General features: G+C 58.7%; 56 protein-coding genes (2 of these 56 cut by a window edge). 35 read left to right on the top strand and 21 right to left on the bottom strand.

The window, feature by feature from the left end; translation table 11 throughout:
* Both Q672_RS28030 and Q672_RS28025 read right to left on the bottom strand, forming a co-directional pair.
* Positions 1-233, bottom strand: the 5' portion of a protein-coding gene (locus tag Q672_RS28030; protein ID WP_022985826.1) for a PilT/PilU family type 4a pilus ATPase. The gene continues 889 nt to the left of window position 1, outside the view; 233 of the gene's 1,122 nt are visible here — the first part of the coding sequence; it begins with the start codon at positions 231-233; its stop codon lies beyond the left edge, outside the window.
* Positions 234-248: 15 nt separating this feature from the next.
* Entirely contained in the window at positions 249-1,283 is a 1,035-nt protein-coding gene (locus tag Q672_RS28025; RefSeq protein WP_022985825.1) for a type IV pilus twitching motility protein PilT, read from the bottom strand.
* Between the two features lie 223 nt (positions 1,284-1,506).
* Between Q672_RS28025 and Q672_RS28020 the strand changes: the two genes are divergently transcribed.
* The 6 genes from Q672_RS28020 (at position 1,507) to Q672_RS27995 (ending at position 7,392) form a co-directional block, all read left to right on the top strand.
* Entirely contained in the window at positions 1,507-2,193 is a 687-nt protein-coding gene (locus tag Q672_RS28020) for a YggS family pyridoxal phosphate-dependent enzyme (protein ID WP_022985824.1), read from the top strand.
* 43 nt (positions 2,194-2,236) lie between these two features.
* Positions 2,237-3,046, top strand: coding sequence for a pyrroline-5-carboxylate reductase (gene proC, locus Q672_RS28015; RefSeq protein WP_022985823.1), 810 nt, complete (start codon positions 2,237-2,239; stop codon positions 3,044-3,046).
* Positions 3,047-3,204: 158 nt separating this feature from the next.
* On the top strand, positions 3,205-3,753 hold the full coding sequence (locus tag Q672_RS28010) for a YggT family protein (RefSeq protein WP_022985822.1): 549 nt from the start codon (positions 3,205-3,207) through the stop codon (positions 3,751-3,753).
* Between the two features lie 171 nt (positions 3,754-3,924).
* A complete protein-coding gene (locus tag Q672_RS28005) occupies positions 3,925-5,385 on the top strand; it encodes a sensor domain-containing diguanylate cyclase (protein WP_022985821.1) in 1,461 nt (486 codons plus the stop codon).
* Positions 5,386-5,473: 88 nt separating this feature from the next.
* Positions 5,474-5,911 carry a PaaI family thioesterase gene (locus Q672_RS28000; RefSeq protein ID WP_022985820.1) on the top strand — a complete coding sequence of 146 codons (438 nt, stop codon included), beginning with the start codon at positions 5,474-5,476 and terminating at the stop codon, positions 5,909-5,911.
* A gap of 344 nt (positions 5,912-6,255) precedes the next feature.
* The gene (locus Q672_RS27995; protein ID WP_022985818.1) at positions 6,256-7,392 is read left to right on the top strand and encodes a hypothetical protein; all 1,137 of its coding nucleotides are present in this window, start codon (positions 6,256-6,258) and stop codon (positions 7,390-7,392) included.
* Between the two features lie 51 nt (positions 7,393-7,443).
* On the opposite strand, the gene Q672_RS27990 is transcribed toward Q672_RS27995, so the two are convergent.
* Positions 7,444-9,540, bottom strand: coding sequence for an ATP-binding protein (locus Q672_RS27990; RefSeq protein ID WP_022985817.1), 2,097 nt, complete (start codon positions 9,538-9,540; stop codon positions 7,444-7,446).
* A 178-nt stretch (positions 9,541-9,718) separates the two neighbouring features.
* Between Q672_RS27990 and Q672_RS27985 the strand changes: the two genes are divergently transcribed.
* Both Q672_RS27985 and Q672_RS33830 read left to right on the top strand, forming a co-directional pair.
* Positions 9,719-10,363, top strand: coding sequence for a response regulator (locus Q672_RS27985; RefSeq protein ID WP_022985816.1), 645 nt, complete (start codon positions 9,719-9,721; stop codon positions 10,361-10,363).
* Between the two features lie 113 nt (positions 10,364-10,476).
* Positions 10,477-13,011 carry a hypothetical protein gene (locus Q672_RS33830; protein WP_147393894.1) on the top strand — a complete coding sequence of 845 codons (2,535 nt, stop codon included), beginning with the start codon at positions 10,477-10,479 and terminating at the stop codon, positions 13,009-13,011.
* Between the two features lie 100 nt (positions 13,012-13,111).
* Here the strand turns inward: Q672_RS33830 and Q672_RS27980 are convergent, their stop codons facing one another.
* Complete coding sequence (locus tag Q672_RS27980; RefSeq protein WP_022985814.1) at positions 13,112-14,035, bottom strand: hydroxymethylglutaryl-CoA lyase; 924 nt, start codon at positions 14,033-14,035, stop codon at positions 13,112-13,114.
* Between the two features lie 161 nt (positions 14,036-14,196).
* On the opposite strand from Q672_RS27980, the gene Q672_RS27975 reads away from it, so the two are divergent.
* From Q672_RS27975 to Q672_RS27930, 9 genes are all read left to right on the top strand, one after another.
* A complete protein-coding gene (locus Q672_RS27975; protein ID WP_022985813.1) occupies positions 14,197-14,832 on the top strand; it encodes a VOC family protein in 636 nt (211 codons plus the stop codon).
* Positions 14,829-15,989, top strand: coding sequence for an alpha/beta hydrolase family protein (locus tag Q672_RS27970; protein WP_022985812.1), 1,161 nt, complete (start codon positions 14,829-14,831; stop codon positions 15,987-15,989). Before Q672_RS27975 ends, Q672_RS27970 begins: the two co-directional genes overlap by 4 nt.
* 91 nt (positions 15,990-16,080) lie before the next feature.
* A complete protein-coding gene (locus tag Q672_RS27965) occupies positions 16,081-16,938 on the top strand; it encodes an esterase/lipase family protein (protein WP_022985811.1) in 858 nt (285 codons plus the stop codon).
* A 175-nt stretch (positions 16,939-17,113) separates the two neighbouring features.
* Complete coding sequence (locus Q672_RS27960; RefSeq protein WP_022985810.1) at positions 17,114-17,563, top strand: OsmC family protein; 450 nt, start codon at positions 17,114-17,116, stop codon at positions 17,561-17,563.
* A gap of 150 nt (positions 17,564-17,713) precedes the next feature.
* Positions 17,714-18,853 carry an acyl-CoA dehydrogenase family protein gene (locus Q672_RS27955; protein WP_022985809.1) on the top strand — a complete coding sequence of 380 codons (1,140 nt, stop codon included), beginning with the start codon at positions 17,714-17,716 and terminating at the stop codon, positions 18,851-18,853.
* A 1,332-nt stretch (positions 18,854-20,185) separates the two neighbouring features.
* On the top strand, positions 20,186-20,560 hold the full coding sequence (locus Q672_RS27945) for a glutaredoxin family protein (RefSeq protein WP_022985807.1): 375 nt from the start codon (positions 20,186-20,188) through the stop codon (positions 20,558-20,560).
* Between the two features lie 32 nt (positions 20,561-20,592).
* Positions 20,593-21,015, top strand: coding sequence for a hypothetical protein (locus Q672_RS27940; protein ID WP_022985806.1), 423 nt, complete (start codon positions 20,593-20,595; stop codon positions 21,013-21,015).
* A gap of 189 nt (positions 21,016-21,204) precedes the next feature.
* Positions 21,205-23,406: an OsmC domain/YcaO domain-containing protein gene (locus Q672_RS27935; RefSeq protein ID WP_022985805.1), complete on the top strand. Its 2,202-nt coding sequence runs from the start codon at positions 21,205-21,207 to the stop codon at positions 23,404-23,406.
* Positions 23,403-23,804: a hypothetical protein gene (locus Q672_RS27930; RefSeq protein ID WP_022985804.1), complete on the top strand. Its 402-nt coding sequence runs from the start codon at positions 23,403-23,405 to the stop codon at positions 23,802-23,804. Before Q672_RS27935 ends, Q672_RS27930 begins: the two co-directional genes overlap by 4 nt.
* A gap of 139 nt (positions 23,805-23,943) precedes the next feature.
* Here the strand turns inward: Q672_RS27930 and Q672_RS27925 are convergent, their stop codons facing one another.
* Complete coding sequence (locus Q672_RS27925; protein ID WP_022985803.1) at positions 23,944-24,609, bottom strand: GntR family transcriptional regulator; 666 nt, start codon at positions 24,607-24,609, stop codon at positions 23,944-23,946.
* Positions 24,610-24,753: 144 nt separating this feature from the next.
* On the opposite strand from Q672_RS27925, the gene Q672_RS27920 reads away from it, so the two are divergent.
* The gene (locus tag Q672_RS27920; protein WP_022985802.1) at positions 24,754-25,902 is read left to right on the top strand and encodes an alkane 1-monooxygenase; all 1,149 of its coding nucleotides are present in this window, start codon (positions 24,754-24,756) and stop codon (positions 25,900-25,902) included.
* A 115-nt stretch (positions 25,903-26,017) separates the two neighbouring features.
* On the opposite strand, the gene Q672_RS34135 is transcribed toward Q672_RS27920, so the two are convergent.
* The 6 genes from Q672_RS34135 to def all read right to left on the bottom strand — a co-directional run bounded on the left by Q672_RS34135 (position 26,018) and on the right by def (position 32,665).
* A complete protein-coding gene (locus tag Q672_RS34135; protein WP_022985801.1) occupies positions 26,018-26,644 on the bottom strand; it encodes a hypothetical protein in 627 nt (208 codons plus the stop codon).
* Positions 26,645-26,719: 75 nt separating this feature from the next.
* Positions 26,720-28,171, bottom strand: a complete 1,452-nt coding sequence (locus Q672_RS27910; RefSeq protein ID WP_022985800.1) for a TrkH family potassium uptake protein — start codon at positions 28,169-28,171, stop codon at positions 26,720-26,722.
* Positions 28,172-28,328: 157 nt separating this feature from the next.
* Positions 28,329-29,705, bottom strand: coding sequence for a Trk system potassium transporter TrkA (gene trkA / locus Q672_RS27905; protein ID WP_022985799.1), 1,377 nt, complete (start codon positions 29,703-29,705; stop codon positions 28,329-28,331).
* On the bottom strand, positions 29,702-31,009 hold the full coding sequence (gene rsmB / locus Q672_RS27900) for a 16S rRNA (cytosine(967)-C(5))-methyltransferase RsmB (RefSeq protein WP_022985798.1): 1,308 nt from the start codon (positions 31,007-31,009) through the stop codon (positions 29,702-29,704). Before rsmB ends, trkA begins: the two co-directional genes overlap by 4 nt.
* A complete protein-coding gene (gene fmt / locus Q672_RS27895) occupies positions 30,996-31,976 on the bottom strand; it encodes a methionyl-tRNA formyltransferase (RefSeq protein WP_022985797.1) in 981 nt (326 codons plus the stop codon). Before fmt ends, rsmB begins: the two co-directional genes overlap by 14 nt.
* A 182-nt stretch (positions 31,977-32,158) precedes the next feature.
* Positions 32,159-32,665 (bottom strand): peptide deformylase, encoded by a 507-nt coding sequence (def, locus tag Q672_RS27890; RefSeq protein ID WP_022985796.1) that lies wholly within the window; start codon positions 32,663-32,665, stop codon positions 32,159-32,161.
* A gap of 147 nt (positions 32,666-32,812) precedes the next feature.
* On the opposite strand from def, the gene Q672_RS27885 reads away from it, so the two are divergent.
* The 7 genes from Q672_RS27885 to Q672_RS27855 all read left to right on the top strand — a co-directional run bounded on the left by Q672_RS27885 (position 32,813) and on the right by Q672_RS27855 (position 38,961).
* Positions 32,813-33,883, top strand: a complete 1,071-nt coding sequence (locus Q672_RS27885; RefSeq protein WP_022985795.1) for a LysM peptidoglycan-binding domain-containing protein — start codon at positions 32,813-32,815, stop codon at positions 33,881-33,883.
* 73 nt (positions 33,884-33,956) lie between these two features.
* Positions 33,957-35,027, top strand: a complete 1,071-nt coding sequence (gene dprA, locus Q672_RS27880; protein ID WP_022985794.1) for a DNA-processing protein DprA — start codon at positions 33,957-33,959, stop codon at positions 35,025-35,027.
* Between the two features lie 128 nt (positions 35,028-35,155).
* Complete coding sequence (locus Q672_RS27875; protein WP_022985793.1) at positions 35,156-35,704, top strand: L-threonylcarbamoyladenylate synthase; 549 nt, start codon at positions 35,156-35,158, stop codon at positions 35,702-35,704.
* A 39-nt stretch (positions 35,705-35,743) separates the two neighbouring features.
* A complete protein-coding gene (hemF, locus tag Q672_RS27870; protein ID WP_022985792.1) occupies positions 35,744-36,652 on the top strand; it encodes an oxygen-dependent coproporphyrinogen oxidase in 909 nt (302 codons plus the stop codon).
* Positions 36,649-37,464 (top strand): shikimate dehydrogenase, encoded by an 816-nt coding sequence (aroE, locus tag Q672_RS27865; protein ID WP_022985791.1) that lies wholly within the window; start codon positions 36,649-36,651, stop codon positions 37,462-37,464. Before hemF ends, aroE begins: the two co-directional genes overlap by 4 nt.
* Before the next feature lie 14 nt (positions 37,465-37,478).
* On the top strand, positions 37,479-37,910 hold the full coding sequence (locus Q672_RS27860; RefSeq protein WP_031226636.1) for an ion channel: 432 nt from the start codon (positions 37,479-37,481) through the stop codon (positions 37,908-37,910).
* A gap of 55 nt (positions 37,911-37,965) precedes the next feature.
* Positions 37,966-38,961, top strand: coding sequence for a lipid A deacylase LpxR family protein (locus Q672_RS27855; RefSeq protein ID WP_022985789.1), 996 nt, complete (start codon positions 37,966-37,968; stop codon positions 38,959-38,961).
* A 46-nt stretch (positions 38,962-39,007) separates the two neighbouring features.
* Here Q672_RS27855 and Q672_RS27850 read toward each other — a convergent pair whose 3' ends face one another.
* Positions 39,008-39,550 carry a gamma carbonic anhydrase family protein gene (locus tag Q672_RS27850; RefSeq protein WP_022985788.1) on the bottom strand — a complete coding sequence of 181 codons (543 nt, stop codon included), beginning with the start codon at positions 39,548-39,550 and terminating at the stop codon, positions 39,008-39,010.
* A 182-nt stretch (positions 39,551-39,732) separates the two neighbouring features.
* On the opposite strand from Q672_RS27850, the gene prlC reads away from it, so the two are divergent.
* Positions 39,733-41,769: an oligopeptidase A gene (gene prlC / locus Q672_RS27845; RefSeq protein WP_022985787.1), complete on the top strand. Its 2,037-nt coding sequence runs from the start codon at positions 39,733-39,735 to the stop codon at positions 41,767-41,769.
* Between the two features lie 56 nt (positions 41,770-41,825).
* A complete protein-coding gene (locus Q672_RS27840) occupies positions 41,826-42,020 on the top strand; it encodes a YheV family putative zinc ribbon protein (protein ID WP_022985786.1) in 195 nt (64 codons plus the stop codon).
* 7 nt (positions 42,021-42,027) lie between these two features.
* Here Q672_RS27840 and Q672_RS0117270 read toward each other — a convergent pair whose 3' ends face one another.
* Together Q672_RS0117270 and Q672_RS27835 are read right to left on the bottom strand one after the other, a co-directional pair.
* Complete coding sequence (locus Q672_RS0117270) at positions 42,028-42,615, bottom strand: protein tyrosine phosphatase family protein (protein ID WP_022985785.1); 588 nt, start codon at positions 42,613-42,615, stop codon at positions 42,028-42,030.
* Positions 42,616-42,938: 323 nt separating this feature from the next.
* Complete coding sequence (locus Q672_RS27835; RefSeq protein WP_022985784.1) at positions 42,939-43,715, bottom strand: ferredoxin--NADP reductase; 777 nt, start codon at positions 43,713-43,715, stop codon at positions 42,939-42,941.
* A 149-nt stretch (positions 43,716-43,864) separates the two neighbouring features.
* On the opposite strand from Q672_RS27835, the gene Q672_RS27830 reads away from it, so the two are divergent.
* On the top strand, positions 43,865-44,749 hold the full coding sequence (locus Q672_RS27830) for a LysR family transcriptional regulator (protein WP_022985783.1): 885 nt from the start codon (positions 43,865-43,867) through the stop codon (positions 44,747-44,749).
* Positions 44,728-45,261 (top strand): M23 family metallopeptidase, encoded by a 534-nt coding sequence (locus tag Q672_RS27825; protein ID WP_022985782.1) that lies wholly within the window; start codon positions 44,728-44,730, stop codon positions 45,259-45,261. The genes Q672_RS27830 and Q672_RS27825 overlap by 22 nt, the downstream gene beginning before the upstream one ends.
* A gap of 1 nt (position 45,262) precedes the next feature.
* Here the strand turns inward: Q672_RS27825 and Q672_RS27820 are convergent, their stop codons facing one another.
* Entirely contained in the window at positions 45,263-46,966 is a 1,704-nt protein-coding gene (locus tag Q672_RS27820) for an alkyl sulfatase dimerization domain-containing protein (protein WP_022985781.1), read from the bottom strand.
* Between the two features lie 89 nt (positions 46,967-47,055).
* Between Q672_RS27820 and Q672_RS27815 the strand changes: the two genes are divergently transcribed.
* Positions 47,056-48,066 (top strand): AraC family transcriptional regulator, encoded by a 1,011-nt coding sequence (locus Q672_RS27815; protein ID WP_152521831.1) that lies wholly within the window; start codon positions 47,056-47,058, stop codon positions 48,064-48,066.
* Entirely contained in the window at positions 48,067-48,849 is a 783-nt protein-coding gene (gene cobS, locus Q672_RS27810) for an adenosylcobinamide-GDP ribazoletransferase (protein ID WP_022985779.1), read from the top strand.
* 142 nt (positions 48,850-48,991) lie between these two features.
* Here the strand turns inward: cobS and Q672_RS27805 are convergent, their stop codons facing one another.
* Entirely contained in the window at positions 48,992-49,783 is a 792-nt protein-coding gene (locus tag Q672_RS27805; RefSeq protein ID WP_022985778.1) for a DUF3298 and DUF4163 domain-containing protein, read from the bottom strand.
* 135 nt (positions 49,784-49,918) lie between these two features.
* Here Q672_RS27805 and Q672_RS27800 point away from each other — a divergent pair, with 135 nt between their 5' ends.
* The 3 genes from Q672_RS27800 (at position 49,919) to Q672_RS27790 (ending at position 51,374) form a co-directional block, all read left to right on the top strand.
* Positions 49,919-50,365: a YtoQ family protein gene (locus Q672_RS27800; protein WP_022985777.1), complete on the top strand. Its 447-nt coding sequence runs from the start codon at positions 49,919-49,921 to the stop codon at positions 50,363-50,365.
* A 145-nt stretch (positions 50,366-50,510) separates the two neighbouring features.
* Positions 50,511-50,972, top strand: a complete 462-nt coding sequence (locus Q672_RS27795) for a hypothetical protein (protein WP_022985776.1) — start codon at positions 50,511-50,513, stop codon at positions 50,970-50,972.
* 39 nt (positions 50,973-51,011) lie between these two features.
* A complete protein-coding gene (locus Q672_RS27790) occupies positions 51,012-51,374 on the top strand; it encodes an STAS/SEC14 domain-containing protein (protein WP_022985775.1) in 363 nt (120 codons plus the stop codon).
* Positions 51,375-51,393: 19 nt separating this feature from the next.
* Here Q672_RS27790 and Q672_RS0117265 read toward each other — a convergent pair whose 3' ends face one another.
* The 4 genes from Q672_RS0117265 to Q672_RS27775 form a co-directional block, all read right to left on the bottom strand.
* The gene (locus tag Q672_RS0117265) at positions 51,394-51,834 is read right to left on the bottom strand and encodes an SRPBCC family protein (RefSeq protein WP_022985774.1); all 441 of its coding nucleotides are present in this window, start codon (positions 51,832-51,834) and stop codon (positions 51,394-51,396) included.
* A gap of 19 nt (positions 51,835-51,853) precedes the next feature.
* The gene (locus Q672_RS27785; protein WP_022985773.1) at positions 51,854-52,741 is read right to left on the bottom strand and encodes an NmrA/HSCARG family protein; all 888 of its coding nucleotides are present in this window, start codon (positions 52,739-52,741) and stop codon (positions 51,854-51,856) included.
* Positions 52,742-52,815: 74 nt separating this feature from the next.
* Positions 52,816-53,046 carry a hypothetical protein gene (locus tag Q672_RS27780; protein ID WP_022985772.1) on the bottom strand — a complete coding sequence of 77 codons (231 nt, stop codon included), beginning with the start codon at positions 53,044-53,046 and terminating at the stop codon, positions 52,816-52,818.
* 92 nt (positions 53,047-53,138) lie between these two features.
* The gene (locus Q672_RS27775; protein WP_022985771.1) at positions 53,139-53,978 is read right to left on the bottom strand and encodes a hypothetical protein; all 840 of its coding nucleotides are present in this window, start codon (positions 53,976-53,978) and stop codon (positions 53,139-53,141) included.
* A 150-nt stretch (positions 53,979-54,128) separates the two neighbouring features.
* Here Q672_RS27775 and Q672_RS27770 point away from each other — a divergent pair, with 150 nt between their 5' ends.
* A complete protein-coding gene (locus Q672_RS27770; protein WP_022985769.1) occupies positions 54,129-54,896 on the top strand; it encodes an ABC transporter substrate-binding protein in 768 nt (255 codons plus the stop codon).
* A 14-nt stretch (positions 54,897-54,910) separates the two neighbouring features.
* Here Q672_RS27770 and recG read toward each other — a convergent pair whose 3' ends face one another.
* On the bottom strand, positions 54,911-56,376 hold the 3' portion of the coding sequence (recG, locus tag Q672_RS27765) for an ATP-dependent DNA helicase RecG (RefSeq protein WP_022985768.1). It continues 631 nt past the right edge of the window; the window shows 1,466 of its 2,097 coding nt (coding positions 632-2,097); its start codon lies off the right edge, out of view — the gene reads right to left on this strand; its stop codon occupies positions 54,911-54,913.

The raw sequence follows: 56,376 nt of genomic DNA, 5'->3' as shown, positions 1-56,376 counted from the left end.
ATGCCGCGGGCGGAGATGGCGAAGTTACACTCGTGGTGTTCAACGAAATCCTTGCGTTGTTTTTCGGTCATCACGCCGAACACGATATCCCGGGTCATGTCCGGGGTCAGGGCGTTTTTGGTCACCGGCAGAATCTTGCCGTGGACTTTCATGCTGGGGGGCACACCGGCGGTAATGAACAGGTCGGAACCGCCTTTCTGGACCATCAGTTTGAGGAGCTCTTCGAATTCCATGGTGACATCTCCTCGTTAGATCGAGTCCGGGCTCTTGGCTTTTTCGCGGGCCACTTCCCGGGCCACCAGGCCCTTCTGCACCAGCCCCTGCAGGCACTGATCCAGGGTTTGCATGCCCAGGGCGCCACCGGTCTGAATGGCGGAATACATCTGCGCGACCTTGTCTTCACGGATCAGGTTACGGATTGCGGGGGTGCCGATCATGATTTCGTGGGCGGCTACCCGACCACCGCCGTTCTTTTTCATCAGGGTTTGTGACACTACCGCCTGCAGGGATTCGGACAGCATGGAGCGCACCATGGCCTTTTCTTCGGCGGGGAAAACGTCAACAACCCGGTCAATGGTCTTGGCGGCTGAGGTGGTGTGCAGGGTGCCGAACACCAGGTGCCCGGTTTCCGCCGCGGTGAGTGCCAGGCGGATGGTTTCCAGATCCCGCATTTCCCCTACCAGAATGATGTCCGGGTCTTCCCGCAGGGCCGAGCGCAGGGCTTCGGCGAAGCCCAGGGTGTCACGGTGCACTTCCCGCTGGTTCACCAGGCATTTCTTGGATTCGTGTACGAATTCGATGGGGTCCTCGATGGTGAGGATGTGCTCGTAACGGGTGTTGTTGATGTAGTCGAGCATGGCCGCCAGCGTGGTGGACTTGCCGGAGCCGGTGGGGCCGGTGACCAGCACAATGCCACGGGGGAACTCGGAGACCTTCTGGAAGACCTTGCCCATTCCCAGGTCTTCCATGGTCAGTACCTTGGACGGAATGGTCCGGAATACCGCACCGGCCCCCCGGTTGTGGTTAAAGGCGTTGACCCGGAAACGGGCTACACCGGGGACTTCGAAGGAAAAATCGGTTTCGAAGAATTCCTCGAAGTCCTTACGCTGCTTGTCATTCATGATGTCGTAGATCAGCGCGTGGACTTCCTTGTGCTCCATGGCGGGAAGGTTGATGCGACGTACGTCGCCGTCAACACGGATCATGGGGGGCAGACCTGCGGACAGGTGGAGGTCAGACGCGCCGTTCTTGGCGCTGAAAGCGAGCAGCTCGGTAATATCCATGGTGTCTTCTGGCGTTATTGTGCGTTATGGAAAAGGGCATGGAGAGCCCGGTTCCGTTATTATTCACCGACCGTCGGCGCACCGACGGCATCAGAAAATCGTCCTAATCGCCCTAAAGTAACCTGACCTTTTCAGGCGTTCAAGGAACTGCACCGGGAATTCGCTTTCGGCGGGAAAGCGGCGCCGCGCAGCCACACCGACAGATCAGCAGGTAAAACCGCCCATGTCCGAGACAGCCAGCCCCCTGAATACCCTCCGCCAGTCCATTGCTGCCGCCTGCCATCAGGCCAGTCGTGACCCGGAAACGGTCACCCTGCTGGCGGTCAGCAAGACCCGCAGTGCCGATGAAGTGGCGGCGTTGGCGGATCAGGGGCAGCATCATTTCGGTGAAAACTACCTCCAGGAGGCACTCGACAAGATGGATGCCCTGGCGGAGCGAGGGTTGGTATGGCACTTCATCGGCCCGATACAGTCCAACAAAACGCGTGACATCGCCGCCCGGTTTGACTGGGTGCACTCCGTGGACCGGCTCAAGGTGGCGCGCCGTTTGAGCGAGCAGCGCCCGCAGACGCTGCCCCCTCTGCAGGTGTGTATACAGGTCAATGTGGACGACGAAGCCAGCAAAAGCGGGGTGCCCCTGGAGGGCGTGGCCGAGCTCGCGAAGGCTATTGTGGACCTGCCGAACCTTACGCTGCGCGGCCTGATGGCGATTCCCCGGGCGGACAGTGATGACCACAACCGGGCGGCTTTCCGACAGCTCGCCATGACACTGTCACAATTGCGCAATACAATGCCGGCCCTCGACACGCTCTCCATGGGCATGAGTGCGGATTTCGGGGTGGCCATTGAAGAAGGCGCTACCCTGGTTCGCCTGGGTACGGCCCTGTTCGGTCCCCGCCCGGCCCGCTAGTTTCGGCGTGTCGCTTGCGCGACAACTACAGGACAACGCAGTTATGGCACAGCAACTGATCGGTTTTATCGGTGCCGGCAACATGGCAACCAGCCTGGCCGGTGGCATGGTGGCGAAAGGAATTCGCCCGGCCCGAATCTGGATGAGCGACCCCTCAAAGGATCGTCTGGACGAAGTGGCCCAGCTGCATCGGGTACACGTGAGCGCCGACAACCGGGATGTGCTTAGCCGTGTGGATGTGCTGGTGCTGGCTGTGAAACCGCAGATGATGCAGGAGGTGTGTGAGAACCTGCGTGATCTGATCGCTGATCGCCAGCCGCTGGTGATCTCCATCGCTGCCGGTATCACCGTGGCCAACCTGAAAAGCTGGCTAGGCGAGACCCCGGTGGTGCGTTCCATGCCCAACACGCCCTCACTGGTGCAGGCGGGCGCCACCGGACTGTTTGCGGCGGCGGGTGTCAGCGACGAACAAAAGGCCATGGCCAAGGAAATCCTCGGCTCTGTGGGCCTGACGTTCTGGTTTGCCGAAGAGAAAGAGCTGGATGCGGTGACGGCCGTCTCCGGGTCTGGGCCGGCCTATTTCTTCCTGCTGATGGAATCGCTGATCGAAGCGGCCAAAGCCCAGGGGCTGGATGCTGCCACCGCTCGCCAGATGGTGCTGCAGACTGCCTGGGGAGCCGCTCAGCTGGCCATTACCAGCGAAGTCGGTCCGGATGTGCTGCGCCAGCAGGTCACCAGCCCTGGTGGCACCACCGCCGCCGCCCTCAACGTGTTCGAAGAAGCCGGCTTCCGCGAACAGGTCCAGGCGGCAGTTGCGGCAGCGCGGGAACGGTCGGAAGAGCTGGCGGGATAAAGCAGTCACGAGTAACGAGTTGCGAGAAGCGAACCCCCAAACCGGCTCTGCTTTTCGAAACTCGTTACTTGCTTCTCGCTACTGATTTTTGTCCACCCTTTGAAATCTGCCCCCCTTGCCCCAAACTCTACCCCCTGTTGCGACCAACGGAGTGATCCATGAACCCCCAGGGTGCCCTGATTTACCTGCTGGACTTTGCCTTCAGCGCCTACATTTTCATTGTGCTGACCCGGTTCGTGCTGCAATTGGCCCGGGCTGACTTTTACAACCCTATTTCCCAGTTCGTACTCAAGGCCACCAATCCCTTGCTGAAGCCTCTGCGGCGCGTTGTCCCTGGTTATGGGGGCCTGGATGTGGCGTCACTGGTGCTGGTGGTAGTGCTGATCATCCTGAAAGCCATCACCATCCTGTCGATTCAGGTCGGTGGGTTCCCCTCGGGTATTGGCGGGCAGCTGATCCTGTATTCGCTGAGGGAGCTGGCCGCAGTCATTCTTAACTACATTTTCTGGGCGGTTCTGTTGCGGGTGATCCTCAGCTGGGTGGCCCCGGATCCCTACAACCCGGTGGTACGCATCGTGGTGCAAATCACCGAGCCGGTGATGGCGCCAGTCCGTAAATTGCTGCCGCCCATGGGTGGGTTTGATCTCAGCCCGCTGGTGGTGCTGTTGGGGATCCAGTTGCTGCAGATCCTGTTCAAACTTCACTGAGATATGGGTGATGTGACTCAAAAAGGCGCCGTTGGCGCCTTTTTTGTTTCGGCGGCCCAAATTTGAGGATCAGTGATATGCATTTATTGTCTTTCTGCTTTTTACTTGCGCTCAATTCGGTGGGATAAAGAACAATAGCGATGAGCAAAAAAATGAAGGGAGAGGCGTGTGATGGATGACCGCCGCGATTTCAGTGTTAGCAGCTTGCGGGAGCTGCACCGGCTGGCATTGGAGGATTATCAGGATCTGCCCAGCCTCTATCAGTCCTATCTGCGCACGGGGTGTGAGTTGCTGGGGGTGTCAGTGGGTATCGTCAGCCGTATCCAGGATCAGCAGTATACCGTGCTGGCTGTGGAAGACGAGGCGCGTACCATACAGGTGGGGGATGTCTTTACATTGGGCGATACCTACTGCTCGACAGTGATCAAGAAACAAGGCTCTGTTGCCTTGCATCACGTGGGTGCCCTGGAAGAAATGCGCAGCCACCCGGTTTATCAGGGGATGGCGCTGGAATCTTATATTGCTGCGCCGATACAGGTCGCGGGCCAGGTATTCGGCACCCTCAATTTTAGCGACTCGGCCATCCGCGCTTACCCTTTCACCATTGAAGAAATCGAGTTTCTCGAGCTCATGGCCCAGGCGATTGGCCAGGCGGTAGAGCGTGACAATCTGCGCCGTCAACGGGAGAAAGCGATTGTCGAGATGGAACACAGCGTGGCGCTATTTGAGGGGGCCTTTCGTTTTGCAGCCATCGGTATGGCCATTGTCTCGCCTGAAGGACGGTGGCTGCGAGTGAACAAGGCTTTGTGCAAGCTGGTCGGTTACAGCGAGGAGGCCTTGCTGGAGATTGACTTCCAGACCATCACGCACCCCGAAGATCTGGACACGGACATGGAGTTCGTCAATGCGCTACTGCAAGGCAAGAAAAACAGCTACTGGATGAAAAAACGCTATTTCCACAAAGAGGGGCATATTGTCTGGGTGTTACTGGCGGTATCTATTGTGCGGAATCGGGATGGTTCACCCCGGTACTTCCTGTCACAGATCGAAGACATTACTGCCCAGGTGCGGGCAGAAACGGAATTGAAAGAGCAGCGCGATGAGCTGGCCCAGCTCAATCAGGAGCTGGCAGACCTGGCGCGCACAGACCCACTGACCGGGTTAAACAATCGCATGGTATTGATGGAGTTTCTGCGCCAGGCCCATAGCGCCAGTTTGCGCTCCTGTGAGCCTTTGTCAGCGGTGTTCATGGACGTGGATTATTTCAAGGAATTTAACGATGAATATGGTCATCGTGAGGGCGATGTGGCGCTCCAGGCGGTGGCAGAAGCGCTGCAGGGGGTGACCCGTGGCAGTGATATGCTGGCCCGTTATGGGGGCGAAGAATTTGTGGCCCTGTTGCCGGGGGCAGGGATAAACCAGGCCCGCGCTGTGGCAGACCGTTTTCGCACCGCCGTTTCCGATATTAATGATCTGCCTCGCGAGATACACCTGAGTGTGGGCGTTGCAACCCTGGTGCCGGAGACCGGGACAGAACCCCCGGATGCGGACGACCTGCTTGGAGCAGCCGATCAGGCGCTCTATGCCGCCAAGGAGCAGGGGCGTAACTGTGTTCGTGCAGTGGCGCTGTAGCAGGGCGCGCAGGTAAACGGCCTGTATGGGATTGTAAGTTCCAAAAAGGAACCTAGAATGGAGTCCATCATTTCAAGAGGATTCCACCATGAACCCTGCGTCCATGACCGGCCTGCAAATCATGCAGGCTTTCGCGGCGGGCAAGATTCCCCGCGCCCCGATTTCCGAAACGATCCCCATGGATCCCGACACGGTAGAAGAAGGCCGAGTGGTGTTCATTGCCACCGCAGATGAGCGGCACACCAACCCGCTTGGCGGGGTGCATGGCGGTTTTGCCGCCACCGTTCTGGATTCGGTGACCGGCTGTGCCACGCATACCGTGCTTGGCGCTGGTGAGAGTTACGGCACCACCGACCTGAACATCAAAATGTGCCGTCCGGTTCCGTTCAACACTCCACTGAAAGCCGAAGGCAAAGTCATCAATCGGGGTCGTAACCTGGTGATATCGGAAGGCCGCATTGTCGATGACGAAGGGAAACTCTACGCCCATGCCACCTGCACCTGCATGATCATCGCGCCGCGCTAAGCGTTCGTCCCCTTCACCGCACCCCCCTGTTCAGGGGGGTCACGCTTCACCGGCAGCACCGTAGGATGTGACCAACTTCTCATGGCAGGGAAGTTGGTCATGGCAAAGGATGTGTTGGTCGTGTACCTGGCCGGCAAGGATGCCCGTTCTGCCAGTCGTACACATGACTTTCCATTTTCTCCCCTCCCGCTTTGCCGGGATTTCTGACCAGCTTTTCTCACCGTGAACACCTGATTCCGTTGTCAGGATTGGATGCATACCGCTGGGTCGATGGCCTGAACTTGCGTCATGAATCCGTATGCTGCCAACAGGGAAAAAATCAAAAAAATCCACGGGGAAAACCAATGAAAATGACATTTGGGAACAAGGCTGTTCCAGCCATGGCGCTAACCGTACTGGTGTCCGGTTGTGCAACCACCGCAAGCGAAGCACCGACCTATGATGCCAAGGGTTCTGCCGCCAGCCAGGCGGACACCTTTATTGCAGCGGAAAACGAAAAGTACATGGAAGGGGTCGACAAGATCGGGGTGTTGTCCTGCAACGTCATGTTTGGTGTCAACAGTGCAGCGTCTGCCTCAACCAGCGGCGGCTTCCGTTCCGATGCCACCCGCGCCACGGGTACAACCCGCCGTTCCGATGTCAAAGTGACCGTAACGTATGCGGCCAAAGGGGTAGAAGAAGCCGAGATGCAACGTCTTGCCAACCAGGCCTGTGATAACGCTGAGCAGCAGCTGGCCAAAGCGGGGTTTGAGGTGGTGCCGCATCAGACCCTGAAGGCGAACCCTCATTACCAGGCCATGCATGCTGAAGGCCGGGAAAGCCCCTTTGAGTACAAGGGAACAGGGGGCACACGTTATCTGGTGATGGGCCGTGAGGGAGAGACTATTTCTGATCCTCGTTACATCGGCACGGCAAGCGGTTTTGGCCAAGCGTTCAAGGCTGCAGCGGGCAGTTCTGCCCAACAACATGAAGGTCGCCTGATCAAGGATCTTGGACTCACTGGTGTGAACATCAATATCCTGATCGACTTTGCCAAGCTGGAGTCGGATGGCCATAAAACTTTTGCCGGGCTTTCCAACAAGGACTCCGCCAAGGTGGATGCCACGATTCAGCTAACCGCTCGTGGAGATGTTCGCTTCCAGCCGGTGGCACAGCAAAAATGCTGGAGTCGTTTTGGCAAGGAAGAGTGCATGATCAAGACAACCCATATGCCGGTATTCAGCACCAGCAATGCGCTGGCTACGCCCAACGCGTTCTACAGCAGCATCGAGAATGTCACGACCACAACGGACAAGCTTACTTCTGGTCTCAGCAAGGGACTGGGTTTGTTGAGTGCCATGAGTGGAACGTCCAATTCCACAGCCAGAGACATTACCCGCTACCAGGTTAATCTGATTCCTGCGTCCTATGACGCAGAAACACAGACTCTGGCCCAAGGGCTGGTTGGCATGGTTGCCGTGAAAGCGGCCTCCTCGCGCTGAAGGCGAAGCGATAAAAAGGGCCGCATTGCGGCCCTTTTTTTCGCCGTGGTATCAGACCATGGTGCTGGAGAGAGGAACTTCCAGCCTGACCTGCCAGCGACCCTGAACCTTGCGGTATTGGCAGTCTCCTCCCAGTTTGCGAGCCCGGCTGTCCATGATTTTCAGACCCCGTACCGGACCCTCGGGATGATCTGCGTTCACGCCGTCATTCTCGATTATCAGTGTTAAAACCGAGCCGCGTTGTTCAACGGTGACAGACAAGACGGTGGTTGAAGCATGTTTGAGGGCATTGGTCACCGCTTCACGCAGCATCCGGGTTAGCTCACTGAACTCGCTGGCGCCTAAAACCGTTGTACTGGCGCGGGCTTGCCAAACCAGTTCTGCGCCATGATCTTTGCAGCGCTGCAGGGTTTCTTCCTGCCACTGGAGGGTCGCGGCTTCCAGGGAGAGTGATTCTCCTTCCATGTCCTTGAGAAGATCCCGCAAGTCGTGAATGGCTTCGCGAACCAGGGGTTTGGTGGTGTCGGAGGAACGGTGCAGTAACTGCAGCAGTTTGGCGCCGAGGTCATCGTGCATATCCCTGCGTATGCGAAGCCGCTCCTCTCTGACTCCCTTGGCGTGTGCAATCCTGGCTTCAGTCACCAGCTGGTGCAGTGACAATACCAGGCTGGCTACTTGTGTATCCTGTCGATTGAAAATGCGCCCGCCTTGTTGGGCGTGCTGCAGCTTCCAGGTACGTTGCTCCAGGGGTTCAGGCACAATCAGGGTTTGTCCCTTATCAGGAATGTGAATGTGACTATCCATCATGGGTTGCACGTCAATCGCAAGGGGCTGGAATACCGCGTTCAACGCTTGCTTCATGCCGGCATTGGCCTGGGTATCCTGTTGGGCTTTGAGCATGGCGGGCAAAGCCTGTGCCAACCACTCATCCAGTTCCTGCCGATGGCGAAGGAACATTTTTTTCCACAGATACTGGCGTAACGGGAAGTACAACCAGCCAATCAGGGCGACGGACAGGGTCAGCGTGACCGGCCCGGAGAGGCTGAGCATCATGGCCAGCAGCAGATCCGTGAGCATGATAAAGAGGCCGCCCAACAACCAGGACCATAACGAAAACCACCACGGCTCCAGTGCGAAAAGGCGATGCCTTACCACGCCTAATGCCATGCCCAGATACATCAGCAGGAAAGTGGTAAAAAGCAAACCCTGAGAAGCCGGTTGAGCGACCTGGAGCATGGCAGGAAGAATCATGCCGCCGGCGAAAAAGGCGGTGCCCGCAACAATGGAAATGACGACCCAGCGTAACGCGGATCGGTCGCCCTGCTGTTGTCGCGTTTGCCGCCACTGCCAGACTGAACCTAATAACCCCGCCAGAAAGATCCCCATCACCCAGGAATGAAAACCGTCAACCGGGCTTGCAACCCATTGTCCTTGATCAATAACGATGGCCACGGCAAACGTGAGGTAAAACCCTGCGGTAAGCCAGCGATACGGGAAGCGGCGCGGGTAGTTCCACAGGAAAGCGGCGAGCGATGCGGAAAACAGCAAGGCGCCAAAATGATTCAGACCGGACAGCCAGGTAAACAGTGAGCCGGAAATAAAAAAATCACGGGTGCTGTAGATTGCCGCGGCCGAAGAGAACAAGACGTAACTCAGCCCTGTTACCGCGAATGAATGGATGGAAAGCTCGCGCTTGGCGGGTACCCAGACAAGTATACAAATCACCATTCCGGCTAGCCCGCAGACCAGCTGTAACCAGAAAAGGCCGGGAAGCTGGGTCAGCTGGCGTTGCTTTGACTGCACGGGGTAGTGGTTGTCGGCGTCATCTACCAGCAGCAACGTGCCCTCGGTAAGCCATTGGGACAGTTTGCTATGTGTGTCGAAAAAACGATTGAGATCGCTGTAGTAAGGCAGCACATCCGGCTCTTCCAGTAGCAGGGTGGGCGTGGCGGGAAGGGTGGATTGGCCATTACTGAACGCAACCACCGTCACTTTTCCTGAATCCGGAAGGTGGGCGACAAGTTGTTCGTTATTCTGTTGAAAAACCATGTTGCTGGAGGGCAGGGTCAGCGCGATGGCGATGGCCGTCAGGCCATAAAGCGCGACAAGGAAAAGCCCGGTGATAATTCGTGTTTTCAGCGAAAGCATGCATGTTCCCTGTGTGCAAAGACATTGTCCCACCCCCGCTTTCGGGGGGTTGATCCTTGGGGTTGTCAGCGATTACTACTAGCGTTCTTCGAACAATCTGTTTTTGGCATGTTGAAGAATATATGATTTGTGTGTGTTGAATCACATTTTATGTTTATCGCGAGTTTGGAGCACAAGCATGGATGCAATCAGGCAGGTATTGATTGTTGAGGATCTGCCAGATGTGGCTCAATGGCTGCGCGATCAGGTAATGAATTTACTGTCACCTGAGCGCATAGAGCAGGCCAGCACGCTGTTGCAAGCCCAGGAAAAAATTCGCGAGCAGGCCTATGATCTGGCGCTGATTGATTTGGGGCTGCCTGACGGAAGCGGGGTGGAATTAATTCGCCCTTTCAAGGAAGCCAACCGTGAAGCCATGTGTGTCGTGACCACCATCTTCGACGATGCCGAGCATCTTTTTGGCTCTTTGCGGTCTGGTGCTGATGGCTACTTGTTAAAAGATGATACTGAAGCAGAATTCAGTGACCAGCTTTCGGGAATTCTTGCCGGGCGTCCTCCGCTATCGGCGTCTATCGCCCGACGGCTTCTTGAGCAGTTTCATCCTGTTTTCGGTGAAAAGGAAGTTACGCTGACACCAAGGGAAAAAGAAATCCTGACCTTGATCGCCAAGGGATTGAGCGTGAAGCATGCAGCCCAGAAGCTGGGTATCTCCCACTATACGGCGGCCGGTTACATGAAAGACGTCTACGCCAAGCTGCAGGTCAATACCCGTGCGGAAGCGACCCTGAAAGCGATCCATATGGGGCTGGTGAATCCCTCCTGAACGAGCCCCCCGTGCTTACCGGTTTCCTCCCCCCTGTTTAAGGGGTGCTGAAATTTCCCCACCACTCCTATGCTGCCAGTATCCATTTTAATCAGGCAGCGTGGGGATCGGGTATGCAGCCAACAATAGGGAAGTTCGTGTTTCGTGCCGGACTGCTGGGGGTCATCCTGGCCGTGGCAGGTTGTGGCGGCGACAGCAGTCGCGATAGTTCGGGCGGTAATGGCGGAGGCGGTGGCCCGTCTGCGCCGGCCGCGTCAAGCCTTTCTGGTACTGCAGCCGTCGGTGCCGCCATCCAGACCGGCACCGTTACCGCAGAATGTGCCGATGGCAGTGGCTTCACGTCCACCGTTACCACCAATGCCGATGGGGTCTGGAGTGGCGACATCACCAGCACTGCCTTGCCGTGTGTGTTGACGGTAACCGGCGGCACGCCCTCGGTAACCCTGCGCAGCTATGCCAGTCAGGCAGGAACGATCAATATCACCCCGATCACCGACATGGTGCTGGCCCTCGCTACCGGCCTTGCCGACGGCAGCTGGATTGCGACCCCGGCCAACTGGCCTGATGCCAGCACCATTGCCAGCAAGAAAACCGAGCTGCTTACGGCCATGACCAATGCCGGTTTTACCCTGCCCGGCGGCGACCCGTTCAGCACCGCGCTGGCGGTTGGCGATGCCTGGGACCAGGTGCTGGATGCGATCCAGGAAGCCATTGATGACGACCCCTCTATCGCTGATTACAACGCACTGCTGAATCTGGTGAAAGACGGCAACCTGGGCCAGTTCCCGGACGCGCCGGAAGACGAAGAACCGGTTGACCCGGAATTACCCGCGAACCTCAACGTACTCACGAATTACGCCGGTACTTACACGGTGATCGGTAATGGCGAGGGTGACCCGGGTTACTGCGCGAGTTGTGGAAGTGCCACCCGTAACCATGCCCGTGGCACCGTTATCATTTCGGCACAGGGTGATATCGATTTTGACACCGACATCGGTTTTACCGTTGCCGACATTGTTGAAATTTATGACCGTACCAATGTGGCCACCGACCGTCGTGTCGCGGTGAATTATGGCCAGTCTGATAGCGACGAGCGCGTACGGTTGTATCTCAACGCAGACCTGGAGGTCATGGAAATCATTCATGATGACGGGGCTGGTGCAACCACGCGTGCCCTGATTCAGGAAGACAGCACAGACCCGGAACCGGAGCCCGGTGCGGAGTTGCTGGAGATGCGCAATGGTGTCGCAGTGGTGCACGATGGCAAGGTCTGGGCCCTGGAGCAACCGTTTATCGAATCGTTCATGGCCAGCACGGCCAAGCGCCAGATTCGTGCCCATAACTATGACAGTGATTACAACACCATTAATTCGACGCCGTTTAATGGCGATGATCTGGCCTGGGCTCAGGTGAACGTGGCCCACGGCAATCTGGGCACCCAGCTGTGTGGCCAGAGTACGGGTGTCTCCCTGCTGACGGTAGACTACGCTGCCAGCCCAGTGGTGCAGAAAACCTGGACGGCTACAGAGTGCGAGCTGTACGTGGATTACCACTTCAGCAATGGCGCCACGGAAGGCCGCATCATCAGCGCCACGCTAAGCAACGACAAGGATGATGAACAAATCACCCTGAGCGGTGGCCAGTTCCGTATTTTCATTCACACGGGCACAGAGGGTGAGGCGCCGGCGCTGGCAGATGAAATCCGTTGGGACATGACCATTGATAGCGGTACTCGCGAAATGCGCTCTGGCCATTTCCTGGGTGGCAGGCCATTGCTGGATGGCTCACATCCTGACCACACGCTGAAATTCGAGATCCAGGCCGGCAGCAACAATAACCCGGAAGCTGGAGAGTACAGCTGCGAGGATGGGGACACGGAAGTGACTCTGAAGATGGGGTGGGTGACGGTCAGTGACCCGCTGTTCAAGTTCCAGAGTGCCAACGGGGGCAGTTGTACGGTTACCGTCGAACAGAATGCCGGCCGTAAATATGTGGGCACGTATACGGCTACCTTGATGGGGCCGAGTAATGGGGGCGGTGCCGCCTTTGGCTCAGGGTTGGGGACAGGCGATATTGAATTGCCGGCGGCCGAGCGAACCCTGGTCGTGCATGGCAAGTTCCGTAACTTCACCACGCAGACCTTCCATGCTGACAACGGCGGTGATGAAGGCGCCCTGGGTCAGGAAACCCAGGGGATTTCCATGACCATTGATGATGGCAACACGCATTTCACCCAGGGGGAGCGCTTTCAGCTGGCCTCGGAGTATTCCTCCAACGGCAGTAACGGTTACTTCTCCAGGGTGTTCAGTGATCTGGAATCGCCGAACAATCAGCTGCGGATGGTGTGGTCCAACATTCCCATGCAGGTGGGCAGCTTTACCTGCAACACTGATGTGGGTGGCTTGAAGCCGACCATGTCACTGTCAACGCCGGCCAACATTCCCTACGGCGCGACCTACACCCAGTCAGGCACCCAAAACCTGTCTGAAGGCGCCTCCTGTACCATCAATGTGACCAGCGTAAGCGATGGCGTGGTAGAAGGGACGTATATCGCAACCCTGGTGGCGAGGAATATGGGGCCGGTCCTGCCCAACAATGATGATGCCATTTCCTTGTCTGGCGAGTTCCGTTATCCCTACACACCCTGATAACGGGATAGACAGGCGATAAGACGCCATACAATGAAACGCCGGGCAGTGAGGTTGCCCGGCGTTATTGATGGTGGGGGTTGGCCTCTTTGTTGGCCGATTACCACAGGCAGGGCGTCTTGCCCTGGTTCTCCTGGGATTCCATCCAGCTGAGGATGCGGCCACCCAGTGGTCGCTGGGTCGCTTGCTGCGCCAGCGCCACCGCGGCGCGCAATCTTTCCACATCAATACCGGTCTTCAGGCCGGCACTTTCCAGCAGGTAGACCAGATCTTCCGTGGCCATGTTGCCGGTGGCACCGGGGGCAAACGGGCAGCCGCCCAGGCCGCCCACCGAGGCATCGAAACGGCGCACACCCAGATCTGCGGCGGCCCAGGCCATGGCAGCAGCCAACCCGCGGGTGTCGTGCAGGTGTACGTAGAATTTCTCCGCCCCGAATTCCCGGATCAGCGGCGCCATGATGTCCTTCATCTGCTGGGGGTTGCCGGCGCCAATGGTGTCGGCGATGGCCACTTCGTCGCTACCGGCGGCAAACATGCGCGCGGCCAGTTTCTGCGGCAGGGTGACTGGCATGGGGCCGTCGTAAGGGCAGGCGAATGAACCGGCAATGTAGGTGCGGGTGGCGATGCCGTCCTCTTTTGCGGCGGCAATGATCGCCTCGCAGCTTTGGGCGGCCTGTTCCAGGCTCATGTTCAGGTTGCGCTGGTTAAAGGTATCGGTGGTGGACAGCACCAGCGCCACCGTGGGGTAGCCTGCGTCCCGCGCCAGCTGGTAGCCCTTCAGGTTGGGCACCAGCGCGGTGTAATGCAGGCCCTCGTCGTGGGGTAGCAGGGGGGTGAGCGCCGCGGCGTCGGCCATTTGCGGAATGGCTTTCGGGCTCACGAAGCTCACTGGTTCCAGGCAGCGCATGCCCGCGTCTACCAGCAACCGGGCCAGCTGTGCCTTGGTGTCGGTGTCGACGGTTACCGGCTGGTTCTGCAGCCCGTCGCGCAGCCCCACTTCATTGATGATGGCCTGGTCGCTCATACCTTTGTCCTACCCGTTAACTGGGCGCTCAGTGTGCCACTGTGCAACGGCATGCGCGAGTGGCCAGAACTGACAAGTTCTTGGTGGTTTCGGTTTTCAGTTCGGCGCGCCCCTGTGACCACAATGGGCCACTGATACCGATAACAAACAGGAGCGACTCCATGAGCAGCCTGACCCCCTGTGCCACGCTCAAACACGTTCATCACGGCGCCTACCGCTGCCGCGATGCGGAACAGACCCGCTGGTTTTACGAGGATGTGCTGGGCATGCCACTGACCCTGGCCATGGTGTTCGATGAAGAGCCCGGCACCGGCCGCAAGGTGGATTACATGCATCTGTTCTTCCAGATGGGGGATGGCAACTTCGTGGCCTTCTTTGATGCCCCGGACAGTGCCGACGAGATGATGTTTCGCCCGCGCCATGCCTTTGATCTCCACCTGGCCTTCGAAGTGGACACCATGGAAGAGCTGAAAGACTGGCGCCGTCGCATCAACAAGGCCGGCCGCCCCTGCTTTGGCCCGGTAGACCATGAATTCATTCATTCCATCTACTTTGTCGACCCCAACGGCATTCCGCTGGAAATCACGGTGCGTGATCCCAGTTACGACCATGTGGTGGAAGCGGATGCCGCCCAGGCCCACGATGCGCTCAAGGCGTGGACAGCAAACACCCGAGCCCAGAAAGAGGCGCTGTTTGGCGCCGCCCTGGACATGCGCGGCATCGACATGAGCAAGACCGATTTTTCCAAAGTGAAAGCCGCGGTCGAGAAAGACAAGAACAAGGAACAGGCAGAATGAGCAAGCACTACGACCGCACCCCGCATCTGATCGCGTTTACCGAGCAATCCAGCTTCAAGGATACCTATGCCGGCCCTATGGACCTGGTGACCCTGGAAGCCCACCTGCTGACCCCGAAAAGGGGGCCCGGCAAGACCGTGGTGGTGTTCATGCACCCGGTGGGCGGTGGCGCCTACCTGCCGATGGTGTCGGCGCTGGCCAGGGCCGGGTTGTCGGTGATTTATTGCAACAGTCGCTATCGCGGTGCCGACAGTGCCCTGTTGATGGAAAAAGTGGTGGCGGATCTGGGCGCGTGTGTGCGCTATGCCAAAGAAAAGCTGGGTTACGAGAAAGTGGTGCTGGGTGGTTGGTCGGGCGGCGGTTCCCTGAGTCTGATGTACCAGGCCGAAGCGGAAGACCCGCAGATTACCGAGACCCCCGCGGGCGACCCCTACGATCTGGTGTCCCAGAAGTTGATTCCCGCCGACGGCATCCTGTTGCTGGCAGCCCATGTGTCCCGTGCCATTACCATGACCGAATGGCTGGACCCGTCGGTGAAGGACGAGAACAACCCGGACGACCGAGACCGGGAACTGGACATCTATCATCCGGACTGCCCCAATCAGCCGCCCTACAGCGAGGCGTTTGTGGCCCGCTTCCGCCAGGCACAGATCGACCGCAACCGGCGCATTACCGACTGGGTGAAAAGCAAGCTGGAAGACTTCCGCAGCAAGGGCCAGAACACGGAAGAGTTTGGTTTCGTGGTACATCGCACCATGTGTGATGTGCGCTGGCTGGACCCGGAACAAGACCCCAATGAACGCGCCCCCGGAACCTGCTATCTCGGTGACCCGGAAACCGTCAACAATGGCCCGGTGGCGCTGGCCCGTTTCAACACCTTGCGGGGCTGGCTCAGCCAGTGGAGCTTTGATGATTCCCGTGCCAATGGCCCGGCCTGCGCCAAACGCATCCGCATACCGGCGCTGGTGATCGGCAACACCGCCGACAACGCCTGTACCCCCAGCCACACGCACCGTTTGTATGACAGTTTTGCCCCGGGACAGGCCGAGCTGCGTGAAGTGAAAGGCGCTAACCACTATTATTTCGGCCAGCAGGACAAGATGGCTGAAGCTGTGAGTGACTGCACCGAGTGGCTTTCGGCGAAAGGGCTCATGTAGCCATCCTGTCTGACAGTCTTACCGGCTGGTACCGGCACTCGGTGCCGGCTGGTAGTGTCGATAAAAAGAATTCGAAAGAGGCGGCCTGTTTATGAGCGTGATCCTGTTGTTGCTGGCGTTGCTGGTATTGGGCACGGTATTGACCACCCTGGCGTTTTACCTGTGCTGGTATTACGACCGCCGCAGTTTCCCGGAGCAGGCGGTTTTGCCGGGAGAAGAGCCGTTGCGCCCGCTGTCGGTGGTGCTCGGCATTGTCAAGGAAGCTGCCGCCTTGACCCTGTTGGTGGCCAGTTATCCGTTGCGTCTGATCCACGATGCGTCACCGGCGCGTACCCGCCATCATGGTGAGGTGCCGGTGATTCTGGTGCATGGCTACGGCGGTAACAGCGCCAACTTTCTGTTCATGCAGTGGCGACTTAAATGGCGTGGCTGGTCCAACGTCTATTCAGTGAGCTACACCCCGCCGCACATCAATGCCCGTAAACTCTCGCAGCAGGTGGTCGACCACGTTCAGCGTATTCTCGATGCCACCGGCGCAGAAAAAGCTCATCTGATCTGCCATTCCATGGGCGGCCCGCTGACCCGTTACGCCATGAAAAATCTGGGGCTGGACGGTAAAGTGGACCGCGTGGTGACGCTGGGCAGCCCACACTATGGTTCGCGTATTGCTGCCCTGTTCCCGCCGCTGGGCGCCGCCGCGCAGCTGCGCTATCAAAGCCCGTTCATTCGCGAACTGGCTACCGGGGAGCCCTGCCCTGGCAGTGCCCGCTATTTTTCCATCTACTCCAACATGGACAACTTCGTCCTGCCGGTGTCCACCGCCGTGCTGCACGGGGCAGAAGAAAACATCAATGTGCCCTATCTGGGACACTGCGCGTTGCTGTACAGCACCCGGGTGATGGATCAGGTTGAGCGCTGTCTGCTCAAACCGGTTCCGAGTGCGGAGTAACCCTGAAGCCCCGGCGAGCTGAGGGTGGCGGATGCTATGTTGCCCTTCATTCACGGTAAAACCGCCGTCTACCCACCAAACCTTGACGGTGATCAAGATCGACCTTGGTTGAGTTGCCTTTCGGCGCCAACCGGCTCATGGTGAAAGTCATCGTGTAGAGAAAGGGAGATCGACCATGAATGAATATGGTGCAACGGTAGCCTGGCATCTCAAGCCGAACACACCGTTCGACTATGAATCCTTCAACCGGGATCACGAATGGACCCTGGGGGGAGGGGAGGTCGTGCAGGCGTCGGCCTCGCCAGACTTTTTTGGCCAGACCAATCGGGTCAACCCGGACGAAGCGGTTGTCGCTGCTACCGCCAGTTGTCACATGCTCACGTTCCTTTCCATCGCCGCCAAGCGCGGCATCAAAGTCCTCAGTTACATCGATCAGCCCTCGGGCGTTGTGGAAAAGAACGCCGACGGCCGCATGGCCATCACCCGCATTGTGCTGCGGCCGCGGGTGGTCTTCGACGAAACCGATCTGGATGGCCCGGCCCTGCGCAAGCTTCACGACAGTGCACACCGCAACTGTTTTGTGGCTAATTCGCTTACCGCAGATATCGTCGTCGAACCGGCGTAAATGACAGGGCGTGATCCTGCCGGGGTATACAACGGACCGAAGGGTCACCCCGGGAGGATGTGAGCCGCCCGGCTTGTCGCTAGAATGTTGGCCATATTTTGCCGGCAGGGCCTTGCCCGTGCCCGTTATTGACCAACAGGACTAGCCAGTATGCTTGATCAGAACGAAATCGAACTGTTCCGCGACAACGTCAAGAAATTCCTCGAAAACGAAGTGGCCCCCTACTACAACCAGTGGGAAAAAGACGAAAAATTCCCCCGCGAATTGTGGAACAAAATGGGCGAAAACGGCCTGTTGTGCGTTGACGTACCGGAAGAGTACGGCGGCTTCGGCGCCACCTTCACCCTGTCGGCCGTCATCATCGAAGAGTGCTCGCGTGCCGGTTACGGCGCCCTGGCCTCTAACCTGTCTGTGCATTCCGACATTGTTGCCCCCTACATTCTTCACCTGGGTTCAGAAGATCAGAAGCAGACCTGGCTGCCGAAAATGGTTTCCGGCGAAGCCGTTGGCGCTATCGGCATGACCGAGCCCGGTGCCGGTTCCGACCTGCAGGGTATGAAGACCCGTGCCGACAAGAGCGGCGATAATTACGTGATCAATGGTCAGAAGACCTTCATCACCAACGGTCAGCACTGCGACGTGATCGTACTGGCCACCAAGACTGACCCCAATGCCGGCTCCAAAGGCATGACCCTGTTCACCGTGGATTGCACCCTGCCCGGTTTTTCCCGTGGCCGTAACCTGGAAAAAATGGGCCACCACGCGGCCGATACCTCCGAGCTGTTTTTTGAAGACGTCACGCTCAGCGCCGACCAGATTCTGGGTGGCGAAGGCAAAGGCTTTGCCAACCTGATGAACGAGCTGCCCCGCGAGCGCCTGATCCTCGCCCTGGGTGCTGTGGCCGCCTGTGAAGGCATGATCGAGCGCACCATTGAATACACGCAGGAGCGCATGGCCTTCGGTCAACCGATCAGCAAGTTCCAGAACACCCGCTACGTGCTGGCGGACCTGCACGCCCAGACCCAGATCAACAAAGCGTTCTGCAGCCAGTGCACCACCGAATACGATAAAGGCGAACTCAGCACCACCAACGCCTCCATCGCCAAGCTCACCACCACCGAGTTGCAGGGCGTGGTCGCCGACAAGTGTCTGCAACTGTTCGGTGGTTATGGCTACATGCAGGAGTACCCGATCTCCCGTGATTATGTGGACGCCCGTATCCAGCGTATCTACGGCGGTACCAGCGAGATCATGAAAGAAATTATCTCCCGGGATATTCTCGGCCGGTAATTCCCCCAGGGGATGTCGAACAAGAACGCGGCTTCGGTCGCGTTTTTTTATGGTTGGGGAAAATCAGCTACGAGCTTTGAGCTATGAGGAAAGCCAAAGTCAAAACCGGATTGGTTTGGGCGGTCTTTCGTGGGAGCCTGCCTGCAGGCGCAACCGGATCGTTGGAAGAAAAACCGAAACCGGCCCGGAAAAATGATGCCACTAATTAGTGGCATAAGCCGTGCTCAACGGATAGCAGGGCATGGTGTGTAAGATATGGCTTACAGAAAAGGCTAAGTGATTGATATAGAGTGCTTTTATTGGAGGGGTAAATCGGCGGAACAGTACGGTCGTCCCGGCATTATGTCGAACGATTCGAGTTTTGTCGGATGGGAGAAGTTCTCAGCTACGGCTTAAGTAATTGTTAGTGCGGAAGTTTTTTTGGGTAAAACCGCAAAAGCGAAAATAAATATGTCGAATTGAGTTAAGTCGATTCGTTCGACTGAATACGCTGTTATGTGTCTCTAAGAGATCTTGAATGTTTAATCGAATGAAAAGGTGGTGGACTGGTGAGTTTGTTGATTCGACCCTGGAGCACATCCTTGACGAAAACGAGTCCGGTGAGGGGCACTTTAAGAGACCGTGGCTTGCAAGAGCTGTGATAGCTACGGGAGGGTTCCTTAATAAGGAATGGAAATGGGTGGTAGCAACATCTATTTCACTCTTGGCTATCTATATAGCGTACCTAAAGCTCTAGAGGGTGCGCTGATGTCACATAACAAGAAACTGCAGCGGATCAAATTTCGCTGCACTCAATTAGTCTGATCTGTAACCACTTTTTGGGACACGGTCTGTTCATGCATCATGAAGATCTGACACAAGTACGAGAAAACTGGTACTCAGCTTTTTTCGCAGGTGATGTTGAGCACCTTGCCCGGGTTCAGGCAAACCATTTTACCATTACTACAGAGTGGGGTATTCAATCCAGGAAATCCCAGATCGACGCTATCTCGTCAGCCAAACGTAATGGGCGTTGGTTTCCCCAAGGCGGGCGGAAGCACGATACAGCGCTAAGGATTCGGAGTACGGGTAACAGCACCACAATAACAGGCCAAGGGTATACCGTTTCTGGTCACTCCCAAGGGTTGATAGTGGCGTTTTCGGAAGTCTGGGAATGGGATGGTGCCGTTTGGCAGGTTGTTAGTTTGAGCTACGGGGCAGCCTGAAATTACTCCTGTCATCGGCGTTATGTTGAGGCGTATGGTTCAGGATCGAGTCTCCGGGATCAAAAAGGAAACTCTGAGCTTATAATTAACCAATGCCCCCCCCCAACGTTGACGCTAAAGGCATACATTGAAGAACCTGCTGATCCTCATTTTATTTCTTGTCGCCGGCTACCAGGCTTGGGACAGGTTTGCCCCAAAGACCAGCGTGGCTCCGTTGGAGGCGCGTTCTTACATCGCGGTTTATGGACGTGATACCTGTGGTTGGACGCAGCGTGCGTTGCAGGTGTTTGAGCGTAATGGGGTGAATTACCGTTACTTTATCGTTGATGATCGGCAAGTTGCTGAGCGTTTGCATTCGCGTATGCAGGCAGCAGGGCTGTCCACCGGGCGTTATCAGCTTCCGGTGATCGATGTGAATGGTGAGATGATGGTGAGACCGGATCCTGAGAGAGTGTTGGGGCGTTATCGTGATCGGCTTTATCAGCAGGCAGGGTATAGGTAGTCGTACGTTTTGGCGTTGTGAAGGGCGAGTCTATGAAGTCGGATTGTGTTGTGCGGGTTGTGGTCTTTGGGATGTGGGTTGGGTTAGCCGGTTGTACCAATGTGGCGGGAGACCATGCCAGGGTGATCACGACCGAAGAGACTCTAGCGGCACCGGAACTTCTGCAGATGGCAACGGAGTACTTTTCCGGGGCGGGCTATGACTGCGGTGAAGATTCAAGGAGCGAGCTACGTTGTCGAAAGGATCTTCGTGACCTCTATATTCACCAGACCCATGCGGTGGTGGAGATTTTTGAGGATAAAGAGGCGGGTCACCATCTATTGATGACCACCCGTTGGGATGAAGGGCTGATTCCGGGTGAGTTGATTTCCAGTGAGTTCGAGAACCCGGATGTGGCGGGCTTCTGCAGGTCGCTTCACGCCTCAGGGCAAGGCGTTTGCCAGATTGCGGAATGAGTGTTTCCGGGCGGGCTCGGGGGCGGGTAGAAGGGGGGCTTCGCCGGGGCCGATTTCCGCGCCAGGGTGATCGTGGTCGGTCGCCCGTTTTCTACGATAAGCCGTGTTGCCCGCGGTGCAAGACGGGGAGGGTCAAAACCGGGATAATGCTCCTGGATTCACTCACCTCCCAACCTCGGCTGTACCCTCATGGAAATCAAGGTCAACTTTCTCGACAACCTGCGTCTGGAAGCCAAATTCGACGACTTCACGGTGATTGCCGACCAGCCCATCCGTTATAAGGGTGATGGCTCAGCCCCCAGTCCGTTTGACTACTTCCTGGCGTCGTCAGCCCTGTGTGCCGCTTATTTCGTGAAGGTGTACTGCAAGGCCCGGGATATCCCCACGGATAATATCCGCCTGTCGCAGAACAATATTGTCGACCCGGAAGACCGCTATAACCAGATCTTCCGGATTCATGTGGAGCTGCCCGAGAACCTCTCCGACAAGGATCGCACAGGCATTTTGCGGGCCATTGACCGGTGTACGGTGAAGAAGGTGGTGCAGACCGGTCCCGACTTCCAGATTGAAGCGGTAGAGAACCTGGATGAAGATGCCCAGGCGCTGCTGACGGTGAACCCGGAGCAGGCGGGCCGGACGCTGATTGAGGGCAAGGACCGGCCATTGGAGGACACCATCGCCACCATGAGTGGCATCCTCGAAACGCTGGGGATGAAGATCGAGGTGTCGTCCTGGCGCAATATCGTTCCCCATGTCTGGTCGTTGCATATCCGTGATGCGGCTTCGCCCATGTGTTTCACCAACGGCAAGGGCGCCACCAAGGAAAGCGCCCTGTGTTCCGCGCTGGGGGAATTCATTGAGCGTCTGAGCTGCAACTTTTTCTACAATGACCAGTTCTTCGGGGAAGAGATCGCCAACAGCGAATTCGTGCATTACCCCAATGAAAAGTGGTTCAAGCCGGGGCCGAATGACGCGCTGCCTGCCGAGATCCTGGACGCCCATACCCGGGGGATTTACGACCCGGACGGGGAGCTGGGCGCCTCCAATCTGATTGATACCAATTCCGGGCGTGTGGATCGCGGTATCTGTTCGCTGCCGTTTGTGCGTCAGTCCGATGGCGAGACGGTGTACTTCCCGAGCAACCTGATCGAGAACCTGTTTCTGAGCAATGGAATGAGTGCCGGCAATACCCTGGCCGAAGCGCAGGTGCAGTGTCTGTCGGAAATTTTTGAGCGGGCAGTGAAGAAGTACATCATCGAGCAGGAGATCGTGTTGCCGGATGTGCCTGACGCGGTGCTGGCCCGTTACCCGGAGATTGTGGAAGGCATCAAGGCACTGGAAGCCCAGGGTTTTCCGGTGCTGGTGAAGGACGCCTCTCTCGGCGGGGAATTTCCGGTGATGTGTGTGACCCTGATGAACCCGCGCACCGGCGGTGTGTTTGCGTCCTTTGGCGCGCACCCCAGCTTCCATGTGGCGCTGGAGCGCAGCCTTACCGAGTTACTGCAGGGGCGCAGCTTTGAAGGTCTGAATGATGTGCCGCCGCCCACCTTTAACAGCATGGAAGTGTCCGAGCCGAATAATTTCGTTGAGCACTTTATCGATTCCACCGGAGTGATTTCCTGGCGCTTCTTCAGTGCGGCAGCGGACTACGAGTTTGAGGACTGGGATTTCTCCGGCACCACTGAGGAGGAAGCGGAGAAACTGTTCGCGATTCTCGAAGAGCAGGAAAAGGAAGTGTATGTGGCCGTGCATGACCAGCTGGGCGCCCCGGCCTGCCGGATCCTGGTGCCAGATTTTTCCGAGGTGTATCCCGTGGAAGACCTGATCTGGGATAACACTAACAAGGCGCTGGATTACCGTGAGGATATCCTCAACCTGCATCGCCTGGACGACGATGCGCTGGGCGCGTTGGTGGCGCGTCTGGAAGACAGCCAGATCGACAATTACACCGACATTATCACCCTCATCGGCATTGAGTTTGATGAGAACACCGTCTGGGGGCAGCTCACCGTGCTGGAGCTGAAGCTGCTGGTGTATCTGGCCCTGGGGCGTTTGGAAGAGGCGGCCGAACAGGTGGAGATGTTCCTGCAGTACAACGACAACACGGTGGCGCGGGTGCTGTTCTATCGCGCCATGAATGCGGTGCTGGAGATTGTGCTGGACGAGGAGCTGGAACTGGACGACTACCTCTATAACCTGAAGCGCATGTTTGGCGACGAGACCATGGAACAGGTGGTCGGCGCGGTGGAAGGCCGTGTGCGCTTCCCGGGGCTGACTCCGACCAACATGCAGCTCGAGGGCCTGGACAAGCATCTGCGCCTGATCGACAGCTACAAGAAACTCCACGCGGCGCGGGCGCGCCTGGCCGGGTTGTCAGGAGAGAAAGCATGACACTGCAATGGAATGAGCCGGCTCAGCAAGAGGGGACCGTGCTGTACACCCTGAGCTGCGCCGGGAATGACGAGGACGCCATCAAGGCTGGCGTGGAAGCGGCGCTGGAAAAAGCGGTAAGCCTGTTGGACCGGAATGTGCGCGATGATTCCCGCTACCTGCTGTGTGAATGGAATGCCGATGCGGCCAGGTTGCAGGTTGTGGTCAGCGATGACAGCAAGACAAAGGATGCGCCAGAGGTGGTGGAGTGCCGCTTTGAGCCTTTCGATGCCGCGTTGGATGTGGCGTTGCTGCAATTCCTGATCCGCGATTACCTCACCACCTGTACGGCATTTCTGGGGTGGTCTTTGCTCGCCGCCTTCCACGAAGGGGACCGCCAGCGCTCTCGTTTGCTTTGAGTGTGGCTATCGCGCCGCGACCGAGCGCAGCGAAGGAACGCCCGCAGGGCGGCCCGAAGGGTGAGCGTAGCGAATAACCGACGCTCCTACGGAGGGGCGTTGGGCGCTCTGCTCCTCACTATTAACGGTTCACTGTCCTTTATGCGGCGTTGCGCTTGGCGATGGCGCGCAGGACGATCTGGCACTGATTTTCCCCGTATTCGCGGATATCGGCACCGGCGTCTTTCTGGCGTCGTCCCACGATGTTGACCAGAAGGCGTTTGAAAATTTTCAGGGAGACATCGAATTCCGAGGTGTCTTCCTGCAGTGCCATGTAGGAAAACCGCTTCAGCAGGGGAATCAGGTCCTGAATGTCGGTTTGCAGGTAGCGGTTGCCGGCAAAGCGGACGGTGGCGATTTCCACAAAACGGAAGGCCAGCTGGTGTGCGCCGGGCAGGTCATCGTTCATAAAATGCTGCTCCAGCTGCGGCAGCATGTTCATCAAATCCTCAATTTGCCCCGGTTGCCAGACGATGGCGGCCCGTTCTGCCAGCTGCGACAGCAGCAGGAACAGGAATTCGTACAGGTCTTTCACCTGGTCATCGGTCACCTCACACACCCGCGCGCCCTTGCGCGGTTGCAGCTCAATCAGATGCTGCTTCTCCAGCAGCCTGAAAGACTCCCGAAGTGAGTTGGTACTCACATCAAGCTCTTTGGCCAGCTCATTTTCCGGCAGGCGGGCCCCCGGGGGCAGCTCCCCCTTGATGATGCGCTCGGCAAGATGGGAGGCGATCTGTTCGCTCAGGCTGACGGCTTTCAGTGACATGACGGGTCCTTTCCGTTGATGGCGGCATTATCCGGCATGAGGGTGAATATGTCATGAATTGAGTTGTTTGACAATTCAGGAAATGAGGCATAATGTTGTCATCGATGACTGTTACTGTTGGCTTGAACTAGCGAGGACAAGGCCATGTTCGAGAATGTGAATCCGGACCGGATGCTGACAATAAAAAAATGGAGCTACGTGGTGTTCTGGGGAACCATGGTGCCGCTGGTGCCGTTTTCCGCGTACATCGGTGTAGAGAGCGGGACCCAGGATTACTGGGCCTGGTTTATGTACTTCGTCATCTTCGGGATTATTCCGGTGGCCGATTACATCATCGGCAAGGACCCCTCCAACCCGGATGAAGAAGTGCAGGTGCCTTCCCTGACCGAGGAAGTGATCTACCGGGTGTTCACCATTTTGATGGGCTTTGTGTGGATCGCGGTGCTGTTCTATGCCGGCCATATCTTTATGACCAACGATTACGGTCTGCTTGGCAAGATCGGCTGGATCGTCTCCATCGGTACCGTGGGTGGGATTATTGCCATTAACCTGGGCCACGAACTGATCCACAAGGATCCGAAAATTGAAAACTGGATGGGTGGCCTGCTGCTGTCATCGGTGACCTATGCCGGTTTCAAGGTCGAGCATGTGCGTGGGCACCACGTGCACGTGTCGACGCCGGATGATGCCTCGTCCAGCCAGTACAACCAGGGTCTGTATGACTTTTTGCCGAAAGCGTTCGTGCGTAACTTCATCAACGCCTGGAGACTGGAAAAGCAGTACCTGGAGCGCAAGGGTAAGAAAAACATCAGCCTGTCCAACGAGCTGATCTGGTGGTACAGCATTTCTGCCCTGTTCGCGGTGGCCTTTGGTGCCCTGTGGGGCTGGCAGGGTGTGGTGTTCTTCCTGGGGCAGAGCTTCTTCGCCGCCCTGGCGCTGGAGATCATCAACTACATCGAGCATTACGGTCTGCACCGTCGTGTGAACGACAAAGGGCGTTTCGAGCGAGTAACCCCGGCGCACAGCTGGAACTCCAACTACCTGCTGACCAATATTGCCCTGTTCCAGCTGCAGCGACACAGTGACCACCACGCTTACGCCAAGCGTCGTTACCAGGTTCTGCGTCACTACGAAGAAAGCCCACAACTGCCGGGTGGCTATGCCGCCATGTACGTTCTGGCTCTGTTCCCGCCGCTGTGGAAGAAAGTCATGAACCCACGAGTGGAAGCCTACTACGAGGGTGAAATGGACCAGCTGTTCCGTGAGGCGAAGCGGGTGAACAACATTGCCTGAAAAACAATGAATCACTAACCGCGAAACAAAAAGCCCCGGCCATGCCGGGGCTTTTTGTTGAGGGGCGGGCTGCGAAAGTCGCTGGCACGGATGGGGCGAACTCGCGGCTAGCCGTTCAGTAACCGCTGTATTCGCTAGCCAGGATAGCCATCACGGCGAGCAGGACCAGTACCCCAATCAGCATCAGGACAGTGGCAATGATGCCGAGTACCTTGCCTGCCAGGGTCATGCCCTCACCGCTTTTGTCCATGCGGCCATCGCGAATGGCGGCAAGATCCTTGCTGCCGATGATCCAGGCAGCGATGCCGAGCGGGGCAAACATCAGCAGTCCCAGCAGGCCAAGGATGAGTACCAGTGCGCCACGATGCGCCAGGGTCGGGCTTGCCTCGTTGAGAGGAGCGGGAATCGCCACCTCGTGATCTGTGGGCGAAGGTTCTGGTCGGCGGCCGGTAAACGCCGCGGCCAGTAGCAGGGCACTGATCGCGATATAGAAAAAAGTGTAGCTGCCCGCGGCAATCAGACTGTAAATATCATTGCTTAGCTGGCCATCAATCATGCGTTCCAGCAATACCTTATGAGTAAAGATGGAAAAGGCACTTTGCAGCAACGTCAGAACACTGGCGAGGATGACAAGAATGGCCGCGGTGCGCGCCCGTTGAAAGAAAATGCCGGCGAGTACAAACCCGCTTAATACCATCAAAAATGCTGGCAGCTGCATAAGCAGTTGCGAAAGCCAGGACATGATTTTTCCTTGTTGTCAGGTGAAGTGAGTCGGTCCGCGCAGGCACAGAGTTGCGCTGGCGCGCGGGAAAGCCGTTTATTGGCGCCAGAACATGGGGGTGAAGAGAACCAGCAGGGTGAAAATTTCCAGGCGCCCGGCAATCATCAGAACGGTCATCATCCATTTGGCGCTATCGGTAATATTGATGAAGCCTCCCCCTACCTGCCCGATGCCGACGCCCAGATTGTTCAGGCTGGCGGCAACCGCGCTGACCGCGGTGGTCAGATCCATGCCGGTCATGGTGAACAGCAGGGTAAAAATCACCGAGATGGTGATGTACACGCCCACAAAGCCCCACACTGCTTGCAGTACGCGATCCGGAACGGATTGACGACCAAAGCGAAGCGCGAAAATGCCATTAGGGTAAATCAGGCGGCGCAGTTCCCGGATGCTGTGATGGAAGACCAGGGCCGCACGGACCGCTTTCATGCCGCCACCGGTGGAACCGGCACAGCCACCAATAAAGCTGGTGAACACCAACAGGTAGGGGATGAAGCCGGGGAAGGCGGCAGCATTGGTGCTGGTCAGCCCGGTCCCGGTGCTGAACGATGCAACCTGGAAGGCGGAATGCCGCAATGCATCCGCAAAATTAAAATCATAATGGAAGAATAACAGTCCTGCCGTGATGATGGCGGTGTACATCAGAAACAGGCCAATAAAAAAGCGGAATTCCGGATCGCGAAGATAGGCGAACAGGGAGCGGCCCCGCCATACCGCAAAGTGCAGCGCAAAGTTCAGGCCGCCGATCAGGATAAAAATGGTGGCGGTCCAGTCAATCAGTGGGTTGTCCCAGTACGCCATGGAGGCGTCATGAGTGGAAAAGCCGCCCGTGGCAACGGTGCTGAAACTGTGGCAAATGGCGTCGAAAACACTCATGCCGAAAGCCCAGTACAGTGCCGCGCAGGCCAGGGTAATAAACAGGTAAAGGAACCACAGGGCCTTGGCAGTTTCCGCGATGCGGGGAGTCAATTTGGCGTCTTTCATGGGGCCGGGAATTTCGGCCTTGTACAGCTGCATGCCCCCGATCCCAAGCATGGGCAGAATCGCCACTGCCAAGACCACCACCCCCATGCCGCCGAGCCATTGCAGCTGCTGACGGTAGAACAGAATTGATTTAGGTAAAAAGTCGATGCCGGAAAGAATGGTGGCGCCGGTGGTGGTAAGCCCGGAGACCGACTCAAACACCGCATCGGTAAAACCTACGGGCACATCATCGCTGATGATCAGCGGCAGTGCCCCGATCACCCCAAGCACCGACCAGAACAGGGTGACGACCAGAAAGCCGTCACGGGTTTGCAATTCCGCCTTGTTGCGGAAGAACGGCAGCCACAACCCGAGCCCGAGCAGTAGCGTGATCACAAAGGAAATCAAAAATGGCCCTTCGCTGCCTTCCTGATACCAGTATGACACGGCCACGGGGGGCATCATGGTAAAGCTGAATACCACCAGTAGCAGGCCAAGGATCTTTGAGATCAACGCGAAGTGCATGGTTAGGAGGCCTGGTCGGACGTCGGACGTGTGATATCTGACGCGCAAACACTGAAACGTGATGCGAGGTTAAAAGCGTCCGACGTCCGACGCCCGACGTCCGACCGGTCAAACGAAACTGCCAACATTGCCGCCACTCCAGCCACCACAGAATCTCCTAAAAGAACGTAAAGCCCACCTGGAACAGTTTTTCTACGTCCCGGGTGCGGCGTTTGTCGATCAGGAACAGGATGACGTGATCGTCAGGTTCGATCATCACGTCATCATGGGCAATCAGTACTTTTTCTCCGCGCACGATGGCGCCGATGGTGGTGCCTTCGGGCAGGTCGATATCTTCAATGGCGCGGCCCACCACTTTGGACGATTTGGCGTCGCCGTGGGCAATGGCTTCAATCGCTTCGGCGGCGCCGCGACGCAGGGAGTAGACGTTCACCACGTCGCCGCGGCGTACGTGGCTGAGCAGGCTGCCGATGGTGGACTGTTGAGGCGAAATGGCGATATCGATGTCGTGCCCTTGCACCAGATCCACATAGGCCGGGTTGGAAATCAGTGTCATGACTTTACGTGCGCCCAGCCGCTTGGCCAGCAACGAAGCCATGATGTTGGCCTCGTCGTCGTTGGTCAGGGCGCAGAACACATCGGTGTTTTCGATGTTGGCCTTGAGCAGTTCGTCACGGTCGGTGGCGAGGCCTTGCAGCACCACGGTCTGGTGCAGTTTTTCCCCGAGCCACTCGGCGCGATCAGGACTGCGCTCCAGCACCTTGACGTTGTAGCGAGTCTGGATGGTCTTGGCCAGACGGTAGCCGATGTTGCCGCCGCCAGCGATGACCACGCGCTTGTAGTTGTGCTCAAGACGACGCAGTTCGCTCATGACGGCGCGGATGTCGTTCTTGGCTGCAATAAAGAACACTTCGTCATCGGCTTCGATAACGGTGTTGCCTTCCGGAATGATGGGGCGGCCGCGACGGAAGATGGCCGCCACGCGGGTGTCCACATTGGGCATGTGCTTGCGCAGTTCGCGCAGCTCGTTGCCGACCAGCGGGCCGCCATAATAGGCGCGCACCGCCACCAGCTGTACCCGGCCGCCGGCAAAGTTCACTACCTGCAGGGCGCCGGGGTGCTCAATCAGGCGACGAATATAATCGGTGACTACCTGCTCGGGGCTGATGATCACATCGATGGGCAGGGCGTTTTCGTTGAACAGCTTTTCCGACCGGCTGGTGTAGTGGGCGGTGCGGATACGGGCAATCTTGGAGGGGGTGCGGAACAGGGAGTAAGCCACCTGACAGGCGATCATGTTCACCTCGTCAGAGTTGGTTACGGCGATCAGCATGTCGGCGTCTTCGGCGCCGGCCTCTTTCAATACCGCAGGGTAGCAGCCCATGCCGCGCACGGTGCCGATGTCGAGTCGGTCGCCGAGCTCACGCAGACGCTCCGCATCGGTGTCGATGACGGTGATGTCGTTGCGCTCGTTGGCCAGGTTTTCCGCCAGGGTGCCCCCCACCTGACCGGCACCGAGAATAATGATCTTCATGTATCCTGCTGAGCCCCCTTGCGCAGGCAAGCCAGATAAAAGCCATCCGGTCCGTCTTGCTGCGGAAACAACTGCCATCCCGCGTCGACCATTGTGGCCTGTTCCGGCCGCGGCGTCACATCCCGGGCTTGTGGCTGGCGCTGCAGGAAGGCGCTGATCTGGTGATCATTCTCTTCGCGCAGTACCGAGCAGGTGGCATACACCAGCATGCCGCCGGGTTTGAGCAGCGGCCATAGTGCATCCAGCATGCGGGCTTGTAAATCGGCCAGTACCGGAATGTCCGACGACTTTCGGTGCCACTTTACATCCGGTTGGCGGCGCAGGATGCCGGTGGCGGAACAGGGAGCGTCCAGCAGGATGGCATCGAACGGCTTGCCGTCCCACCAGCTGTCGGGCTGGCTGGCATCGCCCTGCAACAGGGTGGCGGTGGCGTTGAGGCGGGCCAGATTCTCTTCGATACGGCGCAGCCGTTTGCCTTCCAGCTCCAGCGCGACCAGCTCGGCGTTGGGGAATTTCTCGCGCAGCTGGCCAGTCTTGCCGCCGGGGGCCGCGCAGGCATCGAGAATGCGGCCAGTGGGCGGTGCCTGCAGTAATTCTGCGGGCAGTTGGGCGGCTTCATCCTGTACCGACAGGGCGCCTTGCTCAAAGCCGGGCAGATCGAACACCGGCCGGGCCGGCGTCACATAAATGCTCCAGGGGGACAGTTCACCGGGGCGGGCGCCCTCACCCAGGGCGGCAATGGCGCCGGCGCGCTGTTGCTGCTGACGATTGACTCGCAAGGTAAAGGGCGGCGTGTGCAGGTTGGCCTGGGCGATAGTGTCGGCTTGATCCGGCCAGTCCTGGCACCAGCGTTTGTACAGCCAGTCCGGCAGGCTCAGGCGGATATTCGGGGTGGCGTCGGCAAGCGCTTGCTCAGCACGTAGCTGGCTGGCTTTACGCAACACGGCGTTGCTGAGCCCGGCGGCCCAGGGGGCCTTCAGCTTGCGGCACAGGGCCGGGTACGCGTTGACGATGGCATGGGCCGGACGTTCGGTGAACCACAGCTCGTACAGTCCGGCCAGCAGGGTCAGGCGTACGGGTTGAGCGCTGGCTTTGAGGGGCTTGGATAATTGCTGGTTGAGCCAGTGGTTGAGGGGGCGCAAATGGCGGCAGACCCCAAAGCTGATGTCGCGCATCAGGCCGCCGTCGCTGCCTGCCAGGGGGAAGTCCCTCAGCACCTCGCGCAGGCTTTCCCCGTCGCCCTTGCCGGGAATCACCCGGTCAAGGACACGCACGGCGCTGAGCCGCGGGTCAGGCGTCGCCACGGTCTGTATCCAGCGGATCACCAAGAGGCTCGCCCACCTGGAACAGGTCGGGGTTGCCACGCAACAGGTCCGCTACGGCCATGCGCCGTTTGCCGGGCAGTTGCAGCTCTTCCAGCGTCAGGATGCCATCACCGGTGGCCACCTGAATGCCGTTGTCATCCACGTTGAGGATATGCCCGGGTTCGTCGTCATCCTTGCCGGGCAGGGGGCTTTCGCTGGCTTTCCAGACGCGCATGGGTTGGCCTTTCAAAGGCACCCACGCGACAGGAAAGGGGTTGAAGGCACGAATGCGGTTATACAGGGCGCGCGTGGGCAGGCGGAAATCCAGCTGCCCTTCCGCCTTGCTGAGTTTGTGGGCGTAGGTGACACCGTCGTCAGGCTGCACGGTGGCGTTGGCCAGATACGGCTCCAGATCATTCAGTACGGTGACCAGCAGGCGAGCGCCCTGGGCAGCCAGCCGGTCGTGCAGCTCACCGCCGGTCTCGCTGTCACCGATGGGTAGCGCTTCGCTGAGCAGCATGGGGCCGGTATCAAGCCCGGCTTCCATCTGCATGATGGTGTTGCCGGTCTCGGTGTCGCCCACGCTGATGGCGCGCTGGATTGGCGCTGCCCCACGCCAGCGGGGCAGCAGGGAGCCGTGCACGTTCAGGCAGCCAAGCCGCGGGATGTCGAGCACGGCCTGGGGAATGATCAGGCCGTAGGCGACCACCACCAGGGCATCCAGATTCAGGTCGCGCAGCTGCTGGCGAATGGCCTCGCCCTTGAGGTTTTCCGGTTGCAGTACGTCTATGTGATGGGCCAGAGCGAGCTGTTTCACCGGACTCATCTGGACCTTCTTGCCGCGGCCGGCAGCGCGGTCCGGCTGGGTGAGTACAGCTACCACTTCATGCGGGCTGTCGAGTACGGCCTGCAGGCTGGCGGCGGCGAAATCCGGGGTGCCGGCGAAGGCGAGACGTAGGGGTTTCAATGAACGACCTCTTTGGAGCGGTGAGCTACGAGCTATGAGCTGCGAGCCTCTACGCGATTGATGATGTGTGCAGGCTGAAGCGAATCAGCCGCGTTTGCGGGTTGGGCGCGGGCACTGAGGTGAATCAATCAAGGAGTGCGATCGCGCCTCGCAGCTGGTCGCTCGAAGCTGTCAGCTGCTTTTCACCCCTGCAGCCGGTGCACTTTCTCCAGCTTCTTCTTGATCCGGTCGCGCTTCAGGCGTGAGACGTAGTCCACGAACAGCTTGCCTTCCAGGTGATCAATTTCATGCTGGATACAGGTGGCCAGAAGCTCGTCGGCCTCTTCCTCGAAAACATTACCGTCCCGGTCCAGCGCCTTGATCTTCACCCGTGCCGGGCGCTTGACCTTCTCATAGAAGCCGGGGACCGACAGGCAGCCTTCCTCGTAGGGGGCAAGATCGTCGGTGAGCGGAGTGATCTCCGGGTTGATGAACACCCGTGGCTCGGACTTGTCTTCGGACAGGTCCATGACGATGACACGCTTGTGTACGTTCACCTGGGTGGCGGCCAGGCCAATCCCGGGGGCGTCGTACATGGTTTCGAACATGTCGTCGATCAGTTTGCGAAGCTCGTCATCCACCTTTTCCACCGGCTTTGCTACGGTTCGTAGCCGGGGGTCAGGGAATTCCAGTATTTCCAGTTTGGCCATGTACGTTCTCGGCAGTTGCGATAGCACTCGAAATTTGGTTGCTAAATATATGATCGCATTGCTAATATCCAAAAGAAACCGTGCCTGCCTCAAGGACGCACGGCAGCTCTTGGGGATGAGTCCAATAATGATAAAAGGAATCCGATGATGATGAAATCGGTCCAGCGCGCCTTCACTGTCGGGTTGATGCTATCGGTTGCCACTCTGGCCTCCGCCGCCGTCACCCTGAAAGACGGGCATCCCAGCAAATATTACGTGAAAAACGGCGACACCCTGTGGGATATCAGTGGCCGTTTTCTGGAAGAGCCCTGGCAGTGGCCGGAAATCTGGCAGATCAATGAGGAAATCAGCAATCCTCATCTGATTTATCCCGGTGATGAAATCCGTCTTTCCTATGTGAATGGCGAGCCCCGGCTGAGCGTTGAGCGTGGCGTCCAGGAACAAGTCATGAACAACGGGGTGGTCAAGCTGTCCCCGAAAGTGCGTGAAATTGCCAACGATGAAGCCATCCCGGCGATCCCTGCCAGTGCCATTGCGGCGTATTTGAAGGAAGGCCTGGTGGTTACCCGTCAGGAAATCCAAGAGGCCCCCTATCTTGTTGGCGGCCGCGATCGTCGTGTGGTCTTTGGTGAGGGCGATACGGTGTACGCCCGTGACACCCGCACGCAGTGGGAGGGCCTTGAGCAAGGCTACGGCATCTATCGTACCGGGGAGCAATATGTGGACCCGGAAACCAAGGAAGTGCTGGGCTACGAAGCCCGTCAGATCGGTCTGGGGCGAGTCTCCAACCATGAGGGCGAGATGCTCAGCCTGCGGGTAACCAGTTCCACAGAAGATATCCGCATTGATGACCGGATTTTCTCCACCGAGGATCGTCGCGTACGGGCAGTGTTGTATCCCTCTGCGCCGGATACCAAGGTAGAAGCCAAGATTATCCGTTTCTTCGACCGCATCAACAGTGTGGCTCGCAACGATGTGGTGGTCCTGAATAAAGGGCTACGTGATGGTCTGAAGGAAGGGAATGTGCTGGATATCTTTGGTGCCGGTGAAATCGTTCGTGACCGCCAGTTGGGGGATAATGTCCAGTTGCCCCGCGAGAAGACCGGGTCGCTGGTAATCTTCCGGGTGTTCGATAAAGTCAGCTACGGCTTGATCATGGAATCCAGTCGCCCGATCTACATGAACGACTCTGCTGAAAGCCCGGTGGGAAGCTACTGAGACCCTGACCCGGCGTCTGCGCTCGCCAGCTTTCAGTCCCGATAAACCGTCAACGCACACAAGGAGGTGGGCGATGGACGGACAATTCAAACGCCTGCTGTTGCAGGCGTTGTTTTCCCCGTCATCCGCGGCTCTGGGCCGCGCACTGAAACAACATCGGATCGCCTCCGCACCAGTATCCGAGTTTCTCCCCTTGTTGCCTGCCGGGCTAAAAGAGCGGGCGCGTCTGCTGGATAATACGGGCTCGTTGTCTGCCCATTACGCACACCTACGAGAGCAGGGCTGGCGATGGATTGCGCTGGGTGATGAGGAGTATCCCGCGTTGCTGGCGGATATTCAGGATCCGCCCGGAGTACTGGCTGTGCGCGGGCAAATGGACACCCTGCATGCGCCGGCATTGGCGATTGTCGGAGCCCGTAATGCCTCTGCGGACGGTCTCGACAACAGTCGACGTTTTTCGCGCCAGCTGGCCGCTGCCGGCTTTGTGGTGGTGAGCGGGCTGGCGCTGGGGGTCGATGCTGCCGCTCATCGCGGGGCGCTGGCGACTGGCAACACCGTTGCGGTTCTAGGCAGTGGTCCGGACCGAATTTACCCGCCTCGCAACGCCATGTTGGCCGGACAGATTGTCGATAGCGGGGGGGCTGTGGTGACAGAATTCGCACCGGGCTCAGCGCCGCTGCCGTCCCAGTTTCCCCTGCGTAATCGTATCATCAGCGGGTTGTCACTCGGGACTCTGGTGGTAGAAGCGGCGTTGCGCAGTGGTTCTCTCATTACGGCGCGCACGGCCTTGTCTCAGGGGCGAGAGGTCTTCGCTATTCCGGGCAGTATTCACAATCCCCTCAGTAAGGGCTGTCACCAGTTGCTACGTGACGGCGCTAACTGGCTGGAATCGGTGGACGATATCTTCCAGGCATTCGGTGACTTCCGGCGTTGTGTGGAATCCAGCGGCGTCAGGGAAGACGCCGCCCAGCCCGCGTTGCTGCAGCATTTGACCTCGGGGCTCAATTCCATGGATGTGTTACAGGCGCGTAGTGGGCTGCCGATGAATGAGTTGGCCGGGCAGCTGTCGGATCTGGAGTTGGAAGGCTGGGTGGAAAGGGTCTCAGGGGGATACCTGAAGCGCTCTGCCAGCCATACGTCTTGAGTCAGGCCTGCGGGCAGGGTAAGTTCGCGCTTTTCCTTGGGAGCCTCTGAGTAACTCCTTGCTCGCTCCGGGACACGCTGAGTACGCAAGGAGTTATTCAGAGGCTCCCTAATCCCGCAGGACCTGTCATGTATCAGCATCTTCTCAGTGCCGCACACATCATCCAGTCGGGCGGTGTGGTGGCTTACCCTACCGAATCCGTCTACGGGCTCGGTTGTGACCCTTTCAGTCGGACGGCAGTCATGCGCCTGCTGGCGATCAAGCAGCGCCCGGAGCACAAGGGGCTGATTCTGATCGGCGCGGATCTGGAGCAGCTGGCGCCCCATGTGGTACTGGATGCACGCCAGCACGAGCAGCTGGGCCGTGAATGGCCGGCGCCCCGTACCTATCTGGTAGAGGCGGGGCCCAGTGTGCCAGCGTGGGTGACCGGCAAGCATCGCAAGGTGGCGATCCGGGTGCCGGATCACCCGCTGGCACGGGAGTTGTGTCGGCTGGTCGGGCACCCGATCATTTCTACCAGTGCCAACCTGTCCGGGCGTCCGTCTACCCGAAACCGGTTTCAGGTGGCGCGCCAGCTTGGGGATCGGCTGGACTTTATTGTGTCCGGCGCCTGTGACCGCGCGAGCAAACCCTCTACCATTATCGATCTGGAAAGCGGCCAGACCCTGCGCGCCTGACGCGTGTGCCTGGCCTCTGTCATTCCCGGGGAGAAAAGCATGTCAGACGTTTCACTGCAGGCGGTAAAAGACTACCTGCTGGACCTGCAGGACCGTATTTGTGAGGAACTGGCGGCCGAAGATGGCGGCGGTGCGTTCCGTGAAGATGCCTGGGATCGCGAACAGGGCGGCGGTGGCCGCAGTCGCGTGATGGAAAACGGCACTGTGATCGAGAAAGGCGGGGTGAATTTTTCCCACGTATTTGGCAGTCAGTTGCCACCGTCGGCTACCGCCGCACGACCTGAACTGGCCGGTCGCAGTTTTCAGGCCATGGGGGTGTCTCTGGTGATTCACCCGAAAAACCCCTATGTCCCCACCAGTCATGCCAATGTGCGTTTTTTCGTGGCCGAAAAGGAAGGCGAAGCACCGGTGTGGTGGTTTGGCGGTGGCTTCGATCTGACGCCCTACTACGGTTTTGAAGAGGATGTAACGCAATGGCATCGCACCGCCAAGGCGGCCTGCGATCCTTTTGGCGATGACATTTATCCGGAATTCAAACGCTGGTGTGATGACTACTTTCATCTCAAGCACCGGGACGAGCCCCGTGGTGTCGGCGGCCTGTTTTTCGATGATCTGAACCGTTTCGATTTCGATACCAGTTTTGCCCTGATGCGCAGTGTCGGCGATGCCTATGTGAAGGCGTACCGGCCGATCATGGCCCGTCGCAAGGACTTGGCGTACGGTGAGCGCGAGCGCAATTTCCAGCTCTATCGCCGTGGCCGTTATGTGGAGTTCAACCTGGTCTTCGACCGCGGCACCATCTTTGGTCTGCAATCCGGTGGCCGTACGGAATCCATTCTCATGTCGCTGCCGCCGCTGGTGCGCTGGGACTACGATTGGCATCCGGAGCCCGGCAGTGCTGAAGCCGAGCTGTATGACAAATTCCTGATCCAGCGGGAGTGGCTATGACCGCCTTGTACTGTGTTTTTGGTAATCCGGTGGCGCATTCTCGCTCGCCGGATATCCACCATGCTTTTGCCGCCCAGCAGGGTGACGACCTGCGTTATGAAAAACGTGAAGCGCCGTTGGACGATTTTGCCGGAGCGGTAAATGCGCTGCGCGCTGATGGCGGGCTGGGGGCCAATGTCACGGTTCCGTTCAAGGAACAAGCCTATCAATTATGCGGTGCAGTCACCGAGCGAGCTGACCTTGCGGGGGCCGTCAACACCTTGTGGTGGGAAGGGGATCAACTGAACGGTGACAACACCGATGGCGCCGGGCTGGTCACCGACATCCGCGAGAATCTGGGCTGGGCGATTCAGGGCAAGCGCGTGCTGGTACTGGGTGCTGGTGGTGCGGTGCGGGGTGTCATGGGGCCGTTGCTGGCAGAAAAACCGACCCTGGTGCGGGTCGCCAACCGCACCCGAGAGAAAGCGGAAATTCTGGCCCGCCAGTTTATGGACGGCAGCAACTCACCGGTGCTTGGCAGTGGCCTGGAAAATCTCATGGGGCAGTTTGATCTGGTCATCAATGCCATTTCAGCGGGGCTGCACGGTGACATGCCTGACTTGCCCGACGGGCTCTTGGCGGAGGGCGCCGTGGCCTACGACATGGTCTATGGCAGCGAACCCACGCCGTTCATGCGCTGGGCGCAGCAGCAGGGCGCGGCGGCCACCGCAGATGGACTGGGCATGCTGGTGGAACAGGCTGCGGAAGCCTTTGCACTCTGGCGGGGCTGGCGGCCCGATACGGCCCCGGTCATGGCGATGATGCGCCGATGATGGAAGGTGGGGTGATGTATGAGGTGATCTATGCTTCGGTGGTCTCGCTGGCCATGGTGCTGGTCACTGTCACCCTGCATTTTTGGACCCTGGCCGGGCTGTCCGAATTGCTCAAGCGCTGGAAGCAGCGGGTACGGGGTGAAATTCTTGTGGTGGTGATCATCATGTTCGCTGCGCACATGGTTGAAATTTCGCTCTACGGCCTCATTTATTTCTGGATCGACAATAACGATACCGCCATGAATCTGGGAGGCGCTGTGGATGGCAGTTTCCTGGATCACCTGTATTTTTCGGCAGCCTGCTATACCTCATTGGGGCTCGGGGATCTCTATCCCATGGGCACCTTGCGGCTAGTGGCGGGGGTGGAAGCTCTCAATGGATTGATTTTGATTACCTGGTCGGCATCGTTTGCCTTCCTGGTCATGCAGCGGCGCTGGCGTTTCTGATATTGCTGCAGGGCGGCCTTTCGGGGGCAACCACATAATCTGTTGAGAGAAAGGTATGTCCACACCGCTGTTGGCCCGTGCATCGAGCCTGGGTCTCTTTATTATCGCTTTGCCTGTAGCAGCCTCCGCATCGACGTTAGGTTTTTCCTGGGATAACGATCTGTTCGTCGGTTCTGATGGGCAATATACCAATGGCGTTCGCCTCAGCTGGGTGGGGGATGGGCATGATTGCGGCCAGGCAGGCTCTGTGACCTGCTCGTTGGCAAAAGGGCTTTCCCCCTTGCCGGGAGTGGGGGTGAGAGATCGACAGAATGCCATGACCCTGAGCCTTGAGCAGGCCATGATCACGCCTTCAGATATCAGCCGGACTACGCCGGATTACCAGGACCTGCCCTACATCGGCTACAGCAACCTGGAAGCCGGCCTGTTCAGCTGGGGGGCAGACAGTCTGACCGGTTATGGCGTGCGTATCGGTGTGGTCGGGGAAGACTCCGGTGCGGAGCAAAGTCAGAAAATGGTGCATCGCATCACCGGTTCTACCGAGCCGCAGGGCTGGGAATACCAGCTTGGGCCGGATGTGATTGGTGGTGCGTACGTTATCCATGCACGCCGGGCGTGGCAGCGGGTTTCAGACAGTGGCTGGCAGACCGAGTTGGGATATGCCGCTGGCGTGGATGCCAATAATTTCCATGCCACCGCCTCGGCGGGGGGGTTCCTGCGCTTTGGCAGAAACCTGCCGCGTAATTTCATACCGGATTATGCGGGTATCGGCACGGCGGGTTCATTGGTGGGGTTGTTCGATGGACACGGTTTTGGCTGGGAAGCCTTTATTGCCACGTTTGGGGAATATATCGGCTATTCCTATCTGGAAGCGCACAGTGGGCCCTATCAGGTAGAAACCCGCGACGGCATTCTCGGTCTGGTGATTGGCGGCGGCGTTCGCTGGGACCGCTTTTCTTTTACCCTGACCTTGCAAGGCTCCAGCTCACCACTGCGTGACAGCGATGAACCGCTGAGCTTCGGCAACATGTCGTTCATGTGGCAGATCTGATTGTCCTGCAAGACCTGGTTCCTTCAAGGCGGCGCGCTTCCAAGGGTTACACATGCCCCCCTTCCTCCAGATAGCGATCCTTCAGGCGCACATAATTCCCCGCCACATAGGTCAGGAACTGCCTTTCTTCCGAGGTCAACGGGCGCGCCTGCCGGGCGGGCTGGCCGCGGTACAGAAAACCACTTTCCAGCCGCTTGCCCGGGCCTACCAGAGAACCGGCCGCCACGATCACCTCGTCTTCCACCACAGCACCATCCATGATGATTGCCTGCATGCCCACCATGACCCGGTTACCCAGTGTGCAGCCGTGCAGCATGGCCTGATGGGCAATGGTGACATCGTCGCCGATCTTCAGCCCGTAGCCGCCGGGATTGAAGGTGGAGGCATGGGTGATGTGTAGCACGGCGTTATCCTGAATGCTGACCCGCGCGCCAATTTCGATGCGATGCATGTCGCCCCGGATCACCGCCTTGGGCCACACCGAGCAGTCATCGCCCAGGTGTACCTCCCCGATGACGGTGGCATCCCTGTCCACAAATACCCGTTCACCCAACTGCGGGGCCTTGTCTTCAAAGCGGCGAATCCCCATCACTGATACACTCTGGATTAACAAATGAATAACTGTAGGGCGGAAAGGGGCCAGTCCATCTCCGCCATCAAACGCCAAATCGGCGGAGATCGCCTGAGGCGACTTCCGCCCTACGGTGCAACACACCGTGAAGGTCCATTATCCACCTTCAGGTTGTACAGACAACGCAGGACCGAGACCCCATGAGCAACAACAATCCGCTGATTGATTACACCGACCTTCCGCCCTTCTCCGAGATCAAGCCGGAGCATGTGCTGCCCGCTGTCGAGCAGCTGGTCGCGCAGGGGCGTGCCCGTATTGAGCAGGTGCTGGCGGCGGGACAATTTGATTACGCCAGTCTGGTGCAGGCGCTGGATGAGGAAGATGACCGTCTCGGCAAGGCCTTCGGCCCGGCCGGGCACCTCAACGCCGTTGCCCAGAATGAGGCCCTGCGTAATGCCTACAATAGTTGCCTGCCCCTGCTCAGCGAATACGGCACCGAAGTGGGACAGAACGCGGCCTTGTGCGCGGCCTATCAGTCCCTGCGCGACAGTGCGCAATGGGATTCGCTGACCGAGGCCCAGCAGAAAGATATCGACAATACCCTGCGGGATTTTCGTTTGTCCGGGGTGGATCTGCCGGAAGACAAGAAAGCCGAGTACATGGCCAATTCCAAACGGTTGTCCGAGCTCACCAGCACCTTTTCAGACAACGTGCTGGATGCCACCCAGGCCTGGAGCAAGCACGTGACCGATGAGGCCGAGCTGGAGGGGCTGCCCGAAAGCGCCCGTGCCGGGGCGGCCGATCGAGCCAACGCGGAAGGCAAGGAAGGCTGGTTGCTGACACTGGATGCGCCGGTGTTCATCGCGGTGATGAGCCACTGCAGGAACGCTGCGTTGCGAGAAGAAATGTACACCGCCTGGACCACCAAGGCGTCGGACCAGGGCCCTCATGCCGGCAAGTTCGACAATGCCGCGATCATGGATGAAATTCTGGCGCTGCGTCATCAGCAGGCCCAGCTGCTGGGGTTTGCCAACTATGGCGAAAAATCCCTGGCGACAAAAATGGCCCGCGATGTACAGGAAGTCATGACCTTCCTGGAAGACCTGGCCGAAAGGGCCAAGCCGCAGGCAGAACAGGAACTGGCTGAACTGAAAGCGTACGCCGCAGAGCAGGGGGCGGATGACCTGCAGCCCTGGGATATCGGTTTCTGGAGCGAGCGTTTGCGAGAGGAACGCTACAGTATTTCCGAAGAAGAACTGCGTCCGTGGTTCCCGGCAGATACCGTGATTAACGGCATGTTTGCGATTGTCGGCAAACTGTTCGGCATCCAGTTCCGGGCTCGCCAGGACGTGGAAACCTGGCATGACGATGTGCGTTTCTATGAGCTGGTGGACGATGACGGCAGTGTTCGCGCGGCCTTCTATCTGGACATGTACGCCCGCACCGGCAAGCGCGGTGGCGCCTGGATGGATGATGCGCGCATTCGCCGCCGCCTGGCGGATGGAACGGTACAAACGCCGGTGGCCTACCTGACCTGTAATTTTGCGCCGCCCGCGGGAGGCAAGCCAGGCCTGCTGACGCACGATGAAGTGGTCACCCTGTTTCACGAATTCGGTCACGGGCTGCATCACATGCTGACCGAGCAGGATGTGTCAGGAATTTCCGGTATCAATGGTGTCGCCTGGGATGCGGTGGAACTGCCCAGCCAGTTTCTGGAGAACTGGTGCTGGACCGAAGAAGGCATTGCCCTGATTTCCGGTCACTTTGAAAGCGGTGAACCGCTGCCGAAGGAAAAACTGGAAAAAATGCTCGCCGCCAAAAATTTCCAGAGCGCCATGCAGATGGTGCGTCAGCTGGAGTTTTCGTTGTTCGACATGCGGATTCATGCCGAGTACCAGCCGGGCATGAACCTGTATGACGTGTTGAAGGATGTGCGTGAACAGGTGTCGGTGATTCAGCCGCCGGCGTTCAACCGCTTCCCCAACAGCTTTGGCCATATCTTTGCGGGCGGCTATGCGGCGGGGTATTACAGCTACAAGTGGGCGGAAGTGTTGTCTGCCGATGCCTACTCGCGCTTTGAAGAAGACGGTGAGTTCAACGAACAAACTGGCCGCGCTTTCCGTAGCGAAATTCTTGCCAAGGGCGGCAGCCGCGAACCCATGGAACTGTTCAAGGCCTTCCGGGGCCGCGAGCCCAGTGTGGAACCGCTGCTGCGTCATTCCGGTATCAACGGCTAGGGAGCCTCACCGCAGGAGCGGCGCTTGCGCCGCCCCTGTGTAAGAGAGGGAGCAACATGAAACGTCAGTTTATTGCCGGGGCCACGTGCCCGGAGTGTGGTCAGCAGGACAAGATTCAGCGCGTCATCGAAGACGATCGCCAGTGGATGGAGTGTGTGTCCTGTGGTGCCAGCAAGGACCTGGATGCCAAGCCGCCTGAAGCGACCGATGCCCTGGCCAGGCCGGTCACCCTGTTGCCGCCCAAGAAATAGTGCTTCATCAGCGGCCCGAACTCCGCTCTGTAGAACCGGTTCGTTCGATGAAGGATTTCCATTCCCCGAAAGGGGTCCAGATGCGGGCCAGGTCGGCAGCAGCCTGTTCCCTGCCCGTTCCCAGCTTCTCGATCCGGTAACGATAAAGAAAAGCCGACACGCGCATGTTGGCGGCGCAGTGTACCCACACCGGCAACGTCCCTGCTTCTTTCATGGCAAAACAGAAGCGCAGATAGTCCCATTCCGTCGGGTTTTTGAAGTCCACCGGGATATGTACGTAGCGCATGCCGAGTCGGGTGACCACGGTCGCTTCATCTTCCAGGGCATTCTCTGCGCCGTGGGGAGCAAGATTGATCACGGTGGCGAAGCCGGCTTCGGCGATGCGAGTAAACTGAGCCACCGTGGGTTGCCCGGAGCTTGATAGCGTGGAGCTGATTGGAAGGTAGTTAAATATCTGTTCCAGCCGCACGGCACGGGGCGCAGGTCGAAACAGGGTACGGGTAAAGCCCAGGCTGCTGCGCAGACTGTTGAAGCCGTTGAAGTAGCGGACATCAAACAGCTTGATCAGGGTTCTGATTTTGCCTGGCCTTGCCATGGATCGGCTTCTCTGCAGTGGCGGCGAATAGGCACAGTGTTGGGGCAGTGGTAGGTTCCAGCAATGACCAATAGTGCACCGCGTATACATAAACAGCCATTGCATGCTGCGCGCAGGAGGGTGTGATCCCCACCCCCGTTTCTTGTTTTTCTCTCTCCGGTTTACGTATCCGCAGCAGCGGGAATATCCGGGCTCTCTGACATTCTTGGCGGAAACGGTGGTGATTCGCCGACAGTCTGGCCCGTTGCAGCGGCCGGTGGCGCCAGCAAAAAGGGCCGCAATGCGGCCCTTTTTTTATGGCGTGTTGTCGTGACGCGTATTGTCTACTTCTCCACAAACGCCCGCTCGATCACGTACTCACCCAGTTCGCCGCCACGGGTTTCCTTGAACCCCCAGTCGTCGAGGATGGCGGTGGTGTCCTTGAGCATGGCCGGGCTGCCGCACAGCATGAAGCGGTCGTTTTCCAGGCTCGGCTTGGGCAGACCCAGGTCCTCGAAGAGTTTGCCGCTGGTCATCAGGTCGGTGAGGCGGCCCTGGTTGCGGAACGGCTCACGGGTGACCGTGGGGTAGTACAGCAGCTTGCCTTTCAGGAATTCACCAAAGAACTCATTGTTGGGCAGTTCGTTTTCGATGGTGTCCTGGTAGGCCAGTTCGGAGACATGACGCACACCGTGGGTCAGGATCACCCGGTCGAACTGGTCGTAAATCTCCGGGTCACGGATGATGCTCATGAACGGGGCCAGGCCGGTGCCGGTGGACAGCAACCACAGGTTCTTGCCGGGCAGCAGGTGGTCTGCCACCAGGGTGCCTGTGGGCTTGCGGCTCACATAGATCTTGTCGCCCGGCTGAATTTTCTGCAGCTGTGACGTCAGTGGGCCGTCCTGCACCTTGATGCTGAAGAACTCCAGTTCTTCTTCATAGTTGGCGCTGGCAATGGAGTAGGCGCGCAGCAGCGGGCGGCCATTGTCCTGCTCGAGACCAATCATGGTGAAATGCCCGTTCTTGAAACGGAAACCCGGGTCCCGGCTGGTAGTAAAGCTGAACAGGGTATCGTTCCAGTGACGAACGCTTGTGACGGTTTCAGTATTCAGATTAGACATAGTTAAATCAGCGCTTATTCCAAAATTCCAGTTGGTGGAAATTTAATCGAAATGGATTTATCGGTAAAATGGGTTGTTCCGATATTTGATATCGACAAAATCGATATCTATTAACGATAACGATTATCATTTAATCACGGAAAGCAATCATGCGCTACACCCTCAGGCAGCTGGAAGTGTTTCTGGCCATTGCGCATTTTGAGAATGTGAGCCATGCGGCCAGCCATCTGAATATGTCCCAGTCTGCGGCGTCCGGTGCGCTCAAGGAGTTGGAAAGCCTCTACGAGGTGAAGTTTTTCGAGCGTGCCGGCAAGCGCCTCAAGCTCAATGAGCTGGGCCGCCAGTTCTGGCCACGGGCAGAGGCGCTGCTGGCCCAGGCCCGGGAACTGGAGTCGGACTTGCAGTCTCACCGGGATTTGGGGCGCTTGAATGTGGGGGCGACCCTGACGATCGGTAACTATCTGGCGGTGGCCATCATGGCCGAATACATGGCAGAGCAACCGGGCGCACGGGTACATCTGGAGGTGGCCAATACCCGCGCCATCGTCGACCGGGTGCTTACCTTCGAGCTGGATCTGGGCCTGATTGAGGGGGAGTTGAATCACCCGGATCTGGAATTGCTGCCCTGGTGTGATGATGAGTTGGTGGTGTTTTGTAGCCCGGAGCATGCGTTAGCGGGTAAAGGAGCGCTTACAGACGACGACCTCAGGGCGGCCCACTGGATTGTGCGCGAATCCGGCTCCGGCACCCGGCAGACCTTCGAGCGGGCGCTGCACGGGCTGGTGCCAGAGCTGGATCTGGCCCTGGAGCTGGAGCATACCGAGGCCATCAAACGGGCGGTGGAGGCCGGGCTGGGGGTCAGCTGCCTGTCGCGGGTTTGCCTCAAGGAAGCGTTTAAACGGGGCTCGCTGGTGGAGTTGCCGGTGCCGCACCGGGACTTCAGCCGGGAGTTCTACTTTGTCCTGCACCGGCAGAAATACCGTAGCCCGGGCATTGAACGGTGGTTGGAACTATGTCGCGATTCCGTACGGTAAGCCGGCGCGGCCTGTGGGGGCTGCTGGCCTTGCTGATCATCGGGCTGTTGCTGCCAGAGGGGCGGCATATTCCCGTGCAGGGCGCGGGCCGCCACGATTGGCATCCGCAAACCTTCTGGTACCACCCCTGGGGGAAATCCGGGGTCCACAAGGGCGTGGATATCTTTGCCCCGGCGGGTACCCCGGTGGTCGCCAGCAGTGGCGGTCTGGTGCTGTATCGCGGTGACGTGTCCCGCGGCGGAAAGGTAGTGCTGATACTGGGGCCGAAATGGCGCCTGCATTACTACGCCCACTTGCAGAGCATTGCTGACAGTGGGGTGTGGTTGGCAGCGGGTGAGCCGGTGGGTTCGGTGGGGGACAGTGGCAATGCGGCGGGGAAGCCGCCGCACCTTCACTATTCCCTGCTCAGCCTGTTGCCGATGCCGTGGCGCCGGGATGCCGCACCGCAGGGGTGGAAGAAGATGTTCTTTCTCGACCCCACGGCACATTTCACCCTCGATCGCGACGGTTGAATCAGTCGATCTTCTCGAAGTAACCCAGCACTTTCATGGCGGACAGAGTGCTTCCGTCGATATCCAGGGCCTCGCCGGCAAGGGCGGTGGCGGGGTTCTGGATGCCGGCAGCAATGGCCTTCCAGGTGGCTTCGGTGGTGTCGAGCGTGGCGACCACATCGTCATCAATGCCGGTGTGAACCTTGGCCACGCCACGACGAATACGCAGTGTGAATTGCTTATTGCTGTCACGGAAGGCGTAACCCAGCGCTACGTTCTCGTCGAGTGTGTCTTCTGCCTTTAGCAGTGCCGGCATGGCCTGGAGGAAATTCTCGATGGGCAGGGTGGCCAGGAAGTCCTCGCTCATTTGTGTGCGGAAAGCCGGATTCAATCCGTCCGCGACTTCACGGGCAACGGTGAAGTAATAGTTGCGGGCATTGGGGTTGGCTTCTTTTTCACCGAGCTGGCGCAGCGCATCCGCACGCAGGGTTTTGACGACGTTGTCATCCGGTTTGAGCAGCATCAGATGATCACTGAGATCCAGCGCCCATTGGGCATCCTGATTCGCCAGTGCCTGCCGGGCTTTGTCCAGCAGGGCATCGCGGCCTCCGGCCAGCTCCGCCATGCGTCGGGCTTGTTCCTCTTCCGCCAGCGGTTGCAGTTCGCTGGGGTTACCGCTGAACCAGCCCAGGTAGCCGTCGAACACCGAGCGCACCGACCAGCTGACCTTGCCATAGAACTCCTGTAGCCAGGGGTTGCTGGCCAGGTGCTCGGGCAGGTGCACCTTTTCCACAATCTGATCCGGGGTCAATCCCAGATTCATGTAGCGCAGGGTCTGGTCGTGAACAAAGTTGATGGCGTCGCTGTAATCGGTGAGTAGCTGTGCCACCTTGTCTGCGCCGTGAACCGGGCGGGTGTGGCTGGGCACAAGGTGCTCGGCACCCAGTTCGCGAATTGTATCGAGACTGTTGGCCCACTGCTTCACGTCCCGATAATAGGTACCGCGAATGGTGTAGAGATTGGGAAAGGTCTGATAAATGTTATCGCCGGTCAGCACGGTACGCTTTTCCGGCAGCCAGACAAACAGTTGATCTTCGGTTTCACCGGGAGCGTGGACCAGTTCGATCTGCAGGCCGGCGATGTTGACGGACAGCGAGTCCTTGAAGGTGTGCGTGGGCGGCAAGGCATAGAGCTGGCTGTCCGGGGTTATGCCCAGATGGGGGCCGATACCGTCATTGATGTGTTCGCCGTGAGGCAGGTGGTTGCCAAACATGCGCATGGAACGCGCGGTGATAATCGGCCGGATCTGATTGACCACCCGGTTGATGTAATAACTGGTGCTCTCATGGGCATAGACCGGGATGTCATTTCCTTCGGCAAACGCCGCTGCGCCGAACACATGGTCGGTATGGTTATGGGTGTAGATGATGGCCTTGACGGGCTTGTCGGTGAGGGTACGGAATGCGGCGAGCACTTCACGGGCTTCTTCTTCCGTTTCCATGGTGTCGACGATGATGATGCCATCGTCCCCTTCCAGCATAATGGAATTGGCTAGCCCGTAACCGATGGCCACATAGACTCCGTCGGTGACTTTTTCGACGCCTTTTCGGAACAGGTCGCTATGGGCCTTGAGTGCCTCCGGGGCGAGCTGGGTCGTACTGGTGGGCAAGGGCTCTTCGCCGCACGCCGCCAACAGGGCGGCAAACACAACAAACAGGTAGCGCATGATGTTCTCTTGTCTTGTGGATGATCCCCGCAGGCTAGTGCCGACTCGATCGTTGGCAAAGGTTCCGGCTGGCCAGAGTGCGGTGCTTCGTGGCCACTGATTCCATGGCCTCTACCACGGTGGCCGCCTGGCCTTTGGCCGTGCTGGAAACCCTCAATGGCTATGGGGTGGACGGGGTCGCCTTGATCAGGGAGGCGGGGCTGGATCTGGATGCCTTGAAGGCCAACCCCGGTGGCCGGGTCCCCACGGCCGCCATGACCCGGTTATGGACATTGGCTGCCGAACGCAGCGGCGAACCGGCGATAGGGTTGCAGGTGGGCAAAACATCGTTGCCCATGCATCTGCGAGTGATGGGGTTGCTGATTCAGACGGCGCCAACCATTGGCCATATTCTGGACGTGGCGGTGCGTTACCAGCGGTTGATTTCCACCGGCGTGATCGTGCGGTTACAGCAACGGCCGGAGGCCGTGGGGCTGGAAATCTGCTGCTTGCCGGATGTGGTTCTCCATCCCGCATCAATTGATGCTTTCGTGGCAGCGCATGTGGGTAATCTGCGACGGCTTTATCCCGAGGGCGGCGTCTCTCAAGTCACGCTGCAGCGCACTGCCCCTGCCAGCGCCGCTGCCTGGCAAGCGGTGCTGGGTTGCCCGGTGCTGTTCCAGCAGCAGGGGAATATCGTCTGGCACTCGCGGGAGTGTCTGCAGCAACCTTTGCTGCTGGGGGATGCGGGCCTGTGGCACCAGCATGAACAATTGGCCTGCAAGGAGCTGGAAGCGCTGGATGCCACCCCGCCACTGATCCTCACCCTGCAAGGGTTGTTACGGGCCCAGGGGGATGCCGTGCCCGGCCTGGCGGCACTGGCGGCGGCGGTGTCCATGAGTGAGCGTTCCTTGCGGCGGCGTCTGTCAGAGTTGGGCAGTGGTTACCGCCAGTTGGTGGATGGCTGGCGCGCCGAGCGTGCAGCACAACTGGTTCGCGGTGGCGACAGCCTGGCAGAGGTGGCGCATCGATTGGGGTTTTCCGACGCCAGCAATTTCAGTAAGGCATTTCGTCGCTGGTACGGTGTTAGCCCGGATACCTTTCGACAGCAGGATTCATGAATGACTGAGCAGCAAACGACGGCCGCAGGCCTGCGCCGGGAATGGCAGGCGTTCTGGTTGGCGATGGGCTTTCTTACCCGGATCCCGGTGCCGGTGACAGTGGATTACAGTCAGCGGTTGATGAACCAGTGCAGTGTCTATTTTCCGCTGGTAGGGCTGTTGTTGGGTGGGCTGTATGCGGCGCTCTATACGCTGCTGGCCGGGTTCTGGTCGCCGCAGGTGTGTGTGCTGCTGGTGTTGGGCTTTCACCTGTGGATTACCGGCGCCTTCCATGAAGATGGCATGGCCGATTGTGCTGATGGGCTGGGCGGTGGCTATACCGTGGCGCGGCGCCTGGAGATCATGAAGGATAGCCGGATCGGCACCTACGGGGCGGTGGCGTTGGGGGTGACACTGGCATTGAAAGTCGCCTTGCTGACCGACATGCAGCCGGTGTGGCTTGCCCTGCTGCTGGCCCCGGCCATCAGTCGCCTGACGCCGTTGTGCCTGATGCGAGCGCTGGTCTATGTCAGTGACCCGGACACCAGCAAGAGCAAGCCTGTGGCAGAAGGCTTCAGTGGCCAGCGGCTGGGGGTGGCGGTGGCCGGTGTGGCGGCGCTGGCACTGGTGGCCGGCGTAGCGTTGGAAGCACTGGTGGCGGTGGTATCCGTTGTGCTGGTGTGGGGCGCCATGTTGCGTCGCAGCCTGGGCGGTTACACCGGCGATGCGCTCGGCGCCAGTGTGATTCTGTCAGAGCTGGTTTTCCTGCTGATGCTGGTGCAGGGCCAGGAAGGACGATTCTAGGGCGCCTTGCAGGTGATTCTACGCCCACAAGCGGGGCAATGAGAGTGGGAGCGGTCGTCCAGCCGCGATGGCCTTGCCCGGCTTTTTTTCGCGGTGGAACCACCGCTCCCACCGGCTGGCTCTTGTCCTGAACCCGGCAAGGTCAAGGCAGATAGGTGTCTCGGATCACGCCTTCCAGTGCGTCGTAGCGCAGCGTCAGCTCCGGTTGCCCCATGGCGTAGGGCGCGATGTGGTAGACGTTATAGAGCAGCACCAGTCCCTGTTCGCTGAAGTACGCCTGGTCGGTCTGGTCAAACGGCCAGCTGTCGCGGAAGTTCTGGTCCAGTTTCTGTTGGTCCAGCCATTGAGTGTGGGCGTCACGGGCCAGTGCCCAGAAGGTGTCTTGCTGACCGGGGACGATCAGATCATCGAGGGCGAGCCGTTGCTGGCGGGCCAGATCCCAGTGGAAAAAGGTCACGGCCGGGTTGCCGTGGGCGCCGCCGGTGTATTCATGGCTTTCGATGCGCAGGGTGAGCAGGTTGCCACGTCGGGATTCCTTGCTTAGCCTGGCGGACAGGCTCCAGCCCTGGGAGCCCATGGCCATGTCGGCGGCATCGGCCAGGAACGCCTCGGCCAGTCCTTCAATGGTCCCGTCATGGGTGGCGTCGCCTTCCTGTTGTACCAGTACGGCCGCCAAACGGTTTTCGATCGCCTGGTTCAGCTCGGGCTGGTCTTCGAAGGTGATCCATTCGATGCTGACTCGAGCACAATGCTCACCATCGCACTGAGGGTCGGTACGGTCCAGGTTGTGCAGTACCCGCACCAGTTGGCCGGGAGAATTCGCGGCGGTAGAGGGGCTTGCCGTGTCGCCTGTGGCGGTCGGCGAGGGGTCGTTATTGCTGTCACATCCTGCCAGCAGTATTACACCTAGCAAGAACACAATTGTCATACGCATGGGACACCCTTCATTCCTACCCGAAAAACTGCAGGCATTTAACGGCAGCCAACGGTCGGGTTCAAGGGGCGTTTTTGCAACCCGGCTCCGCTGTCACTATGCTGCCACGCACTGAAACCCAAGGGAGACACCGCGATGAGCTTCTGGACTGTTTATCTTTCCGGCGAAATTCATACCGACTGGCGTGAGCGTATCATTCAGGGCTGTGCTGACAAGGAGCTGGATATCGAATTCAGCAGTCCGGTGACGGATCATGAAGCCAGTGACAAGGTTGGGGTGAATATCCTGGGCGCCGAAGAGAAGCGCTTCTGGGAAGACCGGTTGGGCGCAGGTATCAACGGTATCCGCACCCGCAAACTGATTGATGAAGCGGACCTGGTGGTAGTGCGCTTTGGGCCCAAGTACAAGCAGTGGAATGCGGCGTTTGATGCAGGCTACACCGCCGCCTTGGGCACCCCGATGATTATCCTGCATGACGAAGAGCATGATCACCCCCTCAAGGAAGTGGACGCCGCGGCGGATGCGGTGGCCCGCACACCCGAGCAGGTCGTGGAGATGCTTGCCTACATCCTTAACGCCTGATCGTTCGCCTTTCTGTTGCCCCCCGCAGGCCGGTGTCTGTGGGGTGTTGCACCGGGTAATTAACCTGGTTTTGCAAATTCCCGGGAGTCATCTTCGCCTTTTGTCTGTCACAGTGAAGACAAGCGAAGAATCAAGGAGAGCTCCCATGACCCACAAAATCCTGGCCGCTGCCACCCTGATGCTGGTGACGACCGCCGCTGCCTGGGCGGACAGTACCGAAGGTGTGCCCAACATCAAGACGCCGGAACCGGAGAAAGTGGAAGTCCAGATGGAAGAGTCCATGGAGGACATCCGCGAGTATTCTGTTGAGCAGAAAAACGAAGCCATGCAGGTGGCTCGCCATGCGCTGGATGAACTGCAACAGCAGATGACCCTGCTGCAGGCGGATATCGACAGCCGGTGGCAGGAACTTTCCCAGGATGCCAGACTGCAAAAGCAGGAAGCCCTGTCGGCATTGAAGCAGGAACAGAAAGAGCTGGAAACCCGCTATCAGTCCATGCAGGAAGCCGGCAAGGAAAACTGGGATGCAGCCAAACAGCAATTTCAGGAAAGCTGGGCGGCAGCCAAACAAAACTGGCGGGCCCTGACGGCAGGCAACGAATCCTGATGGGACGATAGCTACGACAGTGATACAGGGGAGGCACGTATGCTGACGCTGATTCCCTTCGACGATAGCCGGGTGGTAGGTGCGCGGATTTCCGGAAAAATTACCCGCCCGGAATTCGAAACGGTGGCTGCCGCACTGGAGACGGCGCTGGAAAAACACGACAAGGTGCGCTTTTACGCAGAAATGGAAACCTTTGGTGGTGTGGCTATGGATGCCCTGTTTGAAGACTTGAAGTTTGGTCTTCGCCACTGGAGGCAGTTTGAGCGCGAGGCCGTGGTCACCGATTCAGACTGGCTGCGCCGGCTGGGCGTGTTGGCCGACAAGCTGCTGCCGGGCATCGATGTTCAGGTGTTTCCCCGCGACCAGCTGGACGCAGCCAAACTCTGGATCTGTGAGGGCTGAATCAGGCGCCCCATGAGGGTTACTCGCTGTCCAGCAAGCCGGCCAGGTGTGACAGGCAAAAACGGTACATTTGCTCGGCGCCCTGGCGGGCTTTCTCTACCTTGTCTGCCGGGGCGTTGTTGCCGGCCCGAAAATCGGCCTGCCAAGTCACCTTGCAGCCACCACCGGCGGCGCCCAGTACCGTGACCGTGGCGACAAAGTCGGCACTGGCGCTGACCCCCGGGGCCTTGAGGATACGGTAGGAAAACTGCCGTGCATCGTCGTCATACCCCACCAGTTCCTCCACCACCTCACCTCCGGTGGCCGTGGCCACGGTGCGGATCGCGCCGACGCCTTCCCCTTCTACAGTGCAGCCGGTAACGCCGGGCAACCAGCTCTGCAGATCGGCAAAATCGTGGATGCGCTGCCACACGGTGTTGGCGCTCTGCGGGTAGCAGTGTTCAGCATGAATGGCGGGCATGGTGGTCTCCGTAATGAATTCAGGCCGGGGTATTAAGGCGCTGGCGCAGGAAAGATTCGAACGAGGTCAGGAACGGGAATTGCTGTTGCAGTGGCGCCAGCGGGAAGCGCCAGCGTACCTCGTTATTCCAGACATATTGCCGTGCGGCTTCTGCGTTACTCAGGCGCAGGGCCCATAACGGGACCTTGATCGGCAGCGGTCGCTTGCCGGTTACATGGCGGTAGATCGCTTTCATGTCCGCCACGGTCAGCACATCACTGGCCAGGTCCAGTTTCTGGCCAAGCCAGGTCTCTGGCGCGGCGAAAATCGCCGCGCTGACGCGGGCAATGTCTTCCACGGTCACCATGTGAAACGGCACATCCTTGTTCAGGCAGCCGTCCAGGGTGGCCAGCACCAGGGCCGGGTTTATGGCTTTTTTGCCCTTGTTGCCCATCACCGGTTCGAAAAAGTTCTCCATAAAGAACACTTCGCGGAGCATGGTGAAGGGGAGTGACAGGGATTCGATGTGCTGCTCGATTTCCCACTTGCTGGCGAAGTGCAGCACGTTGCCGGCTTCTTCGCAGCCGGCGACGGACGTTTGCAGGAAATGTTGTACACCGGCGGCGGCTGCGGCATCGGCCAGGCGCTTGCCCTGCTCGATCTCGCGGTCATAACCCACACCCTTTTCCCAGAAATTCTGCACGGCGAAGACGCCATAACAGTCCTTGCAAGCCAGCTGCAGGGAAACGCTGTCGTCGAGATCACCGGCCACCACTTCCACGCCCCGGTGGTAGAGCGCACGGGCGGAGGGCTTGTCCGGGTTGCGGGTGAGCGCGCGAACGGCAAAACCCTGCTCCAGCAGCAGGGGAATGAGCGCGCCACCCTGGGCGCCGGTGGCACCGGTGACGAGAATGCGTTTGTTGGCCATAAAGGGTCCTGCTCAGAACTTGTCGGTTCTGAGCAGGATAGCGTGAGCGTGCCGGACAACAATGACGAAAACCGTCAGCAAGTTGATGAAAGTCGCCGCCAGCGGCCCATAACGCACGAAGGGCCTTTCGGCCCTTCGATATCGTCGCTGTGCAGGGGAGCCTGCCAGTCATCGAATTCGTCCAGAGCCTGACGCCAGTCCAGTCGCGGGCGCAGTTGTTCGCGGGGTGCCTGATGGGCACCCCCCTTGCGCATCAATGGGTCCATTGCCGCCCAGTTGCGCAGGGGTTTCGGGCCTTTGGCCATGGGGAGTACCTCCTGAAGATGAATGAAGCCCGCCAGCCAGTCTGGCGAGGGCGCGCGATCATACGCTTGCCCCGCCCCCCGTGCCAGCGAAATCAGTGTGTCCAGGACAGGTAAAAATGTGCCCCGCTTAAACGGTTGTCGTAGCGGAATTTGAAGTCGGAGGTGGTTTCGGTAACGACCAGACTATCAGTGGCCAGGCCGATACCTGCCCCGAGCCCTTTCCACAACCGGTATTCCATGCCCACTTCAATATCGGTAAACATGCCGCGCCAGTCGTCGTACTCCAGATAGAACCCCTCGCCACGCAGGTACCAATAAAGTTTGGGGTTAACCTGATAATTAAGGCCAAAGCCCAGGGTGGGTAGCGGAAGGGTGGTTGCGGCGTTTTCTGTGCGCTGGCTTGACGGGGTCCCCAGGGGGGTGTTGAGCACATCCAGATCGATAGCGAAGCGGGAGACATGCAACCCGGCCCCTGCCATGAGCTCCACCTTGTCGTTGTGGTAAAAAGACCAGTAGTAACTGGCTTTGGATATATCATATTGCAGTGAACTGTTTACCCGGCTTCCTGCGGAAATGGTGATATCGTCTCCATCCGGGTTTACCCATTCCACATCGGATTCAAGGTGGCGCGTTGCACTGGAGTCTACTTTGTACCAGGACAGCACCACCTGGGATTTGGGGCTGAACCGGTAACGACCATTTACCTTGAAAACGGTGTTTTCCAGATCCAGGCCAAGGGTGTCGGCCGGCCGTAGTGCGGCGCCGGCGCCTGCATTGCGGCTGACCAGTGAAAGGGTGGTGTCTGCGCGAAACACGTGGTACCCCCCGGCGGTAATGGAGAATTTTTCGTCACCGGTCAGGTTGTCCGCCAGGGCGTTGACGGAAATCAGCAGGGACGCAAGTGTCACAATGGGGCTGAGGCTGGTGCGCATGAACAAATTCCTTTTGGCGGGCTCCGGTCCCGACATCCTGAACGAGAATGGCCGCGATGGGCAGGAAAAGGTTCAAATAATTGCATCGCTCGCACTCTCGAATGAGTACGATGATTACAGTTAACAGGTATCTGGCGTTAAGGAGTGTGCATGGGAATCTTACGACGATTGTGGCTGGTGGTATGGGTGGTGCTGGCAGGGTGCGCCAGTACCCATGAGACTCCGGGGAATCCGCTCAGGGTAGGAGTGATGGCCGATTATCCACCTATCGTTTTTTACCAGGAGGGTGAGCTGGCGGGACTGGAAGTGGATTTTGCCCATCAGCTCGGTGATGCGTTGGGTCGGCCGGTCCAGTTTATGGAGTATGACTTTTCCGGCTTGTTTGATGCTCTGGACCGTGGCGACATTGATTTGATCATGTCGGGTATTTCAATTACGGAAGAGCGACAACGTGATTACCTGTTCAGTTTGCCTTATACGTATATCGGTCAGATGGCCGTGGTCAGACTGGAGGACGCAGCCAAACTGGCGGCCCCGGGTGTACTACTCAGGGGCGGTTTTCGTATCGGGTTCAAGAACGGCACCACCGGGGAAGCGCTGGTCAATGCCCGTAGTGTTAATGGCGTCGGGTTTGATAGCAATGACGAGGCCATGATGGCGTTGTTGAATGGTGGCGTGGATGCCTACGTACATGATGCGCCGACAGTCTGGAATCTGGCGAACCGTCGTGAATATCAGGGAACGTTATTAGGGCTCTACAAGCCGCTTACGGAAGAGCCGTTGGCCTGGGTGTTGCGTCAGGACAATGTGCAATTGAAGAAAGAAGTGGATGACGTGCTGACCTTATGGATGAACAACGGTGAGCTGATGCGCTTGAAGCACAAGTGGATGCCAGTGAAAATTCTGGCGGGGGAATAGGCGCGTGCTTGCCATCAAATATCCGCGTAATCCTGGCCGCCCTTGAGCCAGCGCCGCAGGAGTGGGTCGACCAGCGAGGGGCACTCCTGCAGTAGCCGGTCAGCCACGTCGCGGGCCGGTTCCATCAACGCTTCGTCACGCACCAGATCGGCAATCCGGAACGCCAGGTCACCGGTCTGGCGGGTGCCCAGCCACTCGCCGGGACCTCGCAGTTTCAAATCTTCTTCAGCAATCACGAAGCCATCGGTGGTGTCACGCATGACCGCCAGGCGTTGTTTGCCGGTCAGCGATAGCGGGCTCTTGTAGAGCAGAAGGCAGTAACTCTGTTCGCCCCCCCGGCCTACCCGGCCCCGTAGCTGGTGCAGTTGTGCCAGTCCCAGCCGTTCGGCATTTTCCATCACCATCAGGGTAGCGTTGGGCACATCCACGCCGACCTCGATCACGGTGGTGGCGATCAGTAACTGGGCCTGGCCGGAGGAGAAGCGCGCCATGCGTTCCGCCTTTTCCTTGGCCTTCATGCGTCCGTGCACCAGTTCCACGGTCAGCTCAGGCAGCGCCGCCTGTAATTCCTCGTAGGTGGCCTCCGCGGCCTGGGCTTGCAGTTCTTCGGATTCCTCGATCAGAGTGCAAACCCAATACGCTTGTGTGCCGGCCTGACAGGCATCATTGATGCGTTCAATCACCTGGGGGCGACGCCCTTCCGGCAGCACCAGCGTATCGATGGGTTTGCGCCCCGGCGGCATTTCGTCGATCACCGATGTATCCAGGTCCCCGTACACACTCATGGCCAGGGTGCGGGGGATGGGTGTGGCCGTGAGTACCAGCTGATGGGGCACCTGTACCCCGTGGCGGGTCTCGAAGCGGCCTTTTTCCCGCAGGGCAAGACGCTGCTGGACGCCGAAGCGATGCTGTTCATCAATGATGGTCAGGCCCAGGCGATGAAACTGTACGGCATCCTGAAACAGGGCATGGGTGCCGACCACGATATTGGCGCTGCCATCGGCCAGGGCGGCGTTGGTCTCGCGGCGTGCCTTTGCCCCCAGGCTGCCGGCCAGCCAGTGCACCTCGATGCCCAGCGGCGCGAGCCACTGGCGGAAGTTGTCACGGTGCTGTTCGGCCAGCAGTTCGGTGGGGGCCATCAGTGCCACCTGGTAGCCGGCCTCAATGGCGGCCAGTGCGGCGGCGGCGGCCACCAGTGTCTTGCCGGAGCCCACGTCCCCTTGCACCAGCCGTAACATGGGATGAGGCTGTCCCATGTCTTTCATCAGTTCGGCGATGACCCGTTGTTGCGCCCCGGTCAGAGCGAAGGGCAGGCTGGCTTGCAAGCGATCGAACAGGGTGGTGCCGGTGAGCCGGGGGGCATGAAAGGCTTTCTGCCCGGCCCGTTTTTGCAGCATGCCGAGTTGGTGGGCCACCATCTCTTCCATCACCAGGCGCTGCACTGCCGGGTGCTGGCCTTCCAGCAGCAGATTGACCGGGT

The sequence above is a fragment of the Alcanivorax sp. P2S70 genome, assembly GCF_000475295.1.
Lineage (GTDB): Bacteria > Pseudomonadota > Gammaproteobacteria > Pseudomonadales > Alcanivoracaceae > Alcanivorax > Alcanivorax profundi.
This window is presented reverse-complemented; position numbering and strand designations above follow the sequence as displayed.

Excerpts from the sequence above, each read along its gene's own strand:
- Q672_RS28025 (WP_022985825.1), bottom strand. The coding sequence starts at position 1,283 with ATGGATATTACCGAGCTGCTCGCTTTCAGCGCCAAGAACGGCGCGTCT.
- Q672_RS28020 (WP_022985824.1), top strand. The coding sequence starts at position 1,507 with ATGTCCGAGACAGCCAGCCCCCTGAATACCCTCCGCCAGTCCATTGCT.
- proC (WP_022985823.1), top strand. The coding sequence starts at position 2,237 with ATGGCACAGCAACTGATCGGTTTTATCGGTGCCGGCAACATGGCAACC.
- Q672_RS28010 (WP_022985822.1), top strand. The coding sequence starts at position 3,205 with ATGAACCCCCAGGGTGCCCTGATTTACCTGCTGGACTTTGCCTTCAGC.
- Q672_RS28005 (WP_022985821.1), top strand. The coding sequence starts at position 3,925 with ATGGATGACCGCCGCGATTTCAGTGTTAGCAGCTTGCGGGAGCTGCAC.
- Q672_RS28000 (WP_022985820.1), top strand. The coding sequence starts at position 5,474 with ATGAACCCTGCGTCCATGACCGGCCTGCAAATCATGCAGGCTTTCGCG.
- Q672_RS27995 (WP_022985818.1), top strand. The coding sequence starts at position 6,256 with ATGAAAATGACATTTGGGAACAAGGCTGTTCCAGCCATGGCGCTAACC.
- Q672_RS27990 (WP_022985817.1), bottom strand. The coding sequence starts at position 9,540 with ATGCTTTCGCTGAAAACACGAATTATCACCGGGCTTTTCCTTGTCGCG.
- Q672_RS27985 (WP_022985816.1), top strand. The coding sequence starts at position 9,719 with ATGGATGCAATCAGGCAGGTATTGATTGTTGAGGATCTGCCAGATGTG.
- Q672_RS33830 (WP_147393894.1), top strand. The coding sequence starts at position 10,477 with ATGCAGCCAACAATAGGGAAGTTCGTGTTTCGTGCCGGACTGCTGGGG.
- Q672_RS27980 (WP_022985814.1), bottom strand. The coding sequence starts at position 14,035 with ATGAGCGACCAGGCCATCATCAATGAAGTGGGGCTGCGCGACGGGCTG.
- Q672_RS27975 (WP_022985813.1), top strand. The coding sequence starts at position 14,197 with ATGAGCAGCCTGACCCCCTGTGCCACGCTCAAACACGTTCATCACGGC.
- Q672_RS27970 (WP_022985812.1), top strand. The coding sequence starts at position 14,829 with ATGAGCAAGCACTACGACCGCACCCCGCATCTGATCGCGTTTACCGAG.
- Q672_RS27965 (WP_022985811.1), top strand. The coding sequence starts at position 16,081 with ATGAGCGTGATCCTGTTGTTGCTGGCGTTGCTGGTATTGGGCACGGTA.
- Q672_RS27960 (WP_022985810.1), top strand. The coding sequence starts at position 17,114 with ATGAATGAATATGGTGCAACGGTAGCCTGGCATCTCAAGCCGAACACA.
- Q672_RS27955 (WP_022985809.1), top strand. The coding sequence starts at position 17,714 with ATGCTTGATCAGAACGAAATCGAACTGTTCCGCGACAACGTCAAGAAA.
- Q672_RS27940 (WP_022985806.1), top strand. The coding sequence starts at position 20,593 with ATGAAGTCGGATTGTGTTGTGCGGGTTGTGGTCTTTGGGATGTGGGTT.
- Q672_RS27935 (WP_022985805.1), top strand. The coding sequence starts at position 21,205 with ATGGAAATCAAGGTCAACTTTCTCGACAACCTGCGTCTGGAAGCCAAA.
- Q672_RS27930 (WP_022985804.1), top strand. The coding sequence starts at position 23,403 with ATGACACTGCAATGGAATGAGCCGGCTCAGCAAGAGGGGACCGTGCTG.
- Q672_RS27925 (WP_022985803.1), bottom strand. The coding sequence starts at position 24,609 with ATGTCACTGAAAGCCGTCAGCCTGAGCGAACAGATCGCCTCCCATCTT.
- Q672_RS27920 (WP_022985802.1), top strand. The coding sequence starts at position 24,754 with ATGTTCGAGAATGTGAATCCGGACCGGATGCTGACAATAAAAAAATGG.
- Q672_RS34135 (WP_022985801.1), bottom strand. The coding sequence starts at position 26,644 with ATGTCCTGGCTTTCGCAACTGCTTATGCAGCTGCCAGCATTTTTGATG.
- Q672_RS27910 (WP_022985800.1), bottom strand. The coding sequence starts at position 28,171 with ATGCACTTCGCGTTGATCTCAAAGATCCTTGGCCTGCTACTGGTGGTA.
- trkA (WP_022985799.1), bottom strand. The coding sequence starts at position 29,705 with ATGAAGATCATTATTCTCGGTGCCGGTCAGGTGGGGGGCACCCTGGCG.
- def (WP_022985796.1), bottom strand. The coding sequence starts at position 32,665 with ATGGCCAAACTGGAAATACTGGAATTCCCTGACCCCCGGCTACGAACC.
- Q672_RS27885 (WP_022985795.1), top strand. The coding sequence starts at position 32,813 with ATGATGAAATCGGTCCAGCGCGCCTTCACTGTCGGGTTGATGCTATCG.
- dprA (WP_022985794.1), top strand. The coding sequence starts at position 33,957 with ATGGACGGACAATTCAAACGCCTGCTGTTGCAGGCGTTGTTTTCCCCG.
- Q672_RS27875 (WP_022985793.1), top strand. The coding sequence starts at position 35,156 with ATGTATCAGCATCTTCTCAGTGCCGCACACATCATCCAGTCGGGCGGT.
- hemF (WP_022985792.1), top strand. The coding sequence starts at position 35,744 with ATGTCAGACGTTTCACTGCAGGCGGTAAAAGACTACCTGCTGGACCTG.
- aroE (WP_022985791.1), top strand. The coding sequence starts at position 36,649 with ATGACCGCCTTGTACTGTGTTTTTGGTAATCCGGTGGCGCATTCTCGC.
- Q672_RS27860 (WP_031226636.1), top strand. The coding sequence starts at position 37,479 with ATGTATGAGGTGATCTATGCTTCGGTGGTCTCGCTGGCCATGGTGCTG.
- Q672_RS27855 (WP_022985789.1), top strand. The coding sequence starts at position 37,966 with ATGTCCACACCGCTGTTGGCCCGTGCATCGAGCCTGGGTCTCTTTATT.
- Q672_RS27850 (WP_022985788.1), bottom strand. The coding sequence starts at position 39,550 with ATGGGGATTCGCCGCTTTGAAGACAAGGCCCCGCAGTTGGGTGAACGG.
- prlC (WP_022985787.1), top strand. The coding sequence starts at position 39,733 with ATGAGCAACAACAATCCGCTGATTGATTACACCGACCTTCCGCCCTTC.
- Q672_RS27840 (WP_022985786.1), top strand. The coding sequence starts at position 41,826 with ATGAAACGTCAGTTTATTGCCGGGGCCACGTGCCCGGAGTGTGGTCAG.
- Q672_RS0117270 (WP_022985785.1), bottom strand. The coding sequence starts at position 42,615 with ATGGCAAGGCCAGGCAAAATCAGAACCCTGATCAAGCTGTTTGATGTC.
- Q672_RS27835 (WP_022985784.1), bottom strand. The coding sequence starts at position 43,715 with ATGTCTAATCTGAATACTGAAACCGTCACAAGCGTTCGTCACTGGAAC.
- Q672_RS27830 (WP_022985783.1), top strand. The coding sequence starts at position 43,865 with ATGCGCTACACCCTCAGGCAGCTGGAAGTGTTTCTGGCCATTGCGCAT.
- Q672_RS27825 (WP_022985782.1), top strand. The coding sequence starts at position 44,728 with ATGTCGCGATTCCGTACGGTAAGCCGGCGCGGCCTGTGGGGGCTGCTG.
- Q672_RS27820 (WP_022985781.1), bottom strand. The coding sequence starts at position 46,966 with ATGCGCTACCTGTTTGTTGTGTTTGCCGCCCTGTTGGCGGCGTGCGGC.
- cobS (WP_022985779.1), top strand. The coding sequence starts at position 48,067 with ATGACTGAGCAGCAAACGACGGCCGCAGGCCTGCGCCGGGAATGGCAG.
- Q672_RS27805 (WP_022985778.1), bottom strand. The coding sequence starts at position 49,783 with ATGCGTATGACAATTGTGTTCTTGCTAGGTGTAATACTGCTGGCAGGA.
- Q672_RS27800 (WP_022985777.1), top strand. The coding sequence starts at position 49,919 with ATGAGCTTCTGGACTGTTTATCTTTCCGGCGAAATTCATACCGACTGG.
- Q672_RS27795 (WP_022985776.1), top strand. The coding sequence starts at position 50,511 with ATGACCCACAAAATCCTGGCCGCTGCCACCCTGATGCTGGTGACGACC.
- Q672_RS27790 (WP_022985775.1), top strand. The coding sequence starts at position 51,012 with ATGCTGACGCTGATTCCCTTCGACGATAGCCGGGTGGTAGGTGCGCGG.
- Q672_RS0117265 (WP_022985774.1), bottom strand. The coding sequence starts at position 51,834 with ATGCCCGCCATTCATGCTGAACACTGCTACCCGCAGAGCGCCAACACC.
- Q672_RS27785 (WP_022985773.1), bottom strand. The coding sequence starts at position 52,741 with ATGGCCAACAAACGCATTCTCGTCACCGGTGCCACCGGCGCCCAGGGT.
- Q672_RS27780 (WP_022985772.1), bottom strand. The coding sequence starts at position 53,046 with ATGGCCAAAGGCCCGAAACCCCTGCGCAACTGGGCGGCAATGGACCCA.
- Q672_RS27775 (WP_022985771.1), bottom strand. The coding sequence starts at position 53,978 with ATGCGCACCAGCCTCAGCCCCATTGTGACACTTGCGTCCCTGCTGATT.
- Q672_RS27770 (WP_022985769.1), top strand. The coding sequence starts at position 54,129 with ATGGGAATCTTACGACGATTGTGGCTGGTGGTATGGGTGGTGCTGGCA.